General features: G+C 53.4%; 51 protein-coding genes (2 of these 51 cut by a window edge). 34 read left to right on the top strand and 17 right to left on the bottom strand.

Annotated elements, in window-relative coordinates:
* From J0A68_RS14655 to J0A68_RS14640, 4 genes are all read left to right on the top strand, one after another.
* Positions 1–1729, top strand: the 3' portion of a protein-coding gene (locus J0A68_RS14655; protein ID WP_206578969.1) for a TonB-dependent receptor. It extends 1031 nt beyond the left edge of the window; the window shows 1729 of its 2760 coding nt (coding positions 1032–2760); the start codon falls outside the window, past its left edge; its stop codon occupies positions 1727–1729.
* Positions 1730–1904: 175 nt separating this feature from the next.
* Entirely contained in the window at positions 1905–3545 is a 1641-nt protein-coding gene (locus tag J0A68_RS14650; RefSeq protein ID WP_206578968.1) for a tetratricopeptide repeat protein, read from the top strand.
* A 3-nt stretch (positions 3546–3548) separates the two neighbouring features.
* Positions 3549–4841: a glutamate-1-semialdehyde 2,1-aminomutase gene (gene hemL / locus J0A68_RS14645; RefSeq protein ID WP_206578967.1), complete on the top strand. Its 1293-nt coding sequence runs from the start codon at positions 3549–3551 to the stop codon at positions 4839–4841.
* Between the two features lie 169 nt (positions 4842–5010).
* Entirely contained in the window at positions 5011–5364 is a 354-nt protein-coding gene (locus J0A68_RS14640; RefSeq protein WP_206578966.1) for a Spx/MgsR family RNA polymerase-binding regulatory protein, read from the top strand.
* Here the strand turns inward: J0A68_RS14640 and J0A68_RS14635 are convergent.
* The 4 genes from J0A68_RS14635 to J0A68_RS14620 all read right to left on the bottom strand — a co-directional run bounded on the left by J0A68_RS14635 (position 5361) and on the right by J0A68_RS14620 (position 12110).
* A complete protein-coding gene (locus J0A68_RS14635) occupies positions 5361–6743 on the bottom strand; it encodes a c-type cytochrome domain-containing protein (RefSeq protein WP_206578965.1) in 1383 nt (460 codons plus the stop codon). The two genes, J0A68_RS14640 and J0A68_RS14635, sit on opposite strands and share 4 nt — an antisense overlap.
* 63 nt (positions 6744–6806) lie before the next feature.
* Positions 6807–8315, bottom strand: coding sequence for a DUF1501 domain-containing protein (locus tag J0A68_RS14630; protein WP_206578964.1), 1509 nt, complete (start codon positions 8313–8315; stop codon positions 6807–6809).
* Positions 8315–11038, bottom strand: coding sequence for a DUF1553 domain-containing protein (locus J0A68_RS14625; protein WP_206578963.1), 2724 nt, complete (start codon positions 11036–11038; stop codon positions 8315–8317). Before J0A68_RS14625 ends, J0A68_RS14630 begins: the two co-directional genes overlap by 1 nt.
* Before the next feature lie 115 nt (positions 11039–11153).
* Positions 11154–12110 (bottom strand): NAD-dependent epimerase/dehydratase family protein, encoded by a 957-nt coding sequence (locus J0A68_RS14620; RefSeq protein ID WP_206578962.1) that lies wholly within the window; start codon positions 12108–12110, stop codon positions 11154–11156.
* A gap of 153 nt (positions 12111–12263) precedes the next feature.
* Here J0A68_RS14620 and kbl point away from each other — a divergent pair, with 153 nt between their 5' ends.
* Positions 12264–13460: a glycine C-acetyltransferase gene (gene kbl, locus J0A68_RS14615; protein ID WP_206578961.1), complete on the top strand. Its 1197-nt coding sequence runs from the start codon at positions 12264–12266 to the stop codon at positions 13458–13460.
* Between the two features lie 81 nt (positions 13461–13541).
* Here kbl and cdaA read toward each other — a convergent pair whose 3' ends face one another.
* Together cdaA and folP are read right to left on the bottom strand one after the other, a co-directional pair.
* On the bottom strand, positions 13542–14417 hold the full coding sequence (gene cdaA, locus J0A68_RS14610) for a diadenylate cyclase CdaA (protein ID WP_206578960.1): 876 nt from the start codon (positions 14415–14417) through the stop codon (positions 13542–13544).
* Positions 14414–15190: a dihydropteroate synthase gene (gene folP / locus J0A68_RS14605; RefSeq protein ID WP_317195121.1), complete on the bottom strand. Its 777-nt coding sequence runs from the start codon at positions 15188–15190 to the stop codon at positions 14414–14416. Before folP ends, cdaA begins: the two co-directional genes overlap by 4 nt.
* A 122-nt stretch (positions 15191–15312) precedes the next feature.
* Between folP and J0A68_RS14600 the strand changes: the two genes are divergently transcribed.
* The 3 genes from J0A68_RS14600 to J0A68_RS14590 are packed head-to-tail and all read left to right on the top strand — an operon-like array spanning position 15313 to position 17475.
* Positions 15313–15858 carry a DUF1599 domain-containing protein gene (locus tag J0A68_RS14600; protein ID WP_206578958.1) on the top strand — a complete coding sequence of 182 codons (546 nt, stop codon included), beginning with the start codon at positions 15313–15315 and terminating at the stop codon, positions 15856–15858.
* Positions 15851–16948 carry a BT_3928 family protein gene (locus J0A68_RS14595; RefSeq protein ID WP_206578957.1) on the top strand — a complete coding sequence of 366 codons (1098 nt, stop codon included), beginning with the start codon at positions 15851–15853 and terminating at the stop codon, positions 16946–16948. Before J0A68_RS14600 ends, J0A68_RS14595 begins: the two co-directional genes overlap by 8 nt.
* The gene (locus J0A68_RS14590) at positions 16945–17475 is read left to right on the top strand and encodes a shikimate kinase (protein WP_206578956.1); all 531 of its coding nucleotides are present in this window, start codon (positions 16945–16947) and stop codon (positions 17473–17475) included. Before J0A68_RS14595 ends, J0A68_RS14590 begins: the two co-directional genes overlap by 4 nt.
* Here J0A68_RS14590 and J0A68_RS14585 read toward each other — a convergent pair.
* Both J0A68_RS14585 and J0A68_RS14580 read right to left on the bottom strand, forming a co-directional pair.
* Positions 17465–18979: an OmpP1/FadL family transporter gene (locus J0A68_RS14585; RefSeq protein WP_206578955.1), complete on the bottom strand. Its 1515-nt coding sequence runs from the start codon at positions 18977–18979 to the stop codon at positions 17465–17467. The two genes, J0A68_RS14590 and J0A68_RS14585, sit on opposite strands and share 11 nt — an antisense overlap.
* 78 nt (positions 18980–19057) lie before the next feature.
* A complete protein-coding gene (locus tag J0A68_RS14580; RefSeq protein ID WP_206578954.1) occupies positions 19058–20311 on the bottom strand; it encodes a hypothetical protein in 1254 nt (417 codons plus the stop codon).
* Positions 20312–20544: 233 nt separating this feature from the next.
* Between J0A68_RS14580 and proS the strand changes: the two genes are divergently transcribed.
* The 3 genes from proS (at position 20545) to floA (ending at position 23604) form a co-directional block, all read left to right on the top strand.
* Complete coding sequence (gene proS / locus J0A68_RS14575; protein WP_206578953.1) at positions 20545–22026, top strand: proline--tRNA ligase; 1482 nt, start codon at positions 20545–20547, stop codon at positions 22024–22026.
* Positions 22027–22133: 107 nt separating this feature from the next.
* Positions 22134–22592, top strand: a complete 459-nt coding sequence (locus J0A68_RS14570) for an NfeD family protein (protein WP_206578952.1) — start codon at positions 22134–22136, stop codon at positions 22590–22592.
* A gap of 1 nt (position 22593) precedes the next feature.
* The gene (floA, locus tag J0A68_RS14565) at positions 22594–23604 is read left to right on the top strand and encodes a flotillin-like protein FloA (RefSeq protein WP_206578951.1); all 1011 of its coding nucleotides are present in this window, start codon (positions 22594–22596) and stop codon (positions 23602–23604) included.
* Positions 23605–23616: 12 nt separating this feature from the next.
* Here the strand turns inward: floA and J0A68_RS14560 are convergent, their stop codons facing one another.
* Together J0A68_RS14560 and hemA are read right to left on the bottom strand one after the other, a co-directional pair.
* A complete protein-coding gene (locus J0A68_RS14560; protein WP_206578950.1) occupies positions 23617–25185 on the bottom strand; it encodes a WG repeat-containing protein in 1569 nt (522 codons plus the stop codon).
* Between the two features lie 87 nt (positions 25186–25272).
* Positions 25273–26541 carry a glutamyl-tRNA reductase gene (gene hemA / locus J0A68_RS14555; RefSeq protein ID WP_206578949.1) on the bottom strand — a complete coding sequence of 423 codons (1269 nt, stop codon included), beginning with the start codon at positions 26539–26541 and terminating at the stop codon, positions 25273–25275.
* Between the two features lie 180 nt (positions 26542–26721).
* Between hemA and J0A68_RS14550 the strand changes: the two genes are divergently transcribed.
* The 17 genes from J0A68_RS14550 to J0A68_RS14470 all read left to right on the top strand — a co-directional run bounded on the left by J0A68_RS14550 (position 26722) and on the right by J0A68_RS14470 (position 42577).
* Positions 26722–27408, top strand: coding sequence for a ComEA family DNA-binding protein (locus tag J0A68_RS14550; RefSeq protein ID WP_206578948.1), 687 nt, complete (start codon positions 26722–26724; stop codon positions 27406–27408).
* Between the two features lie 113 nt (positions 27409–27521).
* A complete protein-coding gene (locus J0A68_RS14545) occupies positions 27522–28001 on the top strand; it encodes a type I restriction enzyme HsdR N-terminal domain-containing protein (protein WP_206578947.1) in 480 nt (159 codons plus the stop codon).
* A 67-nt stretch (positions 28002–28068) separates the two neighbouring features.
* A complete protein-coding gene (locus J0A68_RS14540; RefSeq protein ID WP_206578946.1) occupies positions 28069–28785 on the top strand; it encodes a Crp/Fnr family transcriptional regulator in 717 nt (238 codons plus the stop codon).
* A 198-nt stretch (positions 28786–28983) separates the two neighbouring features.
* Positions 28984–29748, top strand: a complete 765-nt coding sequence (locus J0A68_RS14535) for a DUF547 domain-containing protein (RefSeq protein ID WP_236025605.1) — start codon at positions 28984–28986, stop codon at positions 29746–29748.
* Positions 29741–31090 carry an NAD(P)/FAD-dependent oxidoreductase gene (locus J0A68_RS14530; protein WP_206578945.1) on the top strand — a complete coding sequence of 450 codons (1350 nt, stop codon included), beginning with the start codon at positions 29741–29743 and terminating at the stop codon, positions 31088–31090. Before J0A68_RS14535 ends, J0A68_RS14530 begins: the two co-directional genes overlap by 8 nt.
* Entirely contained in the window at positions 31087–32631 is a 1545-nt protein-coding gene (locus tag J0A68_RS14525; protein WP_206578944.1) for a 4Fe-4S binding protein, read from the top strand. The genes J0A68_RS14530 and J0A68_RS14525 overlap by 4 nt, the downstream gene beginning before the upstream one ends.
* Complete coding sequence (locus J0A68_RS14520) at positions 32631–34100, top strand: cellulose synthase family protein (RefSeq protein ID WP_206578943.1); 1470 nt, start codon at positions 32631–32633, stop codon at positions 34098–34100. Before J0A68_RS14525 ends, J0A68_RS14520 begins: the two co-directional genes overlap by 1 nt.
* Positions 34101–34109: 9 nt before the next feature.
* Positions 34110–34802, top strand: coding sequence for a glycosyltransferase family 2 protein (locus J0A68_RS14515; RefSeq protein WP_206578942.1), 693 nt, complete (start codon positions 34110–34112; stop codon positions 34800–34802).
* Positions 34803–34903: 101 nt separating this feature from the next.
* On the top strand, positions 34904–35206 hold the full coding sequence (locus J0A68_RS14510) for a nucleotidyltransferase family protein (RefSeq protein WP_206578941.1): 303 nt from the start codon (positions 34904–34906) through the stop codon (positions 35204–35206).
* Positions 35196–35552, top strand: a complete 357-nt coding sequence (locus J0A68_RS14505; protein ID WP_206578940.1) for a HepT-like ribonuclease domain-containing protein — start codon at positions 35196–35198, stop codon at positions 35550–35552. The genes J0A68_RS14510 and J0A68_RS14505 overlap by 11 nt, the downstream gene beginning before the upstream one ends.
* Positions 35539–36429, top strand: a complete 891-nt coding sequence (locus J0A68_RS14500) for a hypothetical protein (RefSeq protein WP_236025604.1) — start codon at positions 35539–35541, stop codon at positions 36427–36429. The genes J0A68_RS14505 and J0A68_RS14500 overlap by 14 nt, the downstream gene beginning before the upstream one ends.
* 8 nt (positions 36430–36437) lie before the next feature.
* Complete coding sequence (locus J0A68_RS14495) at positions 36438–37775, top strand: MptA/MptB family glycosyltransferase (RefSeq protein WP_206578939.1); 1338 nt, start codon at positions 36438–36440, stop codon at positions 37773–37775.
* Positions 37759–38484, top strand: a complete 726-nt coding sequence (locus J0A68_RS14490; RefSeq protein WP_206578938.1) for a hypothetical protein — start codon at positions 37759–37761, stop codon at positions 38482–38484. The genes J0A68_RS14495 and J0A68_RS14490 overlap by 17 nt, the downstream gene beginning before the upstream one ends.
* A 136-nt stretch (positions 38485–38620) precedes the next feature.
* Positions 38621–39097, top strand: a complete 477-nt coding sequence (locus tag J0A68_RS14485) for an LTA synthase family protein (protein WP_206578937.1) — start codon at positions 38621–38623, stop codon at positions 39095–39097.
* A 138-nt stretch (positions 39098–39235) separates the two neighbouring features.
* A complete protein-coding gene (locus J0A68_RS14480) occupies positions 39236–39985 on the top strand; it encodes a DUF6503 family protein (RefSeq protein WP_206578936.1) in 750 nt (249 codons plus the stop codon).
* Between the two features lie 24 nt (positions 39986–40009).
* Positions 40010–41047: a glycoside hydrolase family 113 gene (locus J0A68_RS14475; RefSeq protein ID WP_236025603.1), complete on the top strand. Its 1038-nt coding sequence runs from the start codon at positions 40010–40012 to the stop codon at positions 41045–41047.
* A gap of 126 nt (positions 41048–41173) precedes the next feature.
* On the top strand, positions 41174–42577 hold the full coding sequence (locus J0A68_RS14470; RefSeq protein WP_206578935.1) for a Gfo/Idh/MocA family protein: 1404 nt from the start codon (positions 41174–41176) through the stop codon (positions 42575–42577).
* Positions 42578–42825: 248 nt separating this feature from the next.
* Here J0A68_RS14470 and J0A68_RS14465 read toward each other — a convergent pair whose 3' ends face one another.
* Positions 42826–43683, bottom strand: a complete 858-nt coding sequence (locus tag J0A68_RS14465) for a 3-keto-disaccharide hydrolase (protein ID WP_206578934.1) — start codon at positions 43681–43683, stop codon at positions 42826–42828.
* Entirely contained in the window at positions 43676–44479 is an 804-nt protein-coding gene (locus tag J0A68_RS14460; RefSeq protein ID WP_206578933.1) for an endonuclease/exonuclease/phosphatase family protein, read from the bottom strand. The genes J0A68_RS14465 and J0A68_RS14460 overlap by 8 nt, the downstream gene beginning before the upstream one ends.
* Before the next feature lie 399 nt (positions 44480–44878).
* Here J0A68_RS14460 and J0A68_RS14455 point away from each other — a divergent pair, with 399 nt between their 5' ends.
* Together J0A68_RS14455 and J0A68_RS14450 are read left to right on the top strand one after the other, a co-directional pair.
* Positions 44879–46489, top strand: a complete 1611-nt coding sequence (locus J0A68_RS14455) for a DUF748 domain-containing protein (protein ID WP_206578932.1) — start codon at positions 44879–44881, stop codon at positions 46487–46489.
* A 177-nt stretch (positions 46490–46666) separates the two neighbouring features.
* On the top strand, positions 46667–48046 hold the full coding sequence (locus tag J0A68_RS14450; RefSeq protein ID WP_206578931.1) for a S8 family peptidase: 1380 nt from the start codon (positions 46667–46669) through the stop codon (positions 48044–48046).
* 47 nt (positions 48047–48093) lie between these two features.
* Here J0A68_RS14450 and J0A68_RS14445 read toward each other — a convergent pair whose 3' ends face one another.
* The gene (locus tag J0A68_RS14445) at positions 48094–48711 is read right to left on the bottom strand and encodes an FMN-binding negative transcriptional regulator (RefSeq protein ID WP_206578930.1); all 618 of its coding nucleotides are present in this window, start codon (positions 48709–48711) and stop codon (positions 48094–48096) included.
* 106 nt (positions 48712–48817) lie between these two features.
* On the opposite strand from J0A68_RS14445, the gene J0A68_RS14440 reads away from it, so the two are divergent.
* Positions 48818–51085 (top strand): helix-turn-helix domain-containing protein, encoded by a 2268-nt coding sequence (locus J0A68_RS14440; RefSeq protein WP_206578929.1) that lies wholly within the window; start codon positions 48818–48820, stop codon positions 51083–51085.
* 32 nt (positions 51086–51117) lie between these two features.
* Here the strand turns inward: J0A68_RS14440 and J0A68_RS14435 are convergent, their stop codons facing one another.
* Positions 51118–52635, bottom strand: a complete 1518-nt coding sequence (locus J0A68_RS14435; protein ID WP_206578928.1) for a M20/M25/M40 family metallo-hydrolase — start codon at positions 52633–52635, stop codon at positions 51118–51120.
* A 35-nt stretch (positions 52636–52670) separates the two neighbouring features.
* Positions 52671–53231, bottom strand: coding sequence for a DUF4256 domain-containing protein (locus J0A68_RS14430; protein WP_206578927.1), 561 nt, complete (start codon positions 53229–53231; stop codon positions 52671–52673).
* 333 nt (positions 53232–53564) lie between these two features.
* On the opposite strand from J0A68_RS14430, the gene J0A68_RS14425 reads away from it, so the two are divergent.
* The gene (locus J0A68_RS14425) at positions 53565–54263 is read left to right on the top strand and encodes a ferritin-like domain-containing protein (protein WP_206578926.1); all 699 of its coding nucleotides are present in this window, start codon (positions 53565–53567) and stop codon (positions 54261–54263) included.
* Positions 54264–54287: 24 nt separating this feature from the next.
* The gene (locus J0A68_RS14420) at positions 54288–55115 is read left to right on the top strand and encodes a ferritin-like domain-containing protein (protein WP_206578925.1); all 828 of its coding nucleotides are present in this window, start codon (positions 54288–54290) and stop codon (positions 55113–55115) included.
* 58 nt (positions 55116–55173) lie between these two features.
* On the opposite strand, the gene J0A68_RS14415 is transcribed toward J0A68_RS14420, so the two are convergent.
* Positions 55174–55722, bottom strand: a complete 549-nt coding sequence (locus J0A68_RS14415) for a GNAT family N-acetyltransferase (protein ID WP_206578924.1) — start codon at positions 55720–55722, stop codon at positions 55174–55176.
* Positions 55723–55796: 74 nt separating this feature from the next.
* Positions 55797–56987 (bottom strand): DNA polymerase IV, encoded by a 1191-nt coding sequence (gene dinB / locus J0A68_RS14410; protein ID WP_206578923.1) that lies wholly within the window; start codon positions 56985–56987, stop codon positions 55797–55799.
* A gap of 109 nt (positions 56988–57096) precedes the next feature.
* Between dinB and J0A68_RS14405 the strand changes: the two genes are divergently transcribed.
* Positions 57097–57671, top strand: partial view of an XRE family transcriptional regulator gene (locus tag J0A68_RS14405; RefSeq protein WP_206578922.1) — the 5' portion only. The gene runs 121 nt beyond the window's last position; only the first 575 of its 696 coding nucleotides appear in the window; its start codon is at positions 57097–57099; the stop codon falls past the right edge of the window.

Here is a 57671-nt window from a genome sequence, read left to right as displayed (position 1 = left end):
CAATCACCGCGATGACTGGGAAAACCGGTTCAGGATGCGCGTCAGCCAGTTGGACGATTCCTTTGACGACGGCGACTTCGACCAAGTGTCGCCTGGGGTGTACCAGACTCAAGGCCGCGTGGAGTTTGAGACAAAAGGCGGACTGGATGGTGGCCGAAACAAAGCCGCGCGTCTCGAGGACCAGCGGGTGTACAACCTGACCTTGGGCGGTGACCATTTGTTTAACAAGCTGAAAATGGACTGGAACCTGACCTACGCCAAGGCTTCCGAAGAGCGGCCGAACGAGCGCTACACTTCTTACCGCTCCTCCGGTCAGAATGTGCTGGTGGATGTGTCCAATCCGGAAAAGCCCTTGGCTATCCTGAGCGATATGGACGACAATCTGGCCATCGGGTTCAATGGGCTCTCCGAGCAGTACGGCTACACCTATGACGAGGATTTGAATGCCAAGATGGATTTTAAGCTTCCCTATTCCGACCAGGGCATCCTACAGTTTGGCCTCCGCTACCGCGGAAAAAACAAGGTCAGGGACAACAATTTCTACGAATATGAGCCTTTGGATGAGGATGCTTTCGGAGCGACCATAGCCGACGTGCCCCACAGGGACTATTCCGACCCAAACTTTCTTCCCGGTTCCCAATACCAAGCGGGCACGTTTGTGGATCCCAAGTTTTTGGGAGGTCTGGATCTGAAGAATCCGGGCTTGTTTGAGGAGTCGGACGTAAAGGAAGAATACGTCCCGGGCAACTTTACCGCCAAGGAATCCATCACCGGAGCCTACGTGATGGCTGACCACCAGTTTTCCGAAAAGCTGTCTGTGATCGGGGGATTGAGACTCGAGCATACCTCCATCGACTATGTCGGCAACATTTTCGATATCGACAATGAAGAGAGCAGACCTGCCGAAGGCGAGCAAGACTATACCAACCTGATGCCCGGCCTGCACTTCAAGTACGACCTAAACTCCAATTCCATCCTGAGGTTTGCCTGGACGAATACCATCGCCCGTCCCAACTACTATGACTTGGTGCCCTACGCGGCCTTTAGCCCAGAGGACGAGGAGCTGAGCCGTGGCAATTCCAACCTGAAGCCAGCTACCTCCATGAACTTCGACCTGATGGCCGAGCGGTATTATGAAAATGTGGGCTTGTTTTCCGGTGGAGCCTTTTTCAAGGATATCGATGACTTCGTGTACACCATTACCACGCAGGGATACAGCGATCCACAGTTTGGGGACGATTTGGAATATTCCAGACCCGAAAATGGCGGTAGCGCCCAGGTGTATGGTTTCGAGACCTCCTTCCAGAGACAATTGCTCAAAAACTTCGGCGTATACCTGAACTACACCTTTACCAAATCCAGCACCAGCGGAATCGAGGGTAGGGAAGAGGACGACTTGGAGCTTCCGGGCACGGCAGGCCACATGTTTAACGCCTCGCTTTCCTACGAAAACAAGCGACTGGTGGTGCGTCTTTCGCTGAACTATGCCTCTGACTACATCGATGAGCTGGGCGGGGAGAGCTTCGAAGACCGATACTACGATCAGCAGACTTTCCTGGACGTGAATGCCTCCTACGCGATCACTCCAAAATGGAGGGTTTTTGCCGAGGGAAACAACCTGACCAACCAGCCTCTGCGCTACTATCAGGGCATCCAGTCCCGCACCATGCAGGAGGAATACTACAATGCCCGATTCAACTTCGGGGTGAAGTTTGACCTGTTTGACTGACGGCGCGAGTTTGACCAGACTGAGACCGGCTTCCCTGGAGCCGGTCTTTTTTTGGCTAAAAACAGAGGGGGATTTCCGATTTCCAAAGACTCGGTTCCTTTCTGGCGCAAACTTTGGGTTTGGAAATAATGGGTTAAATTTGCCCTGCCTGACTCATCCCGTTACGATCGGAACTATGCGAAATCTGTTAATCTTTGTTTTCTTATTTTTTGCCGGCCAGCTTTCAATCGCCCAAGGAATCCCTGAGGAGTATGTGAGTGCCAAAAATATGCTCCAAGCCAAAGACTACTGGGGAGCGATCAATGCCTTCAAGCCCCTGACCGATGCCGACAAATACGGCAATCTGGCCAACTATGCGGCTTTTCATCTGGCGGAGGCGGCGGTAGCGGCCAACCAGCCCGCTCAGGCGATCAGCGCGCTTCAGCCGGTCTATGGCAAAAATTGGAACAAATCCGATGAGGCCAAGTACCTCCTGGCCATCGCCTATTTTCAAAACAACCAGAATTCAGAGGCGCTCCGCGTCATCAAAAGCATTAAGGACGACCAAATCCAAAGCCAGGCTTACAATGCGACCTACGAGTACCTGAGCCAGGCTACTGCCAGCTATCTGGTGGCAAACCTGGAAGAGTTCAAGGCAAACGAAGGCTATACTGCCGCCTTGGCTTCAGTACTGCAAAAGCAGAGCATCATGTCGGCCAGCGAGATCGCGGCGCTCAAGCAGATCAAATCCCAGACACCTTCCAAAAACCAGCCCAAGGACGAAATCCTCGACTTGGTGGTGATTTTGCCTTTTACCGGTTCCGGCGCTTCCTCGATTTCCAATGTGAACCCAGGCGATTTCGTCTTTGAGCTCTATCAGGGGATTGAGTTTGGCGTGGATCAGATGAAGGCGGAGGGGAAAAAAGTCAAGCTGATGACCTTTGACTCCAAGAGAAACCTGGAGCATCTGGCAAACCTTCTCAACGACCCCGAGGTCAAAAAAGCAGACGTGATCATCGGCCCCATCTATCCGGAGGAAAGTGAGCTGGTCAGCGCCTTTGCCGAGCGGGAGGAGATTCCTTTTGTCCACCCGCTGTCCAATTTGGGCGAGCGCTTCGAGGATGCGGAGTACAGCTACCTGTTTCGCCCCTCGGTGATTTCGCTTTCCGCAGGGATCATCTCCGGCCTGAGATCCCAGCGATGGGGAAGCCGGGTGGCTATCGGCTACAGCGGCAGCTCCCGGGATGAAAAGCTGGGGCTTCTCCTCCGTGATGAGCTTCAAAAGGCGGGATTCCAGGTGACCAAGGTCCAGCGGGTAGATCCAAGAAATGCCTCTTCTTTCCTGCAGGGACTCGGGGTAAGCCGTGGCAGTACGCCGTCCGTGGACCAGATTGTCATGCTGGCGGACGATCCAGCCATCGGCCAGTCGGTCTTTTCCCTCATGGAAAGCATCACCACTTCCGTACCGGTGCTGGTGATGGACTCCTGGTTGGGATTCAACTTCGCCAATTTTGAGATGCTGGAATATCCCAACTTCTATTTCATTTCAAACAACACCCCCATGTTTGACTCCGAGCCCATGGCCAAGTTTCGTAGTCAGTACTACGAACGCTATTTGGCCTATCCCGCGATGAATACCATCCTGGGCATGGAGCTGGTCAATTGGCTGGGGGCAAACCTTACCCCGAGCTACGCTTTTGACCTCAGAAGGGGACTCAACCAGCGCGCTTTCCAGCAAGGCAAGCTGACTTGGGGATTCAATTTTCAAAACTCCAACAACAACAGCTATACGCCGGTGTTCAAACTCGAGGCTGGCGAGCTGATTCCTTTACAGTAAACCATGCAGATTTCTGAAAGCAAGGGGCTCTTTGCCCATGCCAAAAACTTCATTCCCGGAGGGGTCAACTCTCCCGTTCGTGCGTTTCGGGCCGTAGGGGGTGATCCCATTTTCATCAGCAAGGCCGACGGTGCCTACCTCCACGATGCGGACGGCAACTCCTACATCGAGCTGATCAACAGCTGGGGACCGATGATCCTGGGGCACAACCATCCACTCATCCGTGAGGCGGTCATCAAGGCCATGGAAGACGGGACGTCTTTTGGCGCGCCGACGGCCAGGGAGGTGGAGATTGCCGAGCTGATCGTGGGCATGGTGCCGTCGGTGGAGAAAGTCCGCATGGTCAACTCCGGCACGGAAGCGACCATGTCCGCCATTCGCGTGGCCAGAGGCTACACCGGACGGGACAAATTCATCAAGCTGGAGGGGCACTACCATGGCCATGGGGATTCTTTCCTGATTGCTGCCGGTTCTGGGGCGATCACCATGGGGCATCCCGACTCTCCGGGAGTGACCCAAGGCACAGCGAAAGACACCCTTTTGGCTCCCTACAACGACCTCCAGGCCATCGAAAATCTGGTCATCGCCAATGATGGCGAGATTGCGGCTTTGATCCTGGAGCCCGTTCCCGGCAACATGGGCCTCTGCCTTCCCAATCCCGGATACCTGCAGGGATTGCGCGACATCTGTACCCGCGAGGGGATTGTCTTGATTTTCGACGAGGTCATGACCGGTTTCCGGCTGGCAAAAGGCGGTGCGCAGGAGCTGTTTGGCGTCACGCCAGACATGACTACCATGGGCAAAATCATCGGTGGAGGCATGCCGGTGGGAGCCTATGGAGGCAAAAAGGAAATCATGGAGTTTGTCTCTCCTGCGGGTCCGGTGTACCAAGCGGGTACCCTCTCCGGCAATCCCATCGCCATGGCGGCGGGCCTGACCATGCTCCACTACCTGAATACCCACCCCGAAGTTTATACCCGTCTGAACGAAATCGGAATGCAGATCGCCAGCGGCATCTCCTCGATCAACCAGGGACTCGGTTTGGACTTCACCATCAACCAACTGGGAAGCATGTATTCCCTGTTTTTCACACAGGAATCGGTGACGGACTTTGAGTCTGCGAAGACCTCTGATACGGCTTTGTTTGGCAAATACTTCCAGGCCATGCTGCACCGCGGCGTGTATCTGGCGCCTTCCCAGTTTGAAAGCCTTTTCCTTTCCACAGCACTCAGCGATGACCTGATCGGAAAGATCCTCCAAGCGCACGAGGAGAGCATGAAGGAGATTTTGATGTAGATCAAAGGCCGGGATCAACACCGGCCTTTTTTGCTGAAAAGCGAACTCACCCGGCGGGCAAGGCTGTTAAGAGACCGAAAAAAAGGTCGGGTAGGAAGACTGAAAAGTCTTCCTACCCGACCTTCCAGCTGGGGAAACTTGGCTGTCATTCCCAATAAACAAACCAAACATGTCCATCAAAGTGTACGGTATCAAGAGTTGTGATACCATGAAGAAGACCTTCAATTTCCTGGAGGAAAAAGGAGTCGATTTCGAGTTTACCGATTACAAAAAAGTAGCCATTAGCCCGGAGCTGTTGGAGGGATTTTTGGAGAAAAGCCCGCTGGAAGCGCTCGTGAACAAAAAGGGGACGACCTATCGCAAGATGGACGATGCCCAAAAAGTAGCGCTGGAAAAGGCGGAGACGGCCATTCCCATCCTGATCGAAAACCCCAGCATGATCAAGCGTCCCCTGATCACCTATCCTGACGGAAGCCAGACCCTGGGGTTTGACAAGGAGAACATCACTTCGCATTTGTCCTAATACACGATCGTGTCAGTCGGAAGCGGAGGCAGCCGGTAGTTTCCTTTTTCCAGGAGAAAAGAGAAGACCCCGCCTGATTCATCCGCGCTGGCTGGCGTATCAAAGACGAATACCTTGGCGAGATTCGGGTGGTTTTGCAGTGCTTTGAGCTGGGGAAGGCTTACTTGGGTCTTGTTGAGGTAGAGGTTTTTTAGATTGGGGTTGGACTGGAGGGCGGAAAGTTTTTCTCCTGAAATGTCCGTCTCGTTCAGCTTCAAAACGGTCAAGTTCGGAAGGCTCTGGATGGAGTCCAGGATCTGGTCCGTCACCTGCGTGCCTGAGAGGTCCAAATAGGCGATTTGATCGCTGGCAGGCTTGAGCTTGGTCCAGTCCGCATCCGCAAACTGCCCGTAATTCACGCAGGAAACCATCAGCCAAGCCGATTCTTTGTCCACCGTTTCTGCGAAAAATCCGTCGGTTTTTAGTTTTTTGAGGGTTTCATCGGCTAGCGGCGGCACTTCGGCGCTAGGGTAGAAGGGCGCTTCGGTTTTTTCCATAAAAGGCTCCAGGGTCTCCACCGAGATGTCCGCCTCACCCAGCTTGGATTCGGTCTTTCCCCCCAGGGCAATCCAAGCCCTGATCAGCTCGATCTCTTCTTTCTGTAGCTGGCGCTTGTCCTTGGGAGGCATGTGGTCCTCGTCCTCCTTGGGCAGCACGAGCCGGGCAAACAGCGCGCTGGCTTCGGCATCTCCGCCACTGAGGATGCTGCCATCCTCCCCGCCTTGGAGGAGGGCTTCGTAGGAACTCAGATCCAGCTCGCCTTTGTGGTTTTTGGCGTTGTGGCAGCTTTTGCAGTTTTGGTTGAGGATGGGCTGAACCACATGCTCGTAGTAGGCCAGCTCCTCCCAGCCCTCTGCGGGCAGTTTTGGCCCGGTGTTTTCCCCAGTCTCGTAGCCGAGCAGCTGCTGCATGCCAGCAGGAAGTGGCTCGATCAGGTAGGTTTCCCCGTGGGTGATGTTTCCCCCGAGATGGCCGGTAAACATCAGCAGTGCGACCAGTGCGGCGGATTTGGCTTTGAAAAAGGAAGGGAAATCCTCCTTTTTACCCAACTCATAATACAGCCAAAAAGCAGTGGCCGTGGTCGCGAGTCCAAGGAAAAAATGGAACTGGACAGAGTCCCAGGTAAATCCTTCGTAGCGATACTGAAGAAAGCCGGAAACGGAGGAAAGAACGCCCGCCATTCCGCCGAAGAGAAACGCCAGCCGAATCGAGGCGAGATGGGTGTTTTGCCCTTTCCTCGACAGGAAAACCAAAATGATCCCGAACAGCAAGATGCCGATGGGGAGATGGACAAGAATGGGGTGAAACCTTCCGAAAAGCGGAAAAACAAACTGGATCATTGGGGCTAGACTTGTCTGGACTTCGAAAGGTGGGAAACTGGGCAAGCGTGATTTTTGGGCATGTTAAGCGATGATTTTTCGGATCAGTTCTCCTTCGACGTCGGTCAGCCGGAAAGGCCTTCCCTGGAAGTCGTAGGTGAATTTCTCATGGTCAAAGCCCATGAGGTGGAGTAGGGTCGCATGCAGGTCATGCACGGAGGTGCGCTCGTCCACGCCGGAGAAGCCGAAGTCATCGGTGATGCCGTAGCTTGCGCCCTTCCTGACACCTCCCCCGGCTACCCACATGGTGAAGGCATCGGTGTGGTGGTCCCGGCCTTTGAAGCCCTGCACTTTGCCCTCGCGGTTTTCCTGCATCGGCGTCCTGCCAAACTCCCCGCCCCAGACCACCAGCGTGTCTTCCAGCAAGCCCCTTTGCTTGAGATCCAGCAAAAGCGCAGACATGGGCCGATCGATCTGCCGACATTTGTTGCGAAGACCCATGTCGATAGAGCCGTCTTTGTCGGTGCCGTGCGTGTCCCAGCCCCAGTCGTAGAGCTGGACTACGCGAACGCCCTTTTCCACCAGTTTTCTGGCGAGCAGACAGTTGTTGGCAAAGGACTCCTCACCGGGCTGGGTGCCGTAGAGCTGGTGGATGTATTCCGGTTCGTCATTGATGTTCATCACCTCCGGCACCTCGATCTGCATGCGATACGCCATCTCAAACTGGTTGATGCGTGCAAGGATCTCCGGATCGCCGATGGATTCAAAATCTTCCTGGTTGGCTTGGTTGATCGCTGAGATTACGTTTTTCTTCAGGTCGCGGGACATGCCGCTGGGGTCTTCGAGGTAGAGCACGGGGTCGCCTTTGGAGCGGCACTGCACGCCTTGGTAGACTGAGGGCAAAAAGCCGGAACCCCAGACGCTTTTTCCCGCATCGGGCGTTTTTCCCCCCGAGGTCAGCACGACAAAGCCGGGAAGGTTCTGGTTGACCGTGCCGAGGCCGTAGGTGACCCAACTTCCCAAGCTCGGGCGGCCGAGTCTGGGAGATCCGGTCTGCATGAAGAGCTGTGCGGGGCCATGGTTAAACTGATCGGTGTGCATGGCCTTGAGGAAAGCCACTTCGTCCACCACTTTCGAAAAATGCGGGAGGTAATCGGAGACCCAAGCGCCGGATTGCCCATGCTGGCTAAAAGTGGCCTGGGGGCCGAGCATTTTGGGGACCCCTCGGATGAAGGCAAACTTGCGTCCCTCCAGCAGGCTTTCGGGGCAGTCCTGGTCGTGCAGCTTGGCCAGCTCGGGCTTGAAGTCAAAGAGCTCCAGCTGGGAAGGTGCTCCCGCCATGTGGAGGTAGATGATGGATTTAGCCTTGCCCGCAAAGGGTGGAGGAAGCGGAGCCAGAGGGTTCAAATCCCGCTCGCTGAGGTTGAGGCCGGTTTTGGCCTGTCCGTCTTTTCCGATTTCGCAGCCAAAAAGCAAGGGAGCCAAAGCCAGACCGCCCACTTTGCTCACGCAATCCCTGAGAAAGTGCCTTCTGGTTTGGGTTTGCAGCTTTTGGACTTGCAGTTCGCTCAGGAGTTTTTCCAGGTTCTTCATTAGGGCTTGGTTAGAAATTCATCCAAATTCATCATCGCATTGGCCACCACGGCCATGGCCGCCAGCTCGGCGTCGGCATCGGGATAAAATTCCATCGTCGCTTCCGGACTGGCTTCGAATTCTTTTCTTGCCTGGACAAAGAGCCCGTCCATGGCTTTTTGTTTGGAGGCAGAGATAGGCTGAAGTATCAGAGCCTTGTAGATTTCGGGAATGGCTTTGTCCGGGTTTTGCCCGGAAGACTCCCATAGATTTTTTGCCAAAACCTGGGCTGCTTCCACGTACACGGGGTCATTGAGCGTGACCAGCGCCTGCAAGGGCGTGTTGGTGACGATTCTTTTGCTGAGGCAGACCTCCCGGCTTCCCGCGTCAAAGGAGATAAAGGAAGGGTAGGGGCTTGTGCGTTTCAGGAAGGTGTAGATTCCCCGACGGTACTTGTCTTCGCCTTCGCTTTCCGTCCAGGACTCGCCGTTGTATACGGTCATCCAGATGCCCTCGGGCTGGACGGGTTTGACGGGCTTGCCGTACATCTTTCTGCTCAGCAGCCCGCTGACGGCCAAAGCCTGGTCTCTGACCTGCTCCGCAGAAAGCCTAAACCTAGGTCCGCGGGCATACCATTGGTTGCCGGGATCGGCTTGGAAAGCCTCCGGAGAAATGTCGGCAGACTGGCGATAGGTATCGGAAAGGACGATCTCGCGGATCAGGCTTTTCATGCTCCATCCGTAGTCATTCATGGTCTTCCAGGCCAGGTAGTCCAATAGCTCGGGGTGGGAAGGCGGATCGGACTGGGTGCCCATGTCTTCCACGGTCGAGACGATGCCCCGGCCAAAGAGCTGATCCCAAACCCGGTTGACCAAGGTCCGTGAGGTCAAGGGGTTGTCCTTGGCAGTAAGCCAATAGGCCATGCCCAGGCGGTTTTTCGGCCAATCGGCATTCCAGGTGCCAAGCTCCGTTGGCGTGGTCGATTCCACCTTTTCTCCCAAAACCATCCAGTTGCCGCGCTCGAAGACCTTGGTCTCGCGGGCCATGTAAGGAGGGTTTTCGATGAGGATCGGCAGCTTGGTTCCCCTGAACTCCAGCAGCTCATCCCACTGGCTTTTGACCTGGGCATAGCCGGGTTTTTCCTTGCCTCCGAACGTAGGGACAAAGGCAAACCACACGATGGTCGAGGTGTTTTGCTGCGGGCCTGCTTTGGGATTGTTCGCTTCGATGTATAGGTCGAGGGCTTCGTGCTGCACTCGGAAAGGAATCTCCCGGACGATGTCTCCTTGCGTTTTGTTCATGACGAAGCTCGCCAGGATCTCGCCCTCCGCATTGGTTTTTCGGATGGTCACCTTTGTGCCGTCGAGGCCTGTCCGGTAGCTCATGAGCATTTGGTCGGAGCCTTGGGTGTCGATGTTTTTGTAGACGGCAGACCCGCCAGACCTCAGCCCCAGCCACTTGGTGTCGATGAGCTCGGCATTTTGGAAATCTGTAGCTAGGTGAGCCGCATATTTTGGCTCGTAAAATCTCAGGAAATCCTCGCGGAGCTTGGCTTGTTTTTCGCCTTCGTGGGCGGCGGTCCAGTCGAGGATCTGCTGCATTTTTGCCTGGTCTTCCGCTTCGTAAAACCTCAGCTTGGGCTCCTCGTCGTGGGTGTCCTCGTCCCGGGAGTTGTTGAAGAAGGCCAAAGACTGGTAATACTCCTCATGGCGGATGGGATCGTAGGGATGGCTGTGGCACTGTACGCAAGCCATGGTCGTGCTTTGCCAGACTTCGAAGGTAGTGTTCACCCGATCCATCACTGCAGCTACCCGGAACTCCTCGTCTTCGGTGCCCCCTTCGTCATTGTTCATCGTGTTGCGGTGAAAAGCCGTCGCGGTGAGCTGGTCTTGGGTAGGATGGGGCAGGAGGTCCCCGGCCAGCTGCTCGATGGTAAACTGGTCAAAAGGTTTGTCTTCGTTGAAAGAGCGGATCACGTAATCGCGGAAGGGCCACATGGTACGGGAGACGTCCCGCTCGTAGCCCTTGGTGTCGGCGTAGCGGGCCAGGTCTAGCCACCAGGTCGCCCACTTTTCCCCATAGGCTTCATCCTGCAGCAGTGCGTCGACGGCCTGTTCGTAGCTGATTTTTCCGGAGGAAAAGCCGGCGACCAAATCCCCGGAAGGGGGCAAGCCGGTCAGGTCTAGGGAAACCCGACGGAGCAGCTTCATCGGGCTTTCGGCGGGTGCTGGAGTCATTTCGAGTTCCTCCAGCTTGGTTTGGACGAAATAGTCTATGGGCTTTTGGGAAGAAGAGCCGTTTTCAGAAAAGCCCGCGGATTGGATTTCGCCGGGGACTTCGGGTTTTGCGACCGGCTCATAGGCCCAGTGCTTGCCCCATTTAGCCCCTTGCTTGATCCATTTTTTCAAAAGATCGATCTCTTCCTCGCTGAGCGGACTGCGCTCATAGGGCATACGGAGCTCAGGATCGGAGTGGGTAAGTCGGCGGATCAATTCGCTGGAGCCGGGGTCGCCGGGGACGATCGCGGGATGGCCGGATTCGGTGGGAGCGAAAGCCTCTTCTTCAAACAGTACACTGAAGCCCCCGCTTTTCTTTACCCCGCCGTGGCAGGAGATGCAGTGCTTGTTGAGTATGGGTTTGATCTCGGTACTGAAATCTACCTCATCTTCGCTGTTCCAAGCGAAATAGGCGATTCCTATACCGAGGAGGATGGTGATCAGTATGCTCAGCCTGGACTTGCTCATTTTGGGCTTTTTGGACAGAAGGCCTAAAGTAGGAGATATTCGCACTGAAAGAAAATTTCACGGTGACGAATGGTCTAAATTAAAAAAGCCCGAAATCAATCGGGCTTTGTGGTGTTTATTTTTTCGGAGGAAAGAAATCCGGAAGATTCTTGAGGATGTCTGCGGTCATCGCGTCCAGGTCGTAGTCGGGCTTCCAGCCCCAGTCCTGCCGCGCGCGGCTGTCGTCTATGCTGTCTGGCCAGGAGTCGGCGATGGCTTGGCGGAAGTCCGGTTGGTATTCGATCTCAAAGCCCGGAACGTGCTTTTTGATGCTTTCGAAGATCTCTTTTGGAGAAAAGCTCATGCCCGCCAGGTTATAGCTGGAGCGGATTTTGACGGATTCGCGGGGAGCGTTCATCAAGTCCAAAGTCGCCTTGATCGCATCCGGCATGTACATCATCGGCAGGTAGCTGTCTTCGCGGAGGAAGCAGGTGAATTTTTCTTCTGCCAAGGCTTTGTGGTAGATGTCCACGGCATAGTCGGTCGTACCGCCACCGGGGAGGGATTTGTAGCCGATCAGCCCGGGGTAGCGCAGGCTTCGCACGTCCACTCCGTGTTTTTCGAAGTAGTATTCACACCATCTTTCACCCGCCTGCTTGCTGATGCCATAGATCGTGTTGGGTTCCTTGACGCAATATTGCGGGGTGTTGTTTTTTGGAGTGTTCGGCCCAAAAACGGCAATGGAGGAAGGCCAGTAGATCTTGTCCAGTTTCATCTCCTTGGCCAGCTCCAATACGATGAGCAGGCTTTCCATATTCAGGTGCCAGGCGAATTTTGGGTTTTTTTCGCCTGTGGCAGAGAGAACCGCCGCGAGATGGTAAATCTGGGTGATGTTTTCCTCCCTTACCAAATCATGAAGCGCCTCTTTGTTCATTGCGTCCAGGACTTCAAATCTGCAATAGTCAAATTCCGCCCGGGCGGAATCCCGCAGGTCTGTGGCGATGACCTGCTCTCCGCCATGCTGGTCGGCGAGGGCTTTGGTGAGTTCCGAACCCAGCTGTCCGGCGGCTCCGATGATGAGGATTTTTTCCATGCGCTGATCTTTCAAAAATGCCCAAAAGTCGCCTAATGGGTTTTTGTTTATATTTGGGTTTGCTTGCGCAAAAGTAGTAAAATTCACCTCTCCGCACAGGTTTTTTGATCAGCGGATGTCCCGAAAAAGCCAATCAATTTTAATCTATCCCATATGTACGACCAGTTTAAGCCCAAATTGCAAGAAGAGCTAAAAGGCATCGAAGAAGCCGGACTTTTCAAAAGAGAACGCATCATCACCTCACCCCAAGCCGCCGAAATCACCATTGCCGGGGGCAAACAAGTGCTGAACTTCTGTGCCAACAACTACCTCGGTCTGTCTTCCCACCCCCGGGTGATCGAGGCCGCCAAGGCAGCCATCGACTCCCACGGCTTTGGCATGTCTTCCGTGCGCTTCATCTGTGGCACGCAGGACATCCACAAGGAGCTGGAGAGGAAGATCTCCGAATTTTTGGGCACAGAGGACACCATCCTCTATGCGGCGGCATTTGACGCAAACGGGGGAGTGTTTGAACCCCTCCTGGGCCCTGAGGATGCGATCATCTCCGATGCGCTGAACCACGCCTCGATCATCGACGGGGTGCGCCTTTGCAAAGCGATGCGCTACCGCTACGAGCACAACAATATGGCTGATCTGGAAAAACAGCTCCAAGATGCCGTGGCTGCGAGAGCGAAGCAAAAGATCATCGTGACCGACGGCGCCTTCTCCATGGACGGCACCATCGCCCAGCTGGACAAGATCGTGGCGCTGGCCGAGAAATATGAGGCCTTGGTCATGTCTGACGAGTGCCATTCGACTGGATTCATAGGGAAAACAGGCCGAGGCGTACACGAGCACTGCGGCGTGATGGGCAAGATGGACATCATCACCGGTACCCTGGGCAAAGCACTTGGTGGCGCGTCAGGAGGTTTTACTTCGGGAAGAAAAGAGATCATCGAGTTGCTTCGCCAGCGCTCCAGACCCTACCTTTTCTCCAACACCCTGGCTCCATCCATCACCGGTGCGTCGATTGCGGTCTTTGACCTGCTGTCTGAGACCACCGAGCTACGGGACAAGCTGGAGGAAAACACCAAATACTTCCGCGCCAAGATGACCGAGGCGGGATTTGACATCAAGCCTGGCGAGCATCCCATCGTGCCGATCATGCTCTACGACGCCGTGCTGTCGCAAAAGATGGCCGAGAAGGTTCTCGAAAAAGGAATCTACGTGATCGGATTCTACTATCCGGTAGTGCCCAAAGGCCAAGCCCGAATCCGCGTGCAGATCTCCGCAGGCCACGAGCGCCATCATCTCGACCAGGCGATTGCTGCTTTTGTGGAAGTGGGAAAAGAGCTGGGGGTGATCAAATAATCAATTCGCTGAAAGTCAAAAAAAACCGGCAGGAAGGTAAGCTTTCTGCCGGTTTTTCTATTTCAAAAGAAGTGGATCTGCTTAGTTTTTGCCGGATACGGCCAGGTTTCGCTTTTTGCCCAGCTCCTGCTCGGAGAGGTTTTCGAAGCGGTCATCTAGGTCCTCGTTGTTCAGGTAGTCGTTGATGATTTCCCTAACCTCCTGAAAGGACAGATTGTGCAGTACTTTTCCATTTTTCATCATGGAAATCTGGCCAGTCTCCTCTGAGACCACCAGGATCAAGGCGTCGGTTGCTTCCGACATGCCGATTCCCGCACGGTGGCGAAGACCAAACTGCGCGGGGACCTCGCGTTCGGTGACAGGGAGAATGCATCTTGCTGCCTTGATTCGGCCTTTGTAGATGATCACTGCGCCGTCGTGCAGGGGACTGTATTTGTTGAAAATGGAAATGAGGAGACGCTTGGAGAGCTCCGCGTCCAGAATGTCCCCGCTTTCGGCATAGAACTTCAGTTCGGTACTGCTGGAGATCACCATCAGCGCGCCCATGTTGCTACCCGCCAGGTTTTTGGAGGCGTCGATGATCGGGCTGATGTTGAAGGATGTGTTTTCCTTTTTTCTCCAAAAGAAAAGGATGTCCTTCAGGATATTGTCGTCTGAGAAGATGGAAGAGCGGCCGACGATGAGCAGGAATTTACGGATCTCAGGCGCAAAAATGATAATGGCCGCGATGACACCTACTCCCATGAACTGCCCCAAAATCGCCGAGAGCAACTCCATCCGGATTGCCCTTACCAGCAGGTAGATGAGGTAGAGCGAGAGGAAACCTAGGAAGATCTTGATGGCAACGCTTCCTTTGAGCAGCTTGTAGACTTGGTATAGGAGCGCGGCAACGAGCGCTATATCTATCATATTGACGATAGATATATCCAAAAATCCTATTTTGAAAAGCAAGCTCAAGGGTATAGTTGTTCAAATAATTTAATTGTCTGTTTAGCTTCCTTAACGTCATGGACCCTGAGCAAGTTCGCGCCTTGGGTCAGAGCAAACATATTCAAGGCAGTGGTGCCGTTGAGTGCCTCGGAGGCTGGGATGTCCAACGATTTGTGGATCATGGACTTTCGGGAAATGCCTACCAAAAGCGGCAGTCCCAGCACCCCAAAACTTTTTAGATTTTTCAGCAGCAGGAAATTCTGCTCGACCGTCTTTGCAAATCCGAACCCAGGATCCAGAATTACATCTATGATGCCAAGTTTTCTAAAAAGATCCACTTTTTCCGAGAAATAATACAGTATTTCTGATAAAATATCAGAATAGTTGGTGTGCTCATGCATATTTTTCGGGTTTCCCCGGATGTGCATGGCGATGTAGGGCACCTTCATGGAGGCGATGAGGGGAAGCATGTCTTCATCCAGCTCCCCTGCAGAGATATCATTGATGAGATCGGCACCGGCGGTGACGGCGGCACGGGCGACTTGGGACCGGAAGGTGTCCACCGAGATTGGGATTTCGGGAAATTCCCGACGGATCGCTTCCACCGCGGGGACTACCCGGTCGAGCTCTTCCTGTGCAGAAACCTCGGCGGCACCCGGACGGGTACTGTAGCCCCCCAGGTCCAGCATATCGGCCCCATCGAGGATCATTTTCTTTGCGGAGGCAAGTAGCAGCTCCCGGTCTCCGGACATTCGGCTTCCCGCAAAAAATGAGTCCGGAGTCAGGTTTAGGATGCCCATCACTTGGGGTTTGTCCAGGCAAATGAGCCTTCCCTTGATTTGAATGGAATGTTTCTGGGAAAATAATTTATCTTCGGTCGAAGAAGACGGACTGGAGCCGGAAAGCATTAAACTATTGGATTTTGGAGACTAATACCAGCAACGAATATAATCAAGTAATCGCCCGATGTAAAGAATTGTTCCGAAAGAAGACCCTGGATTACGGGACAGCCTGGAGGATTTTGAGGCTTTCGTCTATCACCGACCAGATTTTTATCAAAGCCCAGCGAATCCGTTCTATCCAGGAAAAAGGCGGCCAAAAGGTGGACGACCCCATCGTCGATGAGTTCGTCGGTATTGTCAACTATTGCCTCATAGCCCTGATCCAAATCAGCTTGAAAGAGGAAAGCAGGCTGGAAATCCCCTATGCAGAGCTGGAGCCCCTCTATGACCATTGGTCGGGAGCCACGCGTGGCCTGCTCGAAAACAAAAACCATGACTACGGCGAGGCCTGGCGCGACATGCGGGTGAGCTCGATGACGGACATCATCCTGATGAAGCTCTTTCGCGTAAAGCAGATCGAGGACAACCAAGGCAAAACCATCGTCTCGGAAGGTATAGAAGCAAACTATCAGGATATGATCAACTATTCGGTCTTTTGCCTGATCAAACTAGGATATCATGAGTAAAAACGCCATTCTGTGGGTTCTCCGGTTTTTGGTGGGAGGCCTGTTCATTTTCTCCGGCCTTATCAAAGTCAACGACCCCGTGGGGACAGCCATCAAGCTGGAGGAGTATTTTGACGTGTTTTCCAACGACATAGCGGGATTTTTTGTCTATTTCAAGCCATGGGCGCTACAGATCGGAGTGGTGCTGGTGGTGGCTGAAGTCGTCCTGGGCGTGATGCTCATACTCGGGGTGAAGCTGAGACAGACCGTTTGGGCGCTTGCGCTGATGATCCTGTTTTTCACGTTTTTGACGTTCTACTCCGCGTATTTCAACAAAGTGACGGACTGCGGCTGCTTTGGGGATGCGATCAAGCTCACTCCTTGGGAGTCCTTTTACAAGGATATCGTCTTGCTGATCATGATTTCGGTCTTGTTCTTTTTCAGGAAAGACCTGCCGGAGGAAAGCCCCAAATGGGCGAATGCGACGTCCCTGCTCGTTTTGCTGGTATCGTTTGTGGTGGCAGTTTGGGCGATCAGAAACCTGCCTTTCATTGACTTCAGAGCCTACAAAAATGGCGTGAGTATTCCGACCAACATGCAGCCCTCTGCGCCACTCCAATACACCTATGTCATGAAAAAGGGAGGGGAGACCTTCACCTTTGACCAATATCCTACGGACGAGAGCTACGAGTTTGTGGAGATGGTGCTTCAGAATCCGGAGGCTTTGCCCAAGATCTCTGATTTTGCTGCCTGGAATGTAGACGGAGACCAGTCGGACTTCGTTTTCGCAGGCAATAAGGTCATTGTCCTCAGCAGCAACTTGTCCAAGATGAGCGATGCCAATCTTGACAGGATCACGGCTCTATTGGGTTCTTTGCAGGGAGCGCCGGTTGACTTGGTCTTCATGGCTGCCGCGACGCAGGAGGAGATCGATGCATTCCTGTCCAAGCAAAACTGGAGCGTGGTCGGTCTACAGGCCGATGCGACGGTGGTCAAGACCATCATGCGGGCAAATCCCGGAATCATGGTCCTCAAGGACGGCGTGGTGATGGAAAAGTACCACCATAATAATACCCCGGAGGCTACGGAGGTTTTGGATCTGTTTTTATGAGCAAGTACCTGAAAGTAGTCTTGGTAGGGCTTCCCGGTTCCGGCAAAAGCACTTTTGGCAGGCAGCTCGCCCAAGAGTTAAGCTTTCCTTTTTTGGATTTGGACCACGAAGTGGAAGTGCGCTCCCACATGAAGATCCCCGAGATATTTACCACGCTGGGAGAGGGGAGATTTCGCCAGTGGGAGACAGAGACTCTGGCAGAGCTTCTGCGGGAAGAATCTTCCTTTGTGCTGGCCACCGGCGGCGGAGCTCCTTGCTTCAACGACAACATGGACCTGATCAATGCCTCGTCTATCTCAGTCTATCTGGACGTCCCCCTGGAATCCATCTCCGAGCGACTGAGGGTGTCCAAAGTACAAAACCGCCCCATGTTTCAGGGTTTGGGTCAAGGGGAAATCACCCTAAAGCTAAAGAGCTTGCTCGCCGATAGGGACTCCTATTATAGCCAGGCAAAAATAAAGCTCAGCGGGGATGACTTTTCCGCTGAGCTTCTGATGTATGAGCTGATCAACCAGCTTAAAAACTGAAGCCGACCGTCAGCACACCGGAGGTGATGCTGTTTTCCATTTCGGTGACGGGCCCATAGTTGTTCCCGTTTTCATCCAAAACCTGATAGCTTCTGTACAGCCCGTTGTATTTTTGGTTGAACAAGGCAAAGTCAATCGCGATGGATCGGAGTTTTACACCTATCCCGCCGCTGATCTGCTGGCTGCTCTGATCGATGCCGGGAGAATCCGCATAGGGATCGCCAAAGTAGGCATAGCCAGCCCGCAGCCTCAAGGCGTCGAATCGCGCCTCTCCGCCCACTCGGTAATTGATGGTGCTGGCGTAGATGCTCTTGATCACTTGGTTGTCGGGGCCTTCATTGAAATCGTTGGAGCTGATGCGCCCTGCGCTGTAGTCCACCCAATCCAGATCGGCTGAGATAAAGCCATTTTTTCCGAGGAAAAAGGTGGCACCTCCGCCCACCTTGAGAGGGGTGTTTAGGCCATAGTTGCTGATCACGAGATCGGTGACGGCATCTTGGCGTCCCAGCGTGACGTCTTCTTCCTCGTAGTAGTAATTGTTGTAGATGGCGGTCATACCTGCCTCGTACTCTTCGTTGAGGGAGTACCAGGTCGGGCTTTGGAAGACAAAGCCCAGATTGACATAGTCGATGGGCTTGTAGATCAAGCCTAGGTTCAGGTTTACTCCAATCCCGTTGATGTACAGGTTTTCCCTCAAGCTGGAATTGACTAGGGGTTGGTCGACAAACTCTTCATTGTAAGTCTTGAAGGAGGAAAAGGAGAGGGATCGAATCCCCAGCCCACCACCGACAAAGACTTTGTGGTTGAAATTGGCTCCATAGGAAAAGGTCATCTGGTTGGCGCTTCCTTGCTGGGTGATGTTTTCATCCTGAAAGGGAAAGCCCAAAACGAAGGAGTCATAGACCGATGGGTCATTGATCGCATTTCCATTCTCGTCAAAAGCAACAGGGTTGATCTGGTAGGTCTGGTAAGCCAGGCCTGTCAGTCCATAGTTTTCGATTTGGCTCTCCGGTATCCCAAAGGCATCCTGCAGGTAAAAATCGATGATGGAGCTTTGGCCGAGCTGGTCGGAATAGTAGCCGTATTCGGTGTTGAAGTTTGCGATTCGCTGGAAGCTGATCCCAAAGCCGCCGCCTTTGAAGGCGCCCTGTTCCAGATCTCCTTTGGGGTTTGCCATCACGTAGCTCGCGTTGGGCAGGGAAAAGTTCGTGGTGTTGTAGGTTTTGTCTTGACCCAGATAGCGTGTGTCCACTCTCCAGTCCGAGTAGCCCAAGCTGATGCTGATTTCAGAAGTCCGGAAAAAACCGAGCCCCGCCGGGTTGCCCGCGATATTGGACACATCGCCTCCCAAGGAATATTGGGTGCCGCCGATTCCTATTATTCTGGCGGAACCGGAGGGATTGGCTCTGCTGAAGCGATAGGCGTCCTCATAGTAGCCGCTCTGCGCAAAAGCCCCCGCAATAGTGAAAGAACTGAGGGTGAGAAATACGGTCAGAAACCTCATTAAACTGCTGTTTGGTTGTAAGGAATAAACGGTAGGAATGACTTTTTGTGCTGAATTGCCGAAAAAAAAAAGGGGAAATCAATTTCCCCTTCCTCCTCTGGATCCGCCGACGCTACCGCCGGAAGACCCGCCCGAGCTTCTGCTCGGAGCACTCATGCTGCCACCAGAGCTAGACCTGCTAGGCGAGCTGAAGGTGGATGTGTTGTTTGATCTGCTTGGAGTGACCGTTCTGTTGTAGGACGGGCTGCTGCTTCTGTTGTAAGAAGGCGAAGTAGATCTGGTGTTGTATGAAGGTGAAGTACTTCTGTTGTTGTAAGACGGAATAGAACCTCTGTTGTAAGAAGGAGAGCTTGTTCTGCTGTTGTAGCTTGGATTGCTGGTTCTGGCAGGGCTGGAGTAGTTTCTCATGCTGCTGCTCGCGGGAGTGTTGAAGCTGGATCTGGCAGATGGAATGGAGCTTCTGGAGCGGGTGCTCACAGCGCGATCTGCTGCAGGAGAGCTGATATTTCTGGAGGTAGCTACTCTGCTGCGGCTGGCATTGTAGTAGTCGTTTTGAGAGCTGCCAAAGTCGCGGGTCGCTGTTCTGGAAGTCCCGCCGGAAGACACCAAACGTCTTGCGGCAGGGTTGGAAGCGCTGGCGCTGTTTCTGGCTTGTGCTCGTGCGGTACTAGGCATCACTGCAGCTTGAGATCCGCGGACACCAGTGTTTGTGATAGAAGAGCCTCTGGTAGGTCTTGCACCATATACTACGCGTCTGTTGCCATATTCACTGCCTGGCAATACGTAGGCAGGATAGCCAGGGTAAACTGGATAGCCATAGCCATACATAGGATATCCATAGCCGTACATCGGATAGCCCCATCCGTAGCCAGGGTACATAGGATATCCCCATCCATAGCTAGGATACATCGGGTAGCCAAATCCGAAACCTAAGCCGATGGAAAGGCCGGGCATAAATCCCCATCCGTAATTGATGCCCATGTAGGGAGACATCCCCCACCCATAGGGACTGTATCCGAAGCCTAGGCCAAAATTGAAATTAACGTTGGAAAAACCGCTGTTGCTTCCGTTGCTGGAAGTAGTGTAATTGTCGTAAGCATTGATGTTGCCCGTGCTGCCTTGATAGTCTGATGATTCGTCAAAGTAAATGACGCCATCTTCCGAAGTAGTCGCAGCTTCCGTAGCTTGGTATCTGGAGATGTATTCCGGATTTACGTTTCTCGAACTGAAATTCTCCTCCGCCAAAGCCGGCTCCTCGGATATGTTTTTGAAGGACTGTGGATTGTTGTTTGCCACAGCGTATTTCGTCGCCAGCTGCACGTCAGAAGCCATGAAATACAAGTTGTCATTCGGCCCACTAGCGGTCATTTTATTCGAACTGCAAGAAGAGATGACAAGGGACCCAACTAGAACTGAAGCGGTAATGAGGGTGAGTTTCTTCATAGGAGAAGTTGATTGTTGTCTTGTTATACGGGCTGAGAATCCTGAGGTTATTCTTTTTGGTTTATATTTGCCAGCCCTAAGTAAGCAAATTTAAAGACATTTTAACATTCTATACAACCTAAATGAGTAAAGGACTTCCAAAACGCAGCGAGGATTATTCGCTGTGGTACAATGAACTGGTGAAGAAAGCTGACCTGGCCGAAAACTCCGCAGTGAGGGGATGCATGGTGATCAAGCCCTATGGCTATTCCATCTGGGAAAAGATGCAGGCGCAGTTGGATAAGATGTTTAAGGAGACCGGCCACACCAACGCCTATTTCCCGCTTTTTATCCCAAAGTCCTACCTGAGCAAAGAGGCTAGCCACGTGGAGGGATTTGCCAAGGAATGTGCCGTGGTGACGCACTATCGCCTGAAAAATGCCGAAGACGGCTCTGGCGTGGTCGTAGATCCGGAGGCTAAGTTGGAAGAAGAACTCATCGTGCGTCCTACCTCCGAGACGGTCATTTGGAGTACCTACAAAAACTGGGTTCAGTCCTATCGCGACCTTCCTTTGCTGGTAAACCAGTGGGCCAATGTGGTGCGCTGGGAGATGCGGACCCGGCTGTTTTTGAGGACTGCCGAGTTCCTCTGGCAGGAGGGGCATACCGCCCATGCGACCGCAAAAGAAGCAATGGACGAGACCGTCCAGATGATGAATGTTTACGCGCAGTTTGCCGAGGAATACATGGCGGTGCCTGTGGTGAAGGGGAGAAAGACCGAAAACGAGCGCTTTGCCGGTGCGGATGAAACCTTCTGTATCGAAGCGATGATGCAGGATGGCAAGGCTCTTCAGGCGGGTACTTCCCACTTTTTGGGACAAAACTTTGCCAAAGCTTTTGATGTCAAATTCGCGACGAAAGAAGGCGGATTGGATCACGTCTGGGGAACCTCTTGGGGAGTGAGTACCCGTCTCATGGGAGCGCTCATCATGGCCCACTCCGATGACAATGGTTTGGTCTTGCCTCCAAAATTGGCTCCTATCCAGGTGGTGATCGTGCCGATCTACCGAGGAGAGGCCGAGCTGGAGGCCATTTCGGTGAAGGCCAAGGAAATCATGGCCGATCTTCGCAAAGCTGGGGTTTCCGTCAAATTTGACGACAGAGACACCCAAAAGCCCGGCTGGAAGTTTGCCGAGTACGAGCTGAAAGGCGTGCCGGTGAGGATTGCATTAGGCCCGAGGGACTTGGAAAACGGCACCATCGAAATCGCCAGAAGAGATACCCTCACCAAAGAAACCTTCGAACTGGCTTCCCAATCTATTGTGGAGAAAATCACCGGGCTTTTGGAGGATATCCAAGAGGGCATATACAAGAAAGCTTTCGATTTCCGGGCATCTGTGACTTCCGAGGTGAATTCCTGGGAGGAATTTCAGCAGGTGCTGGAGGAAAAGGGCGGCTTTGTGTCTGCGCACTGGGACGGAACCTCCGAGACTGAGGATAAAATCAAGGAACTCACCAAGGCTACCATCCGCTGCATTCCTTTGGACAGAAAAGAAGAGGAGGGTGTCTGCGTCTATACCGGCAAGCCCTCGGCGGGCCGAGTCTACTTTGCGAAAGCCTACTAAAAGTACCAAAGCCGGAAAGTCCACTTCCGGCTTTTTTCTTTTTTCTGGTAGGTTTGATTCCCGAAACCCGTATTTTAGGCCTGATTCTACTCCCGTTTCTCCCGGCCATGACCATTCTGATCCTATCCAGTCTACTTACCATCGGCTTGATCTTGTTGTTGGTGGAGTTGCTGTTTATTCCCGGTACCACGATCGTCGGTATTTTTGGATTGATCGTCAGTTTGGCGGGAGTGGCGTATGCATTCATCTCCTTTGAGGCGGGCACGGCAATGTGGATCACCGGCCTTGCCGCCATCTTGAATCTGGTGGTCGTATGGTTTGGCTTTAGCTCAGGGGTATGGAAGCGTTTTTCCCTCAAATCTTCCATGCAGGGAGGTGCCTTTGACGGCCGAACCGACGGTCTTGCCATCGGGATGAGCGGCACGGCGATGTCGGACATCAAGCCTTTTGGAAAAGTGTCCTTTGGGGAGCGGATCTACGAGGTCAAGTCCGAGGAGGGTTTTATCGAGGTCGGCCGCACAGTCAATATCATCAAAATCGAAAACAATAAAATTCTAGTCAAATAATATGGAGCCAAACAGTTCATTGTTCGTGTTGGTAGCTGCTTTCGCAGGGATAGTCCTACTATTCATCTTTTTATACTTTGTCCCGGTCAATCTGTGGATTACGGCGCAGTTTGCCAACGTCCGCGTAGGCATAGGGGAATTGATCGGGATGAGAATCCGGAAAGTTCCGCCGAGCGTGATCGTCAATTCCCTCATCACCGCCACCAAGGCGGGACTTCAGCTCACGACCAATGAGCTGGAAACGCACTATCTGGCGGGAGGCAACGTGCCCGCGGTGATCAGGGCGCTGATTTCCGCGGACAAAGCAAACATCAGCCTCAGCTTCAAGCAGGCCACCGCGATAGACCTGGCGGGCCGGGATGTGTTTGAGGCAGTGCAGATATCCGTAAACCCGAAGGTGATCAATACCCCGAATGTGGCCGCTGTGGCTGCAGATGGCATCCAGCTGATAGCCAAGGCGAGGGTGACTGTCCGTGCCAATATCGCCCAGTTGGTCGGTGGAGCAGGAGAGGAGACAATCCTAGCCCGTGTCGGGGAGGGGATCGTCACTTCCATCGGCTCGGCGGCCACGCATAAATCGGTGCTTGAAAACCCCGACAAAATCTCCAAACTGGTTCTTCAGCGTGGCCTTGATGCAGGGACGGCTTTTGAGATTCTTTCGATCGATATCGCAGACATTGACGTGGGAGCCAACATCGGAGCGAAACTTCAGATCGACCAGGCTTCTGCTGATTTGAAAGTCGCCGAGGCAAAAGCTGAGGAAAGACGTGCCATGGCGGTCGCTTTGGAACAGGAGATGAAGGCGAAAAACGTAGAAATGCGGGCGAAAGTAGTCGAGGCCGAAGCCGAAGTTCCCAAAGCGCTGGCGGAAGCCTTCCGCTCTGGACAATTGGGGGTAATGGATTACTACCGCATGGAAAACATCAAATCGGATACCTCGATGCGGGACTCAATTGCCAGCTCTGACAAGGACTCGAAGGATTCTGGCTCGGGAAAATCCGAGAAGAAATAAAAAAAGGGAGCGTCAAGCTCCCTTTTTTCTTTTTCCGGTTTGCGGTTCTTCGATTTGTATGACCACCGGTTGGTACAGTTCCTTGGCCAGGACTTGGTTTCCGCTCCAGTCAGCGACGATTTCCTGATAGTTCACCGGGATGATCACTTCGCCCTGGATGTTGATTGCGCCGACCAGGCCGTCTTTTTTGACGATCATGAAGTCCGGGTTTTCCACTTGGATGTTTTCAAAAGCAAGGGGTAGAAGCTCTGAGCCGGACTGGTCTAGCAGACCCTGCTTTCCGGCCTTTTCCACCAAAAAGTAACCTTCCTTTAGCCTGCATACTTTGTCAAAGCCCGACTCGTTGAGCACCTCACCGTTTTTGTTCAGCAGGTGAAATTCTCCCCCGGTTTTGGCGATGGCGATCCCGGCTGAGAAGTCCTTGATCTCATCCCACTTGGGCTCTTGGATGATGCGTCCGTCAAAAGCCATCAGTCCCCATGTGACCGTATTTCGGTATTTGGAGATTTGTTCGGAAAATTGCCCTGTTTCGGCGAAGCGTGGCTCGACCACCCAGCTGCCGGAAGAGTTGACAAAACCGCTGAGGCCTTTTTTGCCCGCCGGAAAAAGGCCTTCGGTTCCGGCCTTGATCCATTCGATGTCGGTGGTGGGCTGTACTTGCCACCCCTTTTTGCCCAGAAGGCCGAGCTTGTTCTCGCGAAACCTCACGTTGAAGAGGTTGTCGCCAATGAGTTCTACCGACTCCATGCCGACTGCGTCCAGGAGAATGCCATCTTCCTCCATCACCCGGCGAAGCTTGCCGTGGATGTACTCCAGCATCAGGTCTCCCTCCTTCGTGATCCTATGGTAGGAGTTGTAGGCCACGTCGGACTTGACTTCGTCGCCTTTGATGAGCAGGTATTGGTTTTGGTCGAATCCGTAGAAGTAGTCCCCTTTGGTATGCTCCAGCTGGTCGACTACCGGATCCATGACGTAGTCTCCCTCGATATTGATGATCCCAAATCCCGTGGCTTCTTTTGCCAGCAGGTAGTTTCCTTTGTTTTCCGACAGCATCTCGTAGGGACGCTCAGGATCTTTGGAAAGGGGGAGATAGAAGTTGCCGTTTTTCTGGGTGATCAGCATCCCGTGATGGGTCAGCTTCGCGTCGTCGAGCTTCCCGAGTGCGGTGGTCTTTCCGTTGCCTTTTTCAAACAGCCAGTATTCTCCGCCTTTTTTTCCCAGGAGAAAATTAAAGTAAGTCTGTATCTCCTCGTACTCCAGGGCCAAGGCCTGCTGTCCGTATTCGTGGAAAGCGCCGATTCCCTTGGGCCCTTTCACCAAGATCCAAGGCGCGAGATATTGGTAGACTTCCTCGCCTTGGAGATCGACTACTGGCTTCAGATCCCTCGATAGCATCGCCAGCCCCTTCTCGTTTTTGCCGATGATTACCGACTCGCTCAGCACCTCAATGCGGTCGTAGATTGCCCGGGACTTGAGCTTGCCTTGGGGATCATAGACTTCCCAGGTTTGGGAATAAATCAGGTTGGAACTGAGGGAGAAAGCTGCCGCGAGGAGCAGTCGTCGTACTGAGGGGGAAATCATGGGAGAGAGGATGCAATTTGGCCTAAATATAAAATGACCAAAGGATACCTAGGGAGCCTTTGGTCATTTCTTAAGCTTAAATTTCTTTTATTTTTCGGTGTTGACCTTTTCCAGGTCAAACAGGTCGGTGATCATCTCGATCAGCTCCTCGGCCTCGTCCCGCTTGCAGGCGGCCCGCAGCTGTACCACCGGCACTTTGAGGATTTTCTGCATCATGCTCTTGGTGATCTTGTCGATGAGCTCGTACTCCTTGCCATCGGCGTTTTTGAGAAATCTGCTCAGTTCTTCCTGGCGGATTTGCTCGAGGGATTGCTTGAGTTTGTTGATGGTGGGGGATACCATCATCTCCTTTTTCCAGCCGTAGAATTCCGCTATACTTTCCTCGATGATCGCCTCGACTTTGGGTACGGAAGCTAGTCTCTTTTCCAAGGCCTCAGAGGCTTTGCTGCGGATATTGTCCACATTGTACAGCACCACGCCGGATACGTCCTCGACAGAAGTCTCGATGCTCCGAGGCACGGAGAGGTCCACGAGGAGCTTATAGCTCTGGATGTCAAACTGCTTGACCAATTCCTTGGTGATGAAAGGCTCGTTTTTCATGATCGAGCAGACGATCACGTCGGCTTCGTTCATGGCTTCCCGGCAGTTTTCGAAAGGCACCACTTCAAAGCCCAATTCGGCTGCGATTGCTTCGGCTTTGGCCTGAGTTCGGTTGGTGATTTTCACCTTGGCTTCGGGAAGGTGTACCATGTTTTTAGCCACGTCTTCACCGATTTCACCCACGCCTATCAGCAGGATTCTTGGCTGAAAGATGTTGGAGGTGAGGCTTTCAATCAGCTCGATGGCGGCATAGGAGAGGGATGCAGCTCCATCACGGAAGCTGGTCTCCTGCACGATTCTCTTGTTGGTGAAAAAGATCGTATGCATCAGCCGGTGCAAAAACGGCCCAGCCATGTCCAAGTCGGCCGCTGCCTGATAGGCACGCTTGACCTGGTTGGATATCTGGATATCGCCGATCACCTGGGCTTCCAATCCCATGCAGACGCGGAAAAGATGGGAGATGGCCTCTCGGTCATCGTTCAGGATTTCAAAATAATCGAGGTAGTTGACCACGTCAGACAGGCCTTTTTCCAAGCCGACCAACTTGATGATCTCGGTGCCCAAGTCCAATTCATGGCTGTAGTAGATCTCCGTTCTGTTGCAGGTAGACAGAATCAGGGCATCTCCGGGGTTGAAAAACTCTTTGATTTTCAGGAGTATGCGATGGATTGACTCTTCATCCAAAGAGATCAATTCCCTGATCTGAACAGGTGCGGTCTTGTGTGATAAACTGATAGCCCGAAACTTGGTGTGCATTTTTACAAGTTTTGCAATGCAAATTTAACAGACTCTCGCCCCCCAATAGTTTCTTTCGGCTAAATGCAGGGTAATTTAGAATTTATCTAAATAGAAACAGCAGACTCACTTTATCGGAGTCGGGCAGATAGGATTTCGATTGCTTTGTGATTAACTTATCAGTTGGTTTACTTTTTACGCATGAAAGATCGGTTTTTTTATTGGATCAAATCCTATCTGGGCTTTTCTGGGAAAGAATCCCGGGGTTTTTTGGTCTTGATTCCCTTTCTGCTCCTGTTTGGTTTGCTTCCAGATGCCGTGAGATGGCTTAAAAACAGACAGGCCGAGGATATCCTCAAGCAGTATCAGAGCCGTGTTGATAGTTTGCAAAGCATTCACATTCAGCTGGTCTCGTCTCCCTTACCGACGTTTAATCCCCAGGATACTTCCAAGGCGGCGAGAAACCAGAGGCAGCTCGAAAACCTCAACCGCATTTTCTTTTCCCAGGCGGACTCGGTGACCCTACAGATCGTGCCAGGGATAGGTCCTAGTACGGCCTCACGGATCGTCAAATACAGGCAGAGGCTCGGGGGATTTCATTCCCAGCGCCAGCTGCTGGAGGTGTATGGGGTCAATGAGGAAATGATGCAGGCGATAGGGGAGTTCTTCGAGTTCGACAGCGTGGTTTTTGCCAGGCTGCCGATCAACTCCGCAACGGTGGAACAGCTGTCGGCGCACCCCTATATCAGCTACAGCGAAGCAAAGGTGCTGGTGGCCTATCGGCAGCAGCACGGCAAATTTTCCGCTTCGGAGGATTTGGCCAGCATCAAGATTTTCAAAACGGAGTGGATTGAGAGAATCAAGCCTTACCTGGATTTTGGCCAATAGGGTCGGCTGATGTCAGGGAACGGGTGTTTTGTAATATTTTGACAAAAAATGAGGTTTTTCCTGTTTGTCTATTTTTGGGGCTAGGGGGAAGGAAAAATAGCGATATTTGGCGCATGAGTCGCCTTCAGGAAAAAAAAGTTCGCCTTCCAGGGCTAAACCTCCCCCAATTCGAACCTGTCCTGAAACAGGCTGAAGACAAGCTTTGGATCTATGACTCCCTGAGAAAAAAGGACTTGGTGCTGACGCCGGAGGAATGGGTTCGCCAGCATTGGATCAATTTTCTGATCCAGCACAAGGATTATCCCCGTGGGCTTTTTTCCTTGGAAAAGGGTTTGAAATACAATCGCTTGGATAAGCGTACCGACCTGATCGTGTTTGACCGTAGCGGTTCGCCCTATCTGCTCGTGGAATGCAAGGCCCCACAGGTGAAAATCGACGAAAAGACTTTGCGTCAAGCCATGGTCTACAATCAACAACTCAACTGTCCCAACTTGGTTCTGAGTAATGGGCTAGTCCACGTTTTTTTTCGTTACTCGGAGCCGGAGCAGAAATTTGTGCAGACTCGTGAAGCTCCGTGTCCTCCCAAACAATAAGTCATTTTTTTTATGATATAAATCAGATTTTTTATAAATTGAACTAACGATTTTTACTCCTACAATGATGTCCAGCCACCCTCACAACACTCCCTGCGCGCTGTGTGCGAGCAGGAAATTTTCGCTTTTCTCAGACCTTCCCGAAAGCCAAGTTTGCACGATCTCGGACCACAAAAATCTGATCTCGCATCGCAAAGGCCAGATCCTCTACTATGAGGGCACAAAGCCTTTGGGGATCTTTTGCATCAACTCCGGCGTGGTAAAGGTCTACAAGACCGCCTCCAACGGCAAAGAGCAGATCATTCACCTCGCCCAGAAAGGGGATTTTCTGGGTTACGCAGCACTTCTGGGTGAGGAGAATTATTCCAATTCCTCGATGATAGTAGAGGATGCCAAGATCTGCTTCGTCCCAAAGGACGTGTTCATCAACTCCCTGCTCCACAATTCCGACTTTTTCCGCAAGGTGACCAAGTCCCTCAGTCATGAGATTGGCGTGATGGAGGAGAAGTTGACCAATGCGACTCAGAAAAGTATCCGGGAACGATTGGCTTACACCCTCCTTCAGCTCGGGAATTCCTATGGCGTGGAGGGTGGAGGCAACCAAAAGATCGACCTCACGCTCAGCCGGGAGGAGATCGCCGGAATAGTCGGCACCGCCACCGAGTCCGTGATTCGATTGCTTTCGGAGTTCAAAAAAGACAAACTCATCGAGCTGGAAGGCAAAAAGATCATCATCAAAGACCGTAGGGGCTTGGCCCGACTGTCGGATTTTTACGCTGGCTAAGCCATTTTCGCTGTTTTTCCGACTAAGATCGGCTGCTTGTTTGGTAGCGAGTGGACTACAGCGCGTATCGGCTTGCGAATGATGCCCGTTTTTTTTCGCGGAAACTTTTTGTGTCCACAAATGTTGGGACAAACACGGTCTGCAAAATCGTTTCTTTTACCTTAGGCTCGATTTGAGCGAGACTTTGCCGTTTGCCCCATGAGATCTGTCCAAGTTTTTCTGATGGCCTTTGTGCCCCTGCTGTTTTTTTCCTGCGAAAATTCCAGTTTGGGAATGGTGGGTACAATGCCGCCAAGCCATCAGCTCTGGAATGAGCTGGTCAAAGCGAATGTCAAAGCAGACGGCATGGTCGACTATCGTGGATTCATCAGGGAAAAACCCAAGCTGGAGACGTACCTGAAGCTCCTCTCCGAAAACGCCCCCGACCGCAAAACCTGGCCAAAAAACGAACAGCTCGCCTATTGGATCAATGCCTACAATGCCTTTACCGTCAAGCTGATCATAGACCACTACCCTGTCCAGAGCATCCGCGACCTGGGCCCGAGCCTGAAGATCCCCGGGTTGAAGGACGTGTGGCATTACGAGTTTTTTCAAATCGGCGGGGTGGATGCCAGCCTGGACGAGATTGAGCATGGCATTCTGCGCAAGGAGTTTGACGAGCCACGTATCCACTTCGCGATCAATTGCGCCTCGGTGTCCTGTCCGCCTCTGCTGAATGAGGCTTTCACATCCGAAAAACTCGAGTCCCAGCTAAACAAAGTGGCGCTAGCCTTCGTCAATGACCGTCTGAGAAACCGCATTTCGGCCGATCGGGCGGAGCTTTCCTCCATCTTTTCCTGGTTTAAGGAAGACTTTACTAAAAAGGGAACCCTGATCGATTTCCTAAATCGCTACTCCCAGGTGAAACTCAAACCAGACGCGAAAATCTCTTTCCTGGATTACAACTGGGCATTGAATGAATAAAAACCGACACGTCGTCATCATCGGCAACGGCATCTCCGGAGTCACCTGCGCAAGAACGCTGCGCAAGCTGGATTCGGATGTCCGGATCACGCTGGTCTCCGGCGAATCGAAATACTTCTTTTCCCGCACCGCGCTGATGTACGTGTACATGGGGCACATGGAGTTTCGCCATACTCAGCCCTATGAGGATCACTTTTGGGACAAAAACCGCATCGAGCTCAAGCAAGCCTGGGTGGAGTCGGTGGACTTTCAGGCCAAAAAGCTGGTCTTTGAGTCCAAGGAAACCATGCCCTATGACATTCTCGTGATCGCTACCGGCTCCAAGCCCAACAAGTTTGGCTGGCCGGGACAGGATCTGAAGGGCGTGCAGGGCCTGTACTCCAAGCAGGACTTGGAGACAATGGAGGAGGCGACCCAGGAGGGAGTCACCCGCGCCGTGATCGTCGGCGGTGGACTGATCGGCATCGAGATGGCCGAGATGCTGGCCTACCGCCAGATTCCCGTGACTTTCTTGGTCAGGGAAAAGGGCTTTTGGGACAATGTCTTGCCTAGAGAAGAAGCGAAGTTGGTTGGGAGGCACATCCGCGAGCACCACATTGACCTGAGGCTGGAGACGGAGCTGAAGGAGATTTTGCCTGATTCCCAGGGTAGGGCGCGGGCGGTCGTGACCTCGACAGGGGAGGAGATTTCCTGCCAGTTTGTTGGCCTGACCGCCGGGGTAAGTCCCCAGGTAGATTTCCTGCGAAATAGTGAGCTGGAGATCAATCGGGGGGTAAAGGTGGATGCTTTTTTCCAAACCAACATTCCGGACGTGTACAGCATAGGAGACTGTGCGGAGTTTGACAAGGCGCCTGCGCCGGACCGTAAAAACATCGAGCAGGTCTGGTACACGGGACGCATGCACGGGGAGACGCTGGCGCATAACCTTTGCCAAACGCCCGTGCCTTATCGTCCCGGTGTCTGGTTTAATTCGGCGAAGTTTCTCGACATCGAATACCAAACCTACGGAGTCGTGCCGCCTCGGGCGGAGGATGCGCAGGATTTTTATTGGGAGCATGCCTCCGGCAAAATCTGCTTTCGCATGCGCATGGACAGCGAGGGGAAAACCCTCGGCGTAAACGTCTTTGGGATGCGCCTAAGCCACGGTTTTTTTGACCAAGCGATCAGGGAAAAATGGACTGGCCAGAAAGTCATCGCCCAGTTGGCCGAGGCCAACTTCGACCCGGAGTTTTTTGCCCCGCATCACATCTCCATACAGCAGTTATTTTTGGGTGAGTTTGGAGGGGATTTTCGTCCAGCCAAGAAATCATTTATGCAAAAACTATTCGGAGCAAAGGTATGAGAGGAATCGAGAAAATAGGCTTGGGTTTGTTTTTGGTGGGAGTCGTGGCCTTTTTGGTAATTCCCTTTTTGGGAAGCTATTCGCTTTCGGAGGAGATGGTCTTGGCCCATACCAAGGACATCCATCGCGACAAGATGGCCGAGCTGCTCGCGCCGATGTACGCGCAGGAGTACGGATCGAGCTTCTCCTTTCTGTCCGCCTACCGGGAGCAATTTAATCCCTACAATGAGGGCTTGAAGTCCCAGCAGCTCTGGGATGAGGTGATTTGGGATGACTATACTTTTCCGCTGGCAAAAGCCGCACTGCAAAGTCCCGTCCGGGACAGTCCTTGGCTGTTCTTTGGCTTGTCCATCGGCTTGGCCGTTTTGGGAGGTTTTTTATATAATTTCAGGCAGTACGCCGACGAGCCGACCGGTGTCAAAAACAATGGCGTTTTCCATTCTTCGATGAAAAACCGAGGGCTGCTCGGCATGATCACCGGCTCGCTGCTGATCCTGTTTTACGTGGTCTTGTATTGGTTTCCGGCTTATCTGGTAAACCTGGTTGCGATGGTAGACCCGATTTCCGTCTTCCTCTCCGGCAATCCATCCAGTCAGTGGTTTCTCTACGGCTTGATCTACACTTTGGCGATATTGGTGATGGGCGTCCGCATGTTTCGCAAGTATCGCGGCAACCGCTACCAGCAGCTTCGCACCGCCTCGGTGATGTTTTTCCAGACGGCTTTCGCCTTTCTGATCCCCGAGATCCTCGTGCTGCTCAACCAGCCTTACTTTGACTTCAAAAACATCTGGCCGCTGGACTACGATTTCTTCTACGACTACCAAATTTCCACCTTTCTCTCTGCTGGCGGGGTCGGCATGTTTATGCTGATTTGGGGGGTTTTGCTGATCATCATAGCCGTACCTTTGTTTACTTATTTCTATGGGAAAAGGTGGTACTGTTCTTGGGTTTGCGGCTGTGGAGGCCTGGCGGAGACGGTAGGCGACCCCTATCGGCAGCTTTCGGACAAGTCGCTCAAAGCATGGAAATTCGAGCGCTGGATCGTGCACTCCGTGCTGGCGCTCGCCGTGGTGATGACCCTTTTGACCATAGCCAACTACTTTTCGGGCTTTTCCCTCTTGGGAAATGTGACCAACCAGCTACATTCGTTTTACGGTTTTGCCATCGGTTCGGCCTTCGCCGGCGTTGTCGGCACGGGCTTTTATCCATTCATGGGCAATCGCGTCTGGTGTCGCTTTGGCTGTCCGCTGGCGGCTTACCTGGGCATTGTGCAGCGCTTCAAGTCCCGCTTTCGCATCACCACCAACGGCGGCCAGTGCATCTCCTGCGGCAACTGCTCGACCTACTGCGAGATGGGCATTGACGTACGCTGGTATGCGCAGCGCGGGCAAAACGTCGTCCGTGCCTCCTGCGTGGGCTGCGGCGTCTGTGCCTCGGTTTGTCCCCGCGGCGTGCTGAAGCTGGAAAATGGCCCCGAGCAAAACCGAATCAACGAACTGCCGATCATCATCGGCAACGACTCCATCAAGATCAAGGCGTAATGTTTTTCCTCTATTTCCTGTGTGTGCTGTACGGCTTGGGGATGCTTTTTATCCTCGTCTATAGCCTTGCACAGGGCCATCTGCTGTTTCATTTTCTGAAGGCGAGGAAAAACAAAGACAAGGCCCCTCCTCCCGATCCAAAAACCTGGCCGACAGTGACGGTGCAGCTTCCGGTTTTCAATGAAGTTTATGTGGTCGAGCGCCTGATCGAGGCGGTTGCAAAGCTGGACTATCCCCCTGGGCTGCTCCAAATCCAAGTCCTCGACGACAGCACCGACCAGACTTCGGAGCTGATCCGGGACAAGATCGCCGAATACCCCGACATTGACTTTCAGTACATCCACCGCGACGACCGGAAAGGCTTCAAGGCCGGGGCCTTGCGGGAAGGCTTGGAAAAGGCCACAGGCGAGTTCATCGCCATCTTCGACGCGGACTTTGTGCCGGATCCACTGTTTCTGCGACGAGCGATCCCACATTTTACTTCCGAAAAGATCGGTATGGTGCAGTCCCGCTGGACACACCTCAATCGCGACTATTCCGTTCTGACGCGCCTGCAGGCCGTGGCTTTGGATGCCCACTTTCTCATCGAGCAGATGGGGCGCAACCATCAGGGAGCTTTCATCAATTTCAACGGGACGGGTGGTGTCTGGCGGAAAAGCTGCATCTACGACGCGGGCAACTGGCATGACGACACGCTGACCGAAGACCTGGACCTGAGCTATCGCGCGCAGCGCAAAGGCTGGGAGTTTGTCTATCGACCCGAGATCGAGTCCCCCGCCGAGCTGCCGCCGATCATGTCGGCGGTGAAGTCCCAGCAGTTTCGATGGACAAAGGGCGGCGCGGAGTGCGCCATGAAGCATTTCTCCAAAGTCCAGGCCGAAAAGCATCCCTTCCGTGTCAAGTTCCATGCCTTTGCCCACCTCTTCAACTCGGCGATTTTCATCGCGGTGCTGCTGGCCAGCCTGAGCAGTATCGGCGTTTGGTGGGCAGGGGAGCAGGGGCTGATTCCTGCTTGGGCCATGCAGGGGGCTGGGCTCTTTTTGATCGGCTTTGTGCTTATCACCCTGAGCTATTTGGTGTCTTTTTTCTTTGGGAAAAAGTCCCTCCTCGGCTCAGTCGGCAGCGCTATTTGGCAGTTGCCCCTGTTTCTTTCCGTATCCATGGGCTTGGCGCTGCACAATGCCCAGGCCGTGTGGGAAGGCCTGACGGGGAAAAAGTCGCCCTTTGTCCGCACACCCAAGTTTAACCTGGAGTCGGGAAAGGAAAGCCTTTCGCTCAACCGCTACCTCATCCATCGCATGCCGGTGACCACCTGGGTGGAAGGGATTTTGGCGTTGGTTTTTTGGGCTATGGTGGGCTTGGCCTTTTCCCGGCAAAACTTCCTCTTCCTTCCCTTTCACGCCATGCTCGCCCTAGGCTACAGCTTGGTTTTTGTCAAATCCTTCAATTCCTACGGCCTCGGCCGATAAGTATTCCGAATGCACCATCCCCGAATCGTCGACGTCATCATTCCGGCCTACAACGAAGAGCAATCCATCCCGAAAGTCATCGCGGATATTCCCAGTCTGGTCAGGCACATTGTCGTCGCCAACAACAACTCCAGCGACCGAACTGCCGAAGTGGCCAAAGCCGCCGGAGCCGAGGTGGTCTTTGAACCTCAAAAAGGCTATGGCAAGGCCTGCCTGGCAGCCATGGACTGGATCAAAAGCCAGTCGGTGCAGCCGGATATCGTGGTGTTTTTGGACGGGGACTACAGTGACTACCCGGTGGAAATGAGGCTCTTGCTTGCTCCAATCCAGGAGGGAAAGGCCGAAATGGTGATCGGTTCCCGAGCGCTGGGTCAGCGGGAGAGCGGCTCGATGACGGTGCCGCAGGTCTTTGGCAACTGGCTGGCTACGACGATGATGAAGTACATGCAGGGAGCCAAGTTTACGGATTTGGGGCCTTTTCGTGCCATCGTCTGGCGGGATTTGCTGCGGCTCAATATGGTCGACCAAAACTACGGCTGGACCATCGAGATGCAGCTCAAGGCGCACAAGGCCGGTCTGCGCTACCTGGAAGTGCCCGTGAAGTACCGCAAGCGTATCGGCGTCTCCAAAGTCAGTGGGACGGTCAAGGGAGTCTTTGGAGCGGGGTATAAGATTATTTTGACCATCTTTAGGTATTGGTAGTGGATTGTCGGGTGTCCGATGACCGATGCCAGGGTCTCATAGGCTAGGCAAAGAATCGTATATTCAGAACAATTAATTTCCTCGACCACTATTCTTTTTCTATGGAAAAGCTAAGCCCATTCATCCCTTCCATCCGTGAGCTTTGTAAACTGACCGGAGTTAAGTCGCTTTACGCGTTCGGCTCCGTTTTGACCGATCGGTTTGATGAAGAGAGTGACGTGGATTTGATTGTGGATCTGAAAGAGGATGACCCGCTGGAATACACGGAAAATTACTTCAGCTTAAAATTTGGTCTCGAGAAGATTTTGGGTAGGCAGGTTGATTTGTTGGAGGAACGAGCCGATCTGAATCCTTTGCTGAGAAAGGAGATCGAGCGATCAAAAGTCGTCGTTTATGAAGCTTAAAGTCGTCACTCGACTGCTCGACATCCGCACAGCAATTGACCAGATCTATGGTTTTTTGCCCCAGCCGCTGGATTACTTTGCGTTTAAGAAAGATCTCAAGACAAGAAAGGCGGTGGAAAGAAACATAGAGATCATCGGGGAGGCGGTGAACCAGCTGCTCAAGCTGGAACCAGAGATACGGATATCCAATTCCCGTAAAATTGTCGATACACGAAACCGGATTATTCATGGCTATGACTCGGTCGCATCGGAGACAATTTGGGGGATCGCGGTGAAGCATCTGCCAAAGTTGCGAAACGAAATCACGATACTGCTAGAACACTATGGGTTTGATGATCAAGAATAGAATGGTTTTTTGTCTAGGTTTAGGCCTGTTGCTGATGCTGTTCTCCTGCAGCCCCTCCAGCCGAGACGGTGTGGACGAAAACCAGTTTGCGGGCTATTGGTATCAGGGCAAGGCCGAGATCAACGTCTTTGACCTGCAGCAAAGCCGCTATGGGGAAGTCAGGCCAGGCAAGGCGGTGATGATCTTCGTGACGGAGGATTTTTCGAAGCGAAAGCAGGTGAAGCTCGACGACCCCAAAGGCAACGCATCCGACGCGCAGAAGGTCATGAAGCTCAATATGACCCGGGACTTTGTCACGGGCATCTATCCCTACCACACCATGCTCTCGGTCTTCACGCCGGTGTACGAGGAGTCCTTTTCACCCAAGATCACCGCCTCGGTGACCGAGTGGTGCGGACAGTCCTTCACGCAGCTCAACTTCAAAAACGGCACTTACCAAATCAAGCAGTTTTCCTACTTTGAGTCGGAGGGCGATTCCGAGGCCAAAGTCAACGCCATGCCAGAGGACGAGCTTTTCAACCTGATCCGCCTCAATCCAGAGCTCGTGCCCACGGGCAGCCAGCTGCTGTTGCCGAGCCTGATTTTCCAGCGCTTTGCCCACACGCCCCTCAAGGCCGAAAACGCCAGCATCGCGCGGCGTGACCTGGCGTCCAACCAAAGCGAGGTCGTGGTGGAATACTCCAACATCGGCCGCAGGCTGAGCATCCGCTTTGAGAAATTCTTCCCCCACGAGATCCTCGGCTTTGAGGAGAGCTGGACCCGGGAAGATGGCAAAAAAGAAACCACCACCGCTACGCGTACGCATATGAAACTGACCGACTACTGGAATCAAAACGGAACGATGTCCGAACCGCTGAGAAAGGAATTGGGGCTTTGAATCCGACCATGAAGCTGGCCGTGCAGGCCTTGCTCGCGCTGCTGATGCTTGCGGGCGTCTATTTCTTGGGAAACCTCGTTCCCCGCACCGACTTCCAGTCCACCTTGGGGCTTTTTGTGCTTTTGTTTGGGCTGATGTTTTTGGTCTTTGCCCTGGCAGAGGAGCGGACTCCCTGGCTTTTTGTCTTCGTCTGCGGCCTACTGATCCGCTTTTCGCTGTTTCTGGCGATCCCCCAGTGGTCGGAAGACTACGCGCGCTTTCTTTGGGATGGGGAGGTACTTCGCTTGGGAGAAAATCCCTATGCGGAGACTCCGGCAGAATTTCTCCAAAACCACCCGCTGGAGCGCTCGCCTATGCTCGATCAGCTCTTTCCCCTGCTCAATTCCCAAGAGTACTACTCGGTCTATACGCCGCTGAACCAAGGGCTCTTTTGGATGGCTGCCAAAGCCTCCGGAGGCCTGATCGCCAATGGGATCATCAGCCTTCGCATGCTGCTGATCCTCGGGGAGATCGGGGTTTTTATGCTGTTGCTGAAGCTTTTGACGGCGATTGGGCTTGCCCGGAAGCTCCTGTGGCTCTACTGGCTGAATCCCCTGGTGATCCTTGAGATCACGGGCAACCTGCATTTCGAGGGCTTGGTGCTGCTTCTCTTGCTGGCGGTGGCGCTGCACCTTTACAAGGGAAACACGTCCACGGCGGGGAGCCTCTGGGGCTTGGCCGTCGGGCTGAAGCTTCTGCCTTTGGTGCTGGCTCCCGCGTTTGTATTTGGCGTTCAGACCCGGCGCAGCTTCCTGTTTTGGATCGCCGCTGGACTGTCTTTGGTGCTGGGTTTTTGCTGGTTGGCTTTCGGCTCGTCTGGGACGCATTTCCTGCAGAGCCTCTCGCTTTATCAGGGCAAATTTGAGTTTAACGCCTCGCTGTACTACCTGTTGCGCGAGGTAGGCTTTTGGATGGTTGGCTACAATACGATTGCCACGCTGAGCAAGCTGTTGGGCCTGGCGACGCTGGGCTTGGTGGTGTTTTTCTCCTGGAAAAAGAAGCCCTCAACTCTCCCCGAGATGCTCCATCTCTGGGTGTTGATCTACCTGGTCTACCTGCTGCTGCAGCCGGTGGTGCATCCTTGGTATTTGATTCCTGCCTTTGGGCTGAGCCTGCTGACTGGCAAAAACACCTTTCTGCTCTGGTCATTTGCGGCTGTTTTGTCCTATCGTGCTTACGGAGTCGACGGAGTGGAGGAAAGTCCCCTAATTTTGCTGCTCGAATACCTCTTTGTCGCCGGAGGTGTTTTTCTGGACTATTTTCTACCCAAATCCAAAACCAAAACCCCTCATGAAATCCCCGCTTAACCACTGGTTGCTCCTTCTTGTATTGCTTTTTTCCTGCGGGAAAAATCCCGAAAAACAGGCCCGAGAGCTGGTCGGGCGATCCATAGCGGCGCACGGCGGGGCTGAGGCTTGGGAGGAAATAACGACTTTGAAATTTCGGAAGAAAACCCGGCTGCTTGCGGAAGACGGGACGGTGGAAAGCGAGCTGGATCAGCGGGTGGAGATCAGGATGAAGCCCTATCTGGAGGGAAAGATCACTTGGGAAAAGGATAGTATGACCCATGTGCTTACTTGGGACAGACAGCAGATGCGCTATTTCATGGGGGAAAATGAGATCCGGAATTTGGGTTTTTTGGCATCGAAGAGAAAAGAATTCGACGCGGCTTTTTTTGAGGTCTCCCAGCCTTGGGGCATTTTGGATGAACTGTCGGCGCCTCGCTACGAGGGGTTGCTAACCCTGGAAAACGGAAGGGAGGCGGAGGTCGTGCAGCTGGACTCAGCTGGAGGAGCCGAGCTTAGCCTCTTTTATTTCGATCCAAAGAGTGCCGTGATGATCGGTCGCCAGCTAATCCAGGGAAATAGCCTTATGCTGATCTATTACCTCGGCTATGCTGAAGTCGAAGGCCTCAAGCTACAAGCCCAAAGCGAAAGCTGGGAACTGGATGAAGACGGCAAGAAGCGCTTCCTACGGGCGGAATTTTTATATTCAGAGTATGAGGTGGTGAAGTGAGAAATTGCGGATAGTTTTGATCTTGAAAGCCAGTACCTTAGCTCATGTTTAAAAGGAAATCGTTTTGAATTTCAAACTTCTAATTAATTGCTGAAAAGAAAGTTGTTGGTCGTTTTAAGAGGTAATATGAAACACAATGAATAAACTAGTTGAAATATTGACTCTAGGAGTTCAAATCGTACTGACATTCATTTTGACTTTTTGCATTTACATGGTATTTGCACTCCTTGACAGTGACTTCGGCTTTGAGGGGATTTTTGGATTAATAGTTTTTCAACCAATAATTGCGGTAATACTTTCTGGTTTGACAATTTTTGTTTGCATAATCGTAGGTCTTCCGATTCGGCTAAATAGAAAAGTGAACATTTGGTGGACTACAAATTTTTACGTTCCTATTATCGGAGTCATTTTCGGACTAACCTTTCTTTTTTTTGCACTGTTACCGCCTTTTTATGAAACCGTAGTTTATGAACTTGATGGAGGATCGACTGTCAAGAAAATTCCAAATTCTACATTTACGTTCATCGGTTGGTTATTGACCGCCTTTTGCCTTCTTCATATTTATGCACCAAGACAGCTGGTAGAGAAATTCAAAACTTATATTCAATATTGAATGGCAAAAAAATATTGCCGAAACAATTCAAATAGAATTAGTGCCACGAACAAAAAACGATAGGAGAGATTTAGATGTCTATTCTTTGGTTTCAACTAAGTTCTCTCAGAGTCTTTTGATCTCCAGTATTTTAAGCCTATGAAACTACTTCAATACGTTCTTTTCTTCTTTTTTGCCCTCGAATTCTCAGGATGCGACTCCCGCTCCGAAGCCCAACAAATCGTTGACGAGTCGATTGTGGCCCACGGTGGAGCGGCTTTCGAAAGTTCACTGATCGAGTTTGATTTTAGGGAAACCCACTACACGATCTTCAAGACCCCCTCGGCCTTTGAATACACCCGGGAGTTTAGCGACAGCACCGGGATGGTCAAGGATGTGCTCAACAATTCCGGATTCGTCCGAACAGTCAACGGCGCGGTTATCGATACCTTGACCGAGGAGCGGATAGGAGCCTTCTCCCGCTCGGTCAATTCGGTGGCCTATTTTGCCTTTTTGCCCTATGGACTCAACGACCCGGCGGCAGTGAAGACCTATCTGGGTGAGACCGAGCTCAAGGGGAAGGCCTACGACCTGGTCAAGGTGACCTTTGTGCAAGAGGGTGGGGGAGAGCATTTCGAGGATGAGTTTCTGTACTGGTTTGGCCGGGAGGATCGCCTCATGGACTTCATGGCCTACAGCTACCATACGGATGGCGGCGGCGTGCGCATGCGCGAGGTGAGCTCCGTCTCGGAGGTCGGCGGTATACGCTTTCAAAACTACCTCAATCTGAAACCAGCCGATAAGGAGACTCCCGTGGAAAAGATGCAAGAGCTCTACGTCTCCGGGCAGCTGGAAAAGCTGTCGGAAATCAATCTGGAAAACATCCAGGTGACGCAGCTTCCCGACTGACCGAACCTTAAACCCAAGCAACCCATGGTGTCCTCTTTCAGAAAATATCTTTTCAGTACCCTGGGATTGCTTGTGTTGGCCTTTTCGGTCTGGTTTTTTATCCCCGCAAATCCACTTCCCGCGACGACTGAAAAGTGGAAGGGCGTCAATTGGGAGGGAAGTCGCCGTCCCCTGCGTGGTGGGGAATTTTTGGCACTCCAAGCTACCGGCGCCAATGCCATCTCCCAGACGCCCTTTGGCTGGCAGCGGGACAAAAACGATCCGGAGATCGGCTGGGACCTGGACAACGACAAGCGATGGTGGGGAGAGTCCCCTCTGGGCATACAGGTCACGATGGACTCCTCGGCCAAGTATGGCATGAAAAACATGCTGAAGCCCCACCTCTGGGTGAGGGGGGCCTGGGTGGGAGAGATAGAGATGCTGTCCGAGGAGGACTGGAAGCGTTGGTTTGCCAACTATACGGCCTTCATCGTAGGCTATGCCGGACTGGCCGAGTCGCTGGGAATCCCGGCGCTCTGCGTCGGTACCGAGCTGGAAAAGACTTCCCATCGGGAGGAGGACTGGAGAGCGGTCATCGCGGAGGTGAGGAAAGTCTACTCTGGCAAGCTGACCTATGCAGCGAACTTTACGGAATACCAGCAGGTCAAATTTTGGGATGCGCTGGACTACATCGGCATACAGGCCTATTTTCCCCTTTCCAGCGGACACAGCCCCGGCTTGGCTGAGCTCAAGGCCTCTTGGCAGAGTCATTTGCCCAAGATCGAAAAGCTGGTAAGAAAGTGCCAAAAGCCGGTCTTTTTCACTGAAATAGGCTACTGCAATACCGTCGATGCGGCGATGGAGCCTTGGGTCTGGCCCAATGAACGGGAGGGAGTGGAGTTTTCCGACGAGGTGCAAGCGCGCTGCTATGAGGCTTTCTTTGAGACTGCCTGGAAAAAGAAATGGCTGGCTGGCGTGTTTTTCTGGAAATGGCACCCGGAGGTGCCGGAGAGGCAGCCTGACTTTACTCCACAGGGGAAAGCCGCTGAGCGGGTGATGACGAGGTTTTTTTCCTCTAACTAGCCTTCCCAACAAAGCAGGGATTAGGGCGTGTTCCCTATTATTTGTTTGCTTTATTCCGTAGAGCGGGGACTTTATTGATTTTTTTGTTAAATAGCCATTGCAAATCCAAAAAAAGAACGAATTACTATGAATCGCAGAAGAGAATTTTTGAAATCCACCGGTTTGGCTGGTTTAGGCCTTTTTGGAGCTGGAAGCGCGCTTGCTGGAGAGTTTCAAAGCCTGCCCCTTGAGGCAAAATATGGGGCATCCAGGGTACAATCCTTTAACATGTGCGGATTTGCCGCTCCCAAGATAGATACCGTCCGAGTAGGCGTGGTCGGGTTGGGACAAAGAGGCCCGGGCGCTGTGACCCGGCTCAGCAAAATCGAGGGCGTGGAGATCAAAGCCCTCTGCGACCTGCGTCCCGAGATGGCCGAGAAAGCCAAGAAGTCGCTGGAAGGCACTCCCCACAACCCGGAACTCTACTCGGGAAGCGTGTATGCCTGGAAAAAGATGGTGGATCGTCCGGACTTGGACCTGATCTATATCGCCACCCCATGGGACTGGCATGTACCGATGGCAGTCTATGCGATGGAAGCAGGGAAGCACGCAGCCGTGGAAGTGCCTGCGGCAAGGACTCTGGAAGAGTGCTGGCAGCTGGTGGAGACCTCGGAGCGCACCAAGAAACACTGCATGCAGCTGGAAAACTGCTGCTATGACTTCTTCGAACTGATGACACTGAAGATGGCGCGGGAAGGCTTTTTCGGAGATGTCCTCCACGTGGAGGGTGCCTACATCCACGACCTGCTTGCGCTCAACTTCAACAAGGACGGCTATCAGGATATGTGGAGATTGAAGGAAAACTTCCGAAACGGTAACCTCTATCCCACCCACGGGCTCGGGCCGATCTGCCAGATCCTGGATATCAACCGGGGAGATCAGATGGACTACCTGACCTCTTTGTCCAGCAATGATTTTCAGATGAAAGCCAAAGCGCAGGAGCTGGCCGAGACGGATCCCTTCTTCGGGTCTTTTGCGTCCAAGTCCTATCGCGGCAATATGAACACCACCGTGGTGAAGACCAAGCATGGCAAATCCATCATGATACAGCACGATGTGACCTCGCCGCGTCCTTACTCCCGACTGCATGTGGTCAGCGGCACCGAAGGATATGCCCAAAAGTATCCTGAGCAGAAGGTCGCCAAAGGTCACGGCTGGATGAAGGAGGAAGAGATGAAGGAGCTGCAGGCGAAATACACCCCCGAGATTGTGCAGAAAGTCGGCGAACTCGCCAAGCAGATCGGCGGACACGGAGGGATGGACTTCATGATGGACTGGAGACTGATCGACTGCCTGAGAAATGGCCTGCCTCTGGATCAGGACGTGTACGATGCCGCACTTTGGAGCTGCATCACGCCACTGAGCGAGTGGTCGGTAGCCAACCGCTCCAACTCCATCGACGTGCCTGACTTTACGGGTGGCAGCTGGAAAACCAACAAGCCCGTAGCCATCACGCTGGAAGGCGGCGGCACCACCAAGGTGAGGGTTTAAGGACCGCTCATCGCCACAACCCTCCAAGGGTTTTGAACCCTTGGAGGGTTTGTTTTTATCCAGTCGCCTCCGGGGCAGCAGGTGAGGATTTTAGATCCTTTAGTTTTCAGCCAAGGCCTGACTAACCGTTTCCTTCAGTTTTTTGGGATCGATCAGGGCCACCAGAACCCTCCAAGGTTTTTGAACCCTTGGAGGGTTTATTTTTATCCAACTTGCCTCAGCGGCAGCAGGTGTGGATTTGAGATTCTTCAGTTTTCGGCCAAGGCCTGACTGACCGTTTCCTTCAGCTTCTTGGGATCGTCCTTGATTTTGGAGAGATCGACCAGGGCCACTTTTTTGAAGTCCACGGGATGGCTTTCGCTTTGCAGGGAGATGTAGCCTTCCTTGAGCAGCTGTCCGTCGATTTTGACCTTGGGGTCAAACGGTGCCACGCTTCCCCCGCCTATCTGTGGCTTGAAGTAGCTGAAAACCGTATCGGTACCCACCAGGTGGTGCACTTCCTCGTCACCCATGACGATGAAGTTGGCGGTCACCCACTGATCCCCGTGGTAGGTCTCTGATTTGGAGTTGATGCAGTGCGGGGTGAAAAGAGAGTCGGCCAGCACGACGTTGGTGCCGGGAGTACAGAGGTTGCAGGTGGTACGTGGGTCTTTTCCATTGCCCCCGAGAAACTGGGCCTCGATGGAGATCGGGAAGTTTTGGTCCTTCATCATCGTTTTGGGGTCTTGGGAGTGCAGCATGGCACCGCTGTTTCTCAGAGCCCAGCCTTCGCCTCCCGGGCACTGCTCGCCCACGAAGCGATATTGGACTTGGAGGAGGTAGTAGGAGAAGGGCTTTTTGTAGAAAATATGCCCGTACTGCTGGTCAAACTGGGTGTAGCCGTCGTAGCGGACTTGCATCAGGCCATCTTCGACCCGGAAGGTGTTTGCGAAATTGTCGCCGAGCTCGTGGGTGCGGATCTTGACCGTCCAGTCCTTCAGGTCTTTGCCGTTGAAGAGCTGGATCCACTTGGTCTTGGCGGGCTGCTCGGATTTCCAGGCCGTCAGGCCGACGACTGCCAAGGCGAGTAGGGCGATGAGGGAGAGGTAAGATTTTGATCTATTCATGCTGGGGTTCTTTTTTCAGCCTGAGGATGGCCCAGACTGGATAGTGATCGGAAAATTTAACTTGGTCTAAAACTTTGTATTCCACCAGTTCGAGCTTGCGGGAGTCGTACCAGATGTAGTCGATTCGTGCTCCTTTTTCAGCCGTGCCGTACGTGTTTTGGAGCTGGCCGGAGGCGGCACCCGCTTCCTTCCAGTGGGCGGGAATGCGGCTGTATTCCGGTGAGTCAGGGCGAAAGTTTAGGTCGCCTACCCACACCACGGGCTTGTCGAGCGAGTCGGCATAGGCCAGGATGGCGTCCACCTGCGCGATTCTGTTTTCCCCAAACTCGTGGCAGAGGTGCGTGGCTCCGAAATAGAATTCCTCTTGGGATTTGAGCTCCGCCATGACCCAGGCCATGGCCCGGGGCTCGCCTCCTACGGGGTTTGGGAGTTGGAGTGTATGGTAGTCGGAGCCTTTTTTCACCAAAATCCCCTCTCCGTAGCCGCCGCCATCGTAGTCCATGGCCTTGGCAAAGTAGCCTCGGTAGCCTGTCTCCTGGCTCAGCTTGGAAACATAGTCCAGTGGTTGGGGGTTGAATCTGGCAGAGCGCCGGGTCATACTGTCCACTTCCTGGAGGGCGATGACCTCGGGCTGCAGCTGGAGGAGCAGCTTGGCTACCTCGGCTACATTGGAAGTGTTGGGACGATCGTCACGCTCTCCGTGGAGGATGTTGTAGGTCAAAACGGTAATCTCCTGCGCAGAGGCCTTGGAAAAGAGAAAAGATGCCGCAATCAGGCAAAAAAAGAATCGCTTCATACCCAAATGTATCAAAATGTGGGGGACTCTCGCAGGCAAATTTGACGAGCGAACGGTAAAGTAGTGGCTATCAGACATGCCTAGGGTCAAGTTTGGTTTGGGTGGGTTTTGGGACTTGGTTTGGGGAAAAAAATCCACAGATTCGCAAGCGGCTTTTTTCTTTCTCCATCTGCCGTAAAAAGCGCAGGCAAAAATCAAACGCCCAAAACACTCCAAAGTGGCTTGCACGCGGACTTGGCCATTGGGAAAAGCCTCGCGGACAGCGGGACTTGATTTGGGGATTGATGTTTGAAATAGGAGATTGGCGGTAGCTCGTGAAGCGGTTGGATTGGTACAAGAAGGAGCTCCCTTTTTGTAGGCCTTTGAAAAAGGGAACAGGAGTTCACTAACACGTACTGGATGAAGTTTTTAAAGATAGCTGGGATAGTTTTTGGGGCGCTTTTGCTGCTGGCGGGCATCGCCGTCTCCTTGGGGATCAGATGGGTCAACCGTAATATCGAATCGGTGATCAACGCCAACCCGGATCGCAGTTACAACATCAGCTTTCAGTCTGCGGACTTCGACTATCTCCGGCGCATCATTTCCATCTCCGAGGTAACCATCAATCCCGTTGGGGGACAAAAAGGCGTGTTCGTGGACGGGCGTGCAGCGAAGGTGGAGCTCAACCAGCTGAATCTTGCGAAGCTTTTTCTCAGCCGCGAGCTGAAACTCAAGGAACTGGTGCTCCTCAATCCCTATCTCGTAGTCTATATTCCGAATGCGGAGGAAAACCCCGACCAAGACAAGGCAGGGGATGGGCTGAAGGGGCTCTTTGGCGATATCCTCTCCCGGGGGGAAATATCCAATTTCAAGCTCGTCCAAGCCAACGTGCAGATGATGGAGGACGGGCATCAGACCGGCGCACTCAGCCAGCTAAACGTCTTGGCGACGGACCTGCAAACTGACTCCCTGAAAGTCGCCAACCCCATTCCATTTGACTACGGGCGGATTTTGGTTTCCATCGACAGCATCGGTCACCGATTCCACCAAGGGCCGCTTTTGCGTACGGGACGGGTGGAATTTGACACCAAGCGCCAGCAGCTCAAAGTAATCGCTCCCTCCCTCAAATACGAGGAGGGGGTGCTGGAAGCTTCTGCCCGGATGGAATACCAAGTCGACCTGATCGAGTTTGAGCTGGATTCCTTGGTTTTCTCGGGTTTGGAGGCCGCGAGCAACCTTTATTCGAACCTCGACGTGCGCGCCAGAAAACTGGAGCTGGTGGGTTTGGTTTTGGATGATTTCCGAAACAAGAGTATTCCGAGGCCGCCGGACGAATACAAGCCTATGTTTCAGGGCTTGGTGAAAAAGCTCGACTTTCCGCTGAAGCTGGACACCCTGTCTGTGGTGGATGGAGCCATCGGCTACGGAGAGTCAGTTCCCGGCAAGGGCGATACTTGGAAGTTTCAGCTCAGCGATATCAACGGCCACCTGACCCAAATTACCTCGATTCCCGAGTACCAGGCTTTGCTGGGCAACGCCGACGCGGACTTCACCGCAAAGATCGACGGCGCGGGGGACATGACCATCGCGATAGACATCCCCTACGACCGGGATGAGTTTGACTTGGAAGTCAGCTTGGTGGATTTTCCCCTGACCAAGGTCAGCGAGATCCTCAAGCCCCTGATGAATGGCCGCATCGAGACGGGACACTTGTCCAGGCTGGAGCTCAGGATGCACGCGGATTCCCTTGGGGCTAGCAACCAGTTTAGGTTCGATTACGGGGATCTGAAAATGGAGATTTTCAAAAAAGAGGGACAGAACAAAAACCGCTTGATGTCCACGATCACCAATATTCTTCTGAAGCAATCGAACCTCCCCGGAGAGAAAAACTACCTGGTCTCAGAGTACTTCACCCAGCGAAACCAATACCGAGGCCCCTTCCATCTGATCTGGAACAGTACCAAGGACGGGATGATGCGCATCGTCCCGGGCAATGCGGCAAAAGAAATCATGAATTTTGGTGAAAAGTAGAAATTGCCGAAACTGGCTTTTTGCTTCTTTTTTGTTGCAGCGAGCGGCATTTTTTTCAGGATGGAGGAAAATTTTGGTGTTTTTGGACGCAGAATTATTTGATCGCAACGCGACGCGATAGGAATTATATTCGGGTAAACTGTTTATTTTCATTAGGATGTAAAACCAATTCACCTTATGAGAAAACTTTATACCATGCTGTCTCTATCTGCCCTGGTGGGCATGGCAGCGTCCTGTGGGGACATTGTTGAAAGCGACGTGGCGGCAAACGATGCCGTGGAGTCTGTGTTGGGCGAGGCATTCGTGCCTGGGCAGCTGCTGATCAAGTACAAGACCTCCAGCCAGAATTCCAGATTGTCGGTGGATGTATTGGCGCTGATTGAGGCGAGTGTCGTCGAGCAGATCAATACCGGCGCGATGGAAATGGTCAACGCAAGAATGGGAGGGCCATCCGGTGATCTGCTGCTCGTGGAGTCAAAGCTGGGTACCCTGGAAGCGATCGAACGCCTGAAAGGCTTGCCGGAGATCGAGTACGCTGAGCCCAACTGGATCTACCAGCATCAGGCCACGTCCAATGACACCTACTTTGTGGGTGGGCAGCTCTGGGGGATGTCCGCCGGCGGCAACCAGTTTGGGTCAAGGGCTAGCGAAGCCTGGGCGGCCAACAAGCTGGGATCTAGTACCGTCTACATCGGGATCATCGACGAAGGCTACATGTACACCCATTCCGATCTGGCTGCCAATGCGGGAACCAACCCCGGAGAGGTAGCCGACAATGGCGTGGACGACGATGGCAACGGCCTGGTGGATGATGTCTACGGATGGGATTTTGACGGCAACAACAGCTCCGTTTTTGACGGAACTGGAGACGATCACGGTACCCACGTCGCGGGAACCATCGGCGCTGTGGGTGGCAACGGTGCCGGCGTCGCTGGAGTGGTGTGGAATGTGCGGATGATAGGAGCCAAGTTTCTTGGAAAAAGGGGCGGCACTACTGCCAACGCGATCAAGGCAGTGGACTACTTTACCGATCTGAAGACCCGTCATGGACTGAACATCGTGGCTACCAACAATTCCTGGGGTGGAGGGGGCTTTTCCCAAGCCTTAAAAGATGCCATCGACAGGGCTGACGCAGCGGGCATTCTGTTCATTGCGGCAGCAGGCAACTCAGGTACCAACAACGACGCTACGGCCAGCTATCCTTCGGGCTATACCTCACCGAATATTATCGCTGTGGCTTCGATCACCAGCAGCGGGGCACTGTCCTCCTTTTCCCAATACGGAGCGACTACAGTGGATATAGGAGCGCCGGGGTCGGGTATTTGGTCGACTGTTCCCGCGAGTTCCAAGGGGAAGGTCGTTGCCAGCTATGCCAGCTACAATGGTACCTCCATGGCCACGCCTCACGTGTCGGGTGCGGCAGCGCTCTACGCATCTCTCAATCCAGGCGCTTCGGCTGCCCAGATCAAAAATGCAATTCTCGCCCAGGCGACCCCAACGCCTTCGTTGCAGGGCAAGGTGGTGACGGGAGGTCGATTGAATGTGTCAGGATTCTAAGGACAGCGTTTGAATGAAGAAAAAAGGGCATCGATCGATGCCCTTTTTTATGGTCTCCTTTTGCGCATTTCCTCTGCGATCTCCCGATCCAAGGGAAAGCTGCTTTCATCCAGTTTTTCGATGATGCGGTGGTAGTTCACATCGTCTCGGTTTTGGGAGAGCTTGGCGCTGGCCTGTACTTCGGTGATTTTGATTTCAAAGCCTACCAAAGCCCGGATTTGGCTTTGCACATAGGACTCGGACATGTTTTCTACCCGTACCCGGTTGGGGCGGCCAGTCTCGTAGATGTCCACCAGGGATTTCAGGTGCGCGAGGAGTTCTTCCCCCTCGATGAGGCGGATTTTGCCGTACACGTGCACGGCCAGGTAGTTCCAGGTAGGGACATTCTCGTGGGTGTACCAGGAGGAGGAAATGTAGGCGTGCGGACCTTGGAATATCGCCAAGACTTCCTCATCGGCTTGTATGGATTTCCATTGGATGTTTGTTTTGGCGACGTGTCCGCTCAGGACAGCGTTTCCTTCTTTGTCTTGGCCGAAAACAAAGGGGAGGTGGGTGGCCCAAGGTCTTCCTTCGACTTGGCTGACCAAGGTCGCAAACGCGTTTTTTTGGATGAAATCGATGACTTCGGGTTCGCTTTCCCAGTTGTTGAGCCGATGGATGTACATGATGATGGAATTGAAATCTGAGGTTTGTGATTCGAAATTTACGGATTGTCGTCCATTTAAAGGCGGGGCGGGCGGTGCATTTGCCAAAAGCACGTAATTTAGTTGGATGGAAAATCTATCCACCGACAGGCTGGAGCTTGCCGCCCGCTTTGTCAACAATACCGGCGCCCCGGTTTTTTTGACCGGAAAGGCCGGGACAGGCAAAACGACTTTTTTGAGGGACCTGGCCAAACTCACCCACAAGCGCTTTGTGATCGTGGCGCCCACCGGGATTGCGGCCCTCAACGCCCGTGGGGTGACGATTCATTCCCAGTTTTTGCTTCCTTTTGGTTCCTTCTTGCCCACTCGGGAGGCGGAGGGACACTATTCGGATCAGTATGGGTTTTTCACCCAGCAGACACTCGCCCGAAAGCATCCCCTCAACCAAGCCCGACGAAACGTCCTCAAGTCCATAGACCTGCTGGTCATAGACGAAGTCAGCATGCTGCGCGCCGATATCCTGGACGCGATTGACTACCGGATGCGGAGCGTGAAGCGAAACTATAAGGTTCCTTTTGGGGGGATTCAGGTGCTCCTGATCGGGGATTTGTATCAGCTTCCGCCCGTGGTCAAAGACCAGGAATGGGGCGTGCTCAGCCGCTTTTACAATTCCATGCACTTCTTCGAGGCCAAAGCCCTCCAGCATTCGGGCATGGTCTACCTGGAGCTGGACAAGATATTCCGTCAGCAGGACGAGGTCTTTATCCGTATCCTGAACAATCTTCGGGACAATCGGGCCACTCCGGAGGATGTGCGCGCGCTCAACCAGCACTACAAAACCTTGGACGAAATCCGCGAGCTACCCCCGTCCATCACGCTCACCACGCACAACTACAAGGCAGACGAACTCAATCTCCGCGAGCTGCGCGCCCTAGATAGCCCCTCATCCTGGTATGAGGCGGAGGTGGAGCGGGACTTTCCGGAGACGCTTTTTCCCCTTCCCCAGTCCATAGAGCTGAAGGTCGGGGCGAGAGTCATGTTTATCAAAAACGACAGCTCGGGCAATTCCAACTACTTCAACGGTAAGCTGGCTACCGTCATCCGGCTGGCAGAGGATGCCATCATCGTGGAGCTCGATGATTCCAAGGAGGAGTTCCAGCTCAGAAAAGAGCTGTGGGAGAACAAAAAATACCGGGTCAATCCCGATACCAAAGAGCTGGAGGAGGAGGTGATCGGCACCTTTGCGCAGTATCCGGTCAAGCTGGCCTGGGCAGTCACCGTGCACAAAAGCCAAGGGCTGACCTTTGACCGGGCGATCATCGATGTGGGGCAGGCCTTTGCGCCGGGCCAAGTCTATGTGGCGCTGAGCCGCCTGAGAAGCCTGGAGGGTCTCATACTCCGCACCCGGGTCCAGGCCGAGGTGATTTACTCTGACCCCAAGGTGGTGGATTTTACCCAGGGTACGAGCCATCAGGCGGAGCTGGGTGAGTTGCTTTCGCAAAACCAAAGGCAGTACCTGGGGCGCTTGATCCAGGAGACTTTCGAGTTTGAGAGCTTGCTGAGGTCTATCAAGCAGTTTGACAAGGATCAGGAAAGCAACCTGGAGTTTGAGGATGAAAGCATGCAAAAAGACCTTCCGGTGATCTATGGGAAGCTCGAGTCCGAGGGGGAGAACACCCGCAAGTTTCGAAACCAGCTTTTGGTCTTGCTCCAAAATCAGGAAGAAGCCAAGCTGCAGGAGCGGATAGGAAAAGGGGCGGACTACTACCTGGTTTTTCTCGAGCAAATCCTGGAGCAACTCATGCTGCACCAGGCCAAGGTGGCGGATTTTTCCCGTATGAAAACCTACCAAAACGGACTGGAGGAGCTCGAGCTGGAGCTGCTTCGCAAATACCTCGATATCGCTCGGGCGGGCAAAGTGATCCAGGCCATACTGAAAGGGGAGGTGACCGGCAGGATGGATGATATTGAAAGCCAGATCACGCTCAAGCGTAAAACGATCCAATCAAGAATCCTCGACTCCCTGCCAGCCAAGCCCAAAAGCACCACCAAAACCGGCCGAAAAAAGTCAGCCGACAAGCCAAAAAAAGCTCCCAAAGAGAAAAAGGAAGACTCCAAGGCTCTCAGCGTTCAGATGTTTTTGGACGGAAAGAGCCCCTCCGAGATTGCGGCAGAGCGCGACTTTGCACTGTCCACGATCATGGGACATCTGGGGCATGGGGTCAAATCCGGCAAGCTGAAGCTGGAGCAGCTCGTCGCGGACGAGGCGATTCGTGAGATCCAGCAGATGTCGGGAAAATTTGACGCACTCAAGCCCTATTACGAGCACTTTGAGGGCAAGTACGACTATGGGACGCTGCGACTGGTGTTGTTTTCCGAGGGAGAGGCGGACTAATTGCTTGCCGGTTGTTGACGTGACCGGGCCGCTCAGAGGAAGCTTTCCGTCAGGATAGCCAAGACGGTCACGATCCCTTCCTTGTAGTTGCCCAGGCGCAGGTTTTCATTTGGACTGTGCTGGTTGTTGTCCGCATTCACCGTCGGGATGACCACTGCGGGGATCTCCAGCGCATCGACAAAAGGCGAGATGGGAATGGACCCACCGGAAATCCTGATCTGCACGGGAGGTTTTCCCAAGGCTCTTTGCATGGCCTCCCTCAGCCAAGCCCCAGCCTCCGAGTCAATTGGCGTTCGGAAAGCCTGATAGGAGACGGATTTTTCCAACTTTACGATTTTTGGATAGCGCAAGCGCTCTTCATCGGTCGGGTCGTGATCCAGGATGTGGAATCCCTGCGAGGCAATATGCGCGTCGATCAGGCGATAGAGACGATCGGGATCGGACTCCGGTACCAGTCTCATGTCCAGTTCGGCTACGGCCACCGCCGGTATGATGGTGGTGGCCTGGGCGCCAGTATAGCCAGAGCTCATGCCGCGGATGTTTAGGGAGGGGTAGTTGATGCTCTCTTGGTAGTTTTTGCCTACCTGGTCTGTACGCCCTATCCCCAGGCGCTTTTGCACTGCGGGCTCATTGTCGGGTACTTTGGAGAAAATCTCCCGCTCCGAGTCCGAAAAGTCTATGCCCTCATAGAATCCGGGGATTATTACCCGGCCTTCGGAGTCTTTCATCGATGCCAAGAGCTGGGCGAGCAGGAGGGCTGGATTTGGAGCGTAATTGCCGTAGTGCCCGCTGTGTTGGGGGACTCTGGGTCCGTAGGTTGTGAGCGTCATGTCGGAGATTCCGCGGGCCCCGTAGCTCAGGGTGGGCTCGTTGCTGGTGTGGCGCGGGCCATCCATGATGAGCATGAGGTCTGCACTGAGCTTTTCCCGATACTGGCTCACTGCGGCGGGCAGTTTGGGTGAGCCCTGCTCTTCCTCAAAGTCCAGGATGATTTTCAGGTTGTAGTCGGGAGCAAGTCCAGCCTCCGTGAGCGCATCCCAGGCGGAGATAAACATCGCGAGCGGCCCTTTGTCATCCGACACGGATCTTGCGTAAATTCTCCACTCGGGATCATAGGATGTCTTTAGATGCGCTAGGGGCATGGGCTCCCACGCTGAGGCGGAGCTACGGGTTTTCAAGACAGGCACATAGGCATCTTCCTGGTCCCACTTACTGATGTCCACCGCCTGTCCATCTACATGGAAATAGAAAAGGATGGTTTTGGAGGCCTTGGCTTGGTTTTTCTGGACCAGCAGCAAGGGGATGCCTCCCGTGGCAAGCCGCTCCGCTGTCCATTCCCGCTTGGCAAACTGCTCCTCGCACCATTGGATATTTACCTCGATCTGCTCGGGATAGACTGCCTCGTTGGGCATGGAGACGATCTCCAGCAGCAGTCCGAGGGAAGATTGCCAGTGTTTTTCTGTCAAGGCCTCAAGCTGTCCTTGGCTGGGAGCCTGGGCCTGGGCGGAGAGGGAAAGGAAAATCAGCGCGAGGAGTAAGGTTGCTCTCATTTGGGGAAGGTTTGGTTGTGGATAGGGAGGGTGGCTTAGAGGCGAAGCAAAGTCCGGAAGCCTCTTGCGGCATAGTAGGACGAGGCGCCGTTGTGGTAGGTGAAGACCTGGCCATAGCGCCAATCGCAGAAGATCGCCCCGCCCAGCTTGCGAATGGACTCCGGCGTCCTAACCCAGCTGGAGGTCTTGGCGTCAAATTTACCGAACTGCTGCAGCTGGCGATATTGCTCCTCGGTGAGGAGTTCGGAGCCGATTTGTTCGGCCCATTCTACGGCGGCATTCGCGGGCTTGTGTTCCTTTCTGGACTCCAGCGCCTCCAGGTCATAGCAGCAGCTTCGCCGCCCGGAGGGGCTTTCGGCCGCGCAATCCACGAAGCAGAGCTCATCGGCCTCACCTGTTTGGAGGGCCACCACGTCGGGTTCACCTCCGGTGGTTTCCATCTCGTGGAGGATGTCGATTTTGTCGGGTTGGGCTTCGAGCTTTTGGAGCACCAAGGCCCATTGCAGGTCGGGATGCCTTTTTTTGTTTTTCTCAAAACGCAGTGCCAAAATGGCCAGAAGCTCTTCTTTGGAAAGTTCTTTTTTGCCGCCGCTCATCGTGATTTGATTTTCTGGGTAAGCGTTAAAAATAGCCCATTCGGTCGGTTTTTTGAAGCCAATCATCAACGACTAGTCTAAAAAAATCACCGCCGAGCAGGTGCTTTTCAGCTTTTTTGAATCGGGTATAACTGTTTGGTTTACAGTGTTTAGCTGGGGCTTTTACTCCCCTTTTTTTGCCTCAGTTGAAAAAAATCGGGGCTATCCTCGATCCAGCCAGGATAGCAAGCTCGTAAGTCCCTTCAAATCCATTCGTTGAGCTGATTGACTTTGGATCCAGATTTTTTTCCATGGAAAACCTAAACCGAAATATTAACCTAAAAACACACCAAAATGAAAAAGGAATTGATCAAGCCCCAGGCTCTGATAAAAAACGAGGATAGGCGGCGGTTTCTCCGAATGGGAACAATGACGGTGGCCTCTGCGGGCTTGCTGCTCGTAGGCTGCAACGACGAGGATGATATGGGACCTACCATGCCCGGGGCGGTAAATCTCGGCTCAGGCGATGTAGGGATACTGAACTATGCCTATGCGCTCGAGCAGCTCGAGGCGGCATTCTATGCCGAGGTGATGAAAGGTGGCTATTTCGCCAACGCTTCGGCGGAGGAGAAGACGATCCTTGGCGATCTGGAGAAGCACGAGCGTGCGCACCGGGAGTTTTTCAAGGCTGCCTTGGGAGCCAACGCGATTGTCTCCCTGGAGGTGGACTTCAGCAGCATTGACTTCAGCAGCAGGACTTCCGTGCTGGGAGCGGCGAAAGTATTTGAGGACCTCGGTGTAGCGGCCTACAATGGAGCCGGCCAATATCTCGAAAGCGCCGATCTGCTGCTCATCGCGGGAAAGATCGTTTCGGTAGAAGCGCGCCACGCGGCTGCGATTCGCGACTTGATCAATCCGGGTTCGGCGGATTTTGCCGGAGACGATATCATCGACGCCAATGGACTGGAGCGAACGCTGAATTTCACCGAGGTGCTGACCGCGGCCAAAACCTACGTCAAGACGGACATCGATTTTAGCCAGCTGCCCAGCTGATTCACCACTTTAACCACATAAGACATGAACTTGATCAAACTATTGGATAGCATGTGTCCCGACACCAAAAGTGCCGAGGACAAGGAACGTTTTTACTCGCGCAGGGATGCCTTTCGGCAATTTGGGGATTTTGGGAAAAAGATGGCCCTAGCCGCAGTGCCGCTGGCGGTACTGAACGCGATACCCCACGTGGCCAAGGCGGACACCGCCAGCCTCATCGGGGTGCTCAACTACGCCCTGACGCTGGAGCACCTTGAGTACCGCTACTACCAGATGGGACTCGACTCAGGCGTGATCAATGCCGCGGATCGGGTGATTTTCCAGAAAATCAGAGACCATGAGCTGGCGCACGTACGCTTTCTCCAGGAGGTGATAGGCAACGTGCTGAAAGGTTCTCCGGTCGCTGAGCCAGAATTCGACTTTACGGCGGGAGGCAATTTCTCGCCATTCACCGACTATCCCACCTTCTTGGCTTTGGCGCAGGCATTTGAGGATACGGGCGTGAGAGCATACAAGGGGCAGGCCGCAAATGTGCAGGAGAGCGACGTGGTGTTGACTGCGGCTCTGTCCATCCATTCGGTGGAGGCAAGGCACGCCTCGATGGTTCGTCGACTGCGAACCAAAAAGGGCCAGGATACCGTGAAGGGTTGGATTACCAATGCTTCCATAGGTACCCTGCCTGCAGCTACCACTGCGATCTATGCAGGCGAGCAAAATCTCACCCATGCCGGGGTGGACGTCTCCAATCTGACGGGGATTGACGCCAATGCGGTATCCGAGGGCTGGGATGAGCCGCTGGACAAAGATGCCGTTTTGGGCATTGCTGGATTATTTTTAGGGGCTTCCAACTAATTGCTGGGTCGGAAGTTGGAGCCTGGGCCATTCCTTAGCGGGAATGGCTTTTTTTTGGTCATCGTTCCTCCGTCGATCCGAAGATGATCCGGTAGAGGCTGCATTGCTGGATATGCGGAAAATCGCGGAGCTCGGAGTGCTCGAAGTCCTTCCAATAGGCCATGCCGATCTTCCGCATTACTTGGATGGAAGCGCCGTTTCCCACCGAAGCCATAGACACGACCTCTGGGATTTGGAGCTGCTTCGCAAAGTCCAGGCATGCCGACGCTCCCTCGGTGGTCAGGCCTTTGTTCCACCATTTTTTGCCCAGCCTCCAGCCTATGTCCACGCAGGGCGTAAAGTCCGCCTCGAAGGTCTTCCAACCCAAGCCGATCGTCCCGATCAGCTCTTTGCTTTCCAGATGGTCCACCGCAAAGTAGCAATAGCCTTTTTCCTCGTACATCCGCAGCATGCGGTCGATCATGGCCTGGGTTTCCTCTCGGGAAAGCGGCTTTTGGAAGTAGCGCATGACTTCCCTGTCCGCATTGATCGCGGCGAAGTCGTCCAGGTCAAAAGGCTGCCAAGTGCGAAAGCCAAGTCGGGGAGTAGAAAAGAGGTATTGGGGCATGGATGGAAAAAAGAATCAGGCTCTGACTGGGCAAAATAGAAAGTTTTGGTGCCAGAGACAACGCCTTTTTCCACTTAGACTTCCATCCCGTTGAAAGGATTGAAGCGGCGGCGATCCAGTCCCACCCCTGCCGCTCGGCAGACCGTCTTGGCTCCGTACTTGACGTTGAGGCGGTCGAGCGCCTGGTAGAGGTTGATCCGCTGCTCGGTATCCTCGAAGAGCTGGATCTGGTAGCTGCCGTGTACCAAGGCACTGAGTCGTACGCCGATCAGCCGCAGGGGCAGGTGGGAGTCATAGAGTCTGCGAAAAAGGCTCTTCACCACCGGGATCAGGTGATGATCAGCGGAGGTGTAGGGGATGTGCTGCTGCAGGGAGTGGGTGTCAAAGTCTGCATAGCGCACTTTGACCGTCACGCAGGCGCACATCTGCTGGCGGCGGCGCAGGGTGCTGCTGAGTTGCTCGGTGATGGTGATGAGGTTGGTTTCGAGTTTTTTCCCATCGTTGCTATCCTTGCCAAAGGTGTTTTCCGAGGAGACGGACTTGGCCTCCGAGTAGGGGATGATCGGCCTTCGGTCTATTCCGTTGGCTTTTTCCCAGATCATCTTTCCCTGCTTCCCAAAGTCTCTTTCCAGCGCGGTGATGCCCATCGCTTGGAGTTGGGAGACCTGGCGGATTCCCATCGTTTCGAGTTTTTGGGTGGTTTTTTCGCCTATCATGGGGATTTTTCTGACAGAAAGAGGGGCGAGAAAGGCCCTTTCCTCCCCGTAGTGAATCTGCCTCTCGTTGTTGGGCTTGGCCTCGCCGGTGGCGATTTTGGAGACGGTCTTGTTTTCGGAGATGCCCATGGAGATGTTCAGCCCCGTCTCGCGGATGATTTTTTGGCGGAGCTCCTTGGCCAGCTTGACGCTGCCAAAGAAGCGGTCCATTCCCGAGAGGTCTATGTAAAACTCATCCACGGAGGCTTTTTCAAACACCGGGACGGCCTCTCGGATGATTTCGGTCACCTCGCTGGACTTTTGGCTATACTGCTCGTAGCTGCCAGGGACGACCACAGCCTCGGGACAGAGTCGCAGTGCCGTCCGCATCGGCATGGCGGAGTGGATGCCAAATTTCCGCGCCTCGTAGCTGCAGGATGCGACGACCCCTCGGCCTGCCGCACCGCCCACCAAGACCGGTTTCCCCACGAGGCTTTGGTCCAAAAGCCGCTCGACCGAGACAAAAAAAGTGTCCAAGTCCATGTGTACGATGCATCGTCTGTCGCTCATCTATTGTTTATATTATTGACAAAATAGTGTTTATAATATAGTCAAATTCCATAGATTTGAGAACGAGCGACGACAGGACTCGTCTTGTTTTTGCCAAAAAAGAAAAGCCATGCATGTCAATTCCAATCTCAAACTGCTTCGGAAAAAGAAAGGCCTGACCCAAGAGTCCATGGCCGAAAGCCTGGCGATCAGCCGGTCCAAGCTCGCTGGGTACGAATCCAGCATCAATCCTCCGCTGGAGACCTTGATCCTGCTCTCGGACTTTCTGGGCGTGTCCACGGACATCCTCCTGAGGGAGGATTTGGGGACCTACTCCGAGTACAAGCTGCGGGAGCTGCTGGAGACGGACCAGTTTCTGCGCGGGCGAAAGCTGCGGATCCTGGCCACGACCGTGGATGCGGAGGGACGGGAGCTCATCGAGGTGGTGTCGCAGCGTGCCAAAGCGAGCTATTTGGCGGGGTTTTCAGATCCGGAGTTTGTGGCGGAGCTGCCTAGGTTTTCCCTTCCTTTCCTGCCCGGGGACAGAAAGCACCGGGTCTTTCAGGTGGATGGGGACTCCATGCTGCCGATTGCCGATGGAGCCTGGATCGTCTGCGAATACATGGAGGATTGGACGCAGATGAGGGATGGCGAGCGCTATGTGGTGGTGACTGAGCAGGAGGGGGTGACCTTCAAAATCGCCTA

The sequence above is a fragment of the Algoriphagus oliviformis genome (assembly GCF_017254915.1).
GTDB classification, from domain to species: domain Bacteria; phylum Bacteroidota; class Bacteroidia; order Cytophagales; family Cyclobacteriaceae; genus Algoriphagus; species Algoriphagus oliviformis.
The sequence above is the reverse complement of the archived record's forward strand: the minus strand, read 5'-3'. Positions and strand labels throughout refer to the sequence as shown.

Excerpts from the sequence above, each read along its gene's own strand:
- J0A68_RS14650 (WP_206578968.1), top strand. The coding sequence starts at position 1,905 with ATGCGAAATCTGTTAATCTTTGTTTTCTTATTTTTTGCCGGCCAGCTT.
- hemL (WP_206578967.1), top strand. The coding sequence starts at position 3,549 with ATGCAGATTTCTGAAAGCAAGGGGCTCTTTGCCCATGCCAAAAACTTC.
- J0A68_RS14640 (WP_206578966.1), top strand. The coding sequence starts at position 5,011 with ATGTCCATCAAAGTGTACGGTATCAAGAGTTGTGATACCATGAAGAAG.
- J0A68_RS14635 (WP_206578965.1), bottom strand. The coding sequence starts at position 6,743 with ATGATCCAGTTTGTTTTTCCGCTTTTCGGAAGGTTTCACCCCATTCTT.
- J0A68_RS14630 (WP_206578964.1), bottom strand. The coding sequence starts at position 8,315 with ATGAAGAACCTGGAAAAACTCCTGAGCGAACTGCAAGTCCAAAAGCTG.
- J0A68_RS14625 (WP_206578963.1), bottom strand. The coding sequence starts at position 11,038 with ATGAGCAAGTCCAGGCTGAGCATACTGATCACCATCCTCCTCGGTATA.
- J0A68_RS14620 (WP_206578962.1), bottom strand. The coding sequence starts at position 12,110 with ATGGAAAAAATCCTCATCATCGGAGCCGCCGGACAGCTGGGTTCGGAA.
- kbl (WP_206578961.1), top strand. The coding sequence starts at position 12,264 with ATGTACGACCAGTTTAAGCCCAAATTGCAAGAAGAGCTAAAAGGCATC.
- folP (WP_317195121.1), bottom strand. The coding sequence starts at position 15,190 with ATGGGCATCCTAAACCTGACTCCGGACTCATTTTTTGCGGGAAGCCGA.
- J0A68_RS14595 (WP_206578957.1), top strand. The coding sequence starts at position 15,851 with ATGAGTAAAAACGCCATTCTGTGGGTTCTCCGGTTTTTGGTGGGAGGC.
- J0A68_RS14590 (WP_206578956.1), top strand. The coding sequence starts at position 16,945 with ATGAGCAAGTACCTGAAAGTAGTCTTGGTAGGGCTTCCCGGTTCCGGC.
- J0A68_RS14585 (WP_206578955.1), bottom strand. The coding sequence starts at position 18,979 with ATGAGGTTTCTGACCGTATTTCTCACCCTCAGTTCTTTCACTATTGCG.
- J0A68_RS14580 (WP_206578954.1), bottom strand. The coding sequence starts at position 20,311 with ATGGCTTCTGACGTGCAGCTGGCGACGAAATACGCTGTGGCAAACAAC.
- proS (WP_206578953.1), top strand. The coding sequence starts at position 20,545 with ATGAGTAAAGGACTTCCAAAACGCAGCGAGGATTATTCGCTGTGGTAC.
- J0A68_RS14570 (WP_206578952.1), top strand. The coding sequence starts at position 22,134 with ATGACCATTCTGATCCTATCCAGTCTACTTACCATCGGCTTGATCTTG.
- floA (WP_206578951.1), top strand. The coding sequence starts at position 22,594 with ATGGAGCCAAACAGTTCATTGTTCGTGTTGGTAGCTGCTTTCGCAGGG.
- J0A68_RS14560 (WP_206578950.1), bottom strand. The coding sequence starts at position 25,185 with ATGATTTCCCCCTCAGTACGACGACTGCTCCTCGCGGCAGCTTTCTCC.
- hemA (WP_206578949.1), bottom strand. The coding sequence starts at position 26,541 with ATGCACACCAAGTTTCGGGCTATCAGTTTATCACACAAGACCGCACCT.
- J0A68_RS14550 (WP_206578948.1), top strand. The coding sequence starts at position 26,722 with ATGAAAGATCGGTTTTTTTATTGGATCAAATCCTATCTGGGCTTTTCT.
- J0A68_RS14545 (WP_206578947.1), top strand. The coding sequence starts at position 27,522 with ATGAGTCGCCTTCAGGAAAAAAAAGTTCGCCTTCCAGGGCTAAACCTC.
- J0A68_RS14540 (WP_206578946.1), top strand. The coding sequence starts at position 28,069 with ATGTCCAGCCACCCTCACAACACTCCCTGCGCGCTGTGTGCGAGCAGG.
- J0A68_RS14535 (WP_236025605.1), top strand. The coding sequence starts at position 28,984 with ATGAGATCTGTCCAAGTTTTTCTGATGGCCTTTGTGCCCCTGCTGTTT.
- J0A68_RS14530 (WP_206578945.1), top strand. The coding sequence starts at position 29,741 with ATGAATAAAAACCGACACGTCGTCATCATCGGCAACGGCATCTCCGGA.
- J0A68_RS14525 (WP_206578944.1), top strand. The coding sequence starts at position 31,087 with ATGAGAGGAATCGAGAAAATAGGCTTGGGTTTGTTTTTGGTGGGAGTC.
- J0A68_RS14520 (WP_206578943.1), top strand. The coding sequence starts at position 32,631 with ATGTTTTTCCTCTATTTCCTGTGTGTGCTGTACGGCTTGGGGATGCTT.
- J0A68_RS14515 (WP_206578942.1), top strand. The coding sequence starts at position 34,110 with ATGCACCATCCCCGAATCGTCGACGTCATCATTCCGGCCTACAACGAA.
- J0A68_RS14510 (WP_206578941.1), top strand. The coding sequence starts at position 34,904 with ATGGAAAAGCTAAGCCCATTCATCCCTTCCATCCGTGAGCTTTGTAAA.
- J0A68_RS14505 (WP_206578940.1), top strand. The coding sequence starts at position 35,196 with ATGAAGCTTAAAGTCGTCACTCGACTGCTCGACATCCGCACAGCAATT.
- J0A68_RS14500 (WP_236025604.1), top strand. The coding sequence starts at position 35,539 with ATGATCAAGAATAGAATGGTTTTTTGTCTAGGTTTAGGCCTGTTGCTG.
- J0A68_RS14495 (WP_206578939.1), top strand. The coding sequence starts at position 36,438 with ATGAAGCTGGCCGTGCAGGCCTTGCTCGCGCTGCTGATGCTTGCGGGC.
- J0A68_RS14490 (WP_206578938.1), top strand. The coding sequence starts at position 37,759 with ATGAAATCCCCGCTTAACCACTGGTTGCTCCTTCTTGTATTGCTTTTT.
- J0A68_RS14485 (WP_206578937.1), top strand. The coding sequence starts at position 38,621 with ATGAATAAACTAGTTGAAATATTGACTCTAGGAGTTCAAATCGTACTG.
- J0A68_RS14480 (WP_206578936.1), top strand. The coding sequence starts at position 39,236 with ATGAAACTACTTCAATACGTTCTTTTCTTCTTTTTTGCCCTCGAATTC.
- J0A68_RS14475 (WP_236025603.1), top strand. The coding sequence starts at position 40,010 with ATGGTGTCCTCTTTCAGAAAATATCTTTTCAGTACCCTGGGATTGCTT.
- J0A68_RS14470 (WP_206578935.1), top strand. The coding sequence starts at position 41,174 with ATGAATCGCAGAAGAGAATTTTTGAAATCCACCGGTTTGGCTGGTTTA.
- J0A68_RS14465 (WP_206578934.1), bottom strand. The coding sequence starts at position 43,683 with ATGAATAGATCAAAATCTTACCTCTCCCTCATCGCCCTACTCGCCTTG.
- J0A68_RS14460 (WP_206578933.1), bottom strand. The coding sequence starts at position 44,479 with ATGAAGCGATTCTTTTTTTGCCTGATTGCGGCATCTTTTCTCTTTTCC.
- J0A68_RS14455 (WP_206578932.1), top strand. The coding sequence starts at position 44,879 with ATGAAGTTTTTAAAGATAGCTGGGATAGTTTTTGGGGCGCTTTTGCTG.
- J0A68_RS14450 (WP_206578931.1), top strand. The coding sequence starts at position 46,667 with ATGAGAAAACTTTATACCATGCTGTCTCTATCTGCCCTGGTGGGCATG.
- J0A68_RS14445 (WP_206578930.1), bottom strand. The coding sequence starts at position 48,711 with ATGTACATCCATCGGCTCAACAACTGGGAAAGCGAACCCGAAGTCATC.
- J0A68_RS14440 (WP_206578929.1), top strand. The coding sequence starts at position 48,818 with ATGGAAAATCTATCCACCGACAGGCTGGAGCTTGCCGCCCGCTTTGTC.
- J0A68_RS14435 (WP_206578928.1), bottom strand. The coding sequence starts at position 52,635 with ATGAGAGCAACCTTACTCCTCGCGCTGATTTTCCTTTCCCTCTCCGCC.
- J0A68_RS14430 (WP_206578927.1), bottom strand. The coding sequence starts at position 53,231 with ATGAGCGGCGGCAAAAAAGAACTTTCCAAAGAAGAGCTTCTGGCCATT.
- J0A68_RS14425 (WP_206578926.1), top strand. The coding sequence starts at position 53,565 with ATGAAAAAGGAATTGATCAAGCCCCAGGCTCTGATAAAAAACGAGGAT.
- J0A68_RS14420 (WP_206578925.1), top strand. The coding sequence starts at position 54,288 with ATGAACTTGATCAAACTATTGGATAGCATGTGTCCCGACACCAAAAGT.
- J0A68_RS14415 (WP_206578924.1), bottom strand. The coding sequence starts at position 55,722 with ATGCCCCAATACCTCTTTTCTACTCCCCGACTTGGCTTTCGCACTTGG.
- dinB (WP_206578923.1), bottom strand. The coding sequence starts at position 56,987 with ATGAGCGACAGACGATGCATCGTACACATGGACTTGGACACTTTTTTT.